Annotated in this window: 46 protein-coding genes; 21 read left to right on the top strand and 25 right to left on the bottom strand. The window is 35.0% G+C overall.

Annotated features, from left to right (window positions below; translation table 11 throughout):
- The first annotated feature begins 284 nt into the window (after positions 1–284).
- Positions 285–1,271: a methylmalonyl Co-A mutase-associated GTPase MeaB gene (gene meaB / locus ABEG63_RS19750; RefSeq protein ID WP_312397287.1), complete on the top strand. Its 987-nt coding sequence runs from the start codon at positions 285–287 to the stop codon at positions 1,269–1,271.
- Here the strand turns inward: meaB and ABEG63_RS19745 are convergent.
- A complete protein-coding gene (locus ABEG63_RS19745) occupies positions 1,268–1,813 on the bottom strand; it encodes a DUF4251 domain-containing protein (protein WP_346587067.1) in 546 nt (181 codons plus the stop codon). The genes meaB and ABEG63_RS19745 overlap by 4 nt on opposite strands.
- 109 nt (positions 1,814–1,922) lie before the next feature.
- On the opposite strand from ABEG63_RS19745, the gene ABEG63_RS19740 reads away from it, so the two are divergent.
- On the top strand, positions 1,923–2,726 hold the full coding sequence (locus tag ABEG63_RS19740) for a M48 family metallopeptidase (protein ID WP_267404691.1): 804 nt from the start codon (positions 1,923–1,925) through the stop codon (positions 2,724–2,726).
- An 89-nt stretch (positions 2,727–2,815) separates the two neighbouring features.
- The gene (locus ABEG63_RS19735; protein ID WP_267404689.1) at positions 2,816–3,130 is read left to right on the top strand and encodes a hypothetical protein; all 315 of its coding nucleotides are present in this window, start codon (positions 2,816–2,818) and stop codon (positions 3,128–3,130) included.
- Between the two features lie 40 nt (positions 3,131–3,170).
- Here the strand turns inward: ABEG63_RS19735 and ABEG63_RS19730 are convergent, their stop codons facing one another.
- The 9 genes from ABEG63_RS19730 to pgi all read right to left on the bottom strand — a co-directional run bounded on the left by ABEG63_RS19730 (position 3,171) and on the right by pgi (position 10,589).
- Positions 3,171–3,782, bottom strand: coding sequence for an outer membrane beta-barrel protein (locus tag ABEG63_RS19730; protein ID WP_312397274.1), 612 nt, complete (start codon positions 3,780–3,782; stop codon positions 3,171–3,173).
- Entirely contained in the window at positions 3,766–4,581 is an 816-nt protein-coding gene (locus ABEG63_RS19725; RefSeq protein ID WP_267404685.1) for an ATP-binding cassette domain-containing protein, read from the bottom strand. Before ABEG63_RS19725 ends, ABEG63_RS19730 begins: the two co-directional genes overlap by 17 nt.
- Complete coding sequence (locus ABEG63_RS19720) at positions 4,581–5,333, bottom strand: ABC transporter permease (protein ID WP_267404679.1); 753 nt, start codon at positions 5,331–5,333, stop codon at positions 4,581–4,583. Before ABEG63_RS19720 ends, ABEG63_RS19725 begins: the two co-directional genes overlap by 1 nt.
- Before the next feature lie 109 nt (positions 5,334–5,442).
- Entirely contained in the window at positions 5,443–6,813 is a 1,371-nt protein-coding gene (locus ABEG63_RS19715) for an exopolysaccharide biosynthesis polyprenyl glycosylphosphotransferase (protein ID WP_346587065.1), read from the bottom strand.
- A gap of 42 nt (positions 6,814–6,855) precedes the next feature.
- Positions 6,856–7,485, bottom strand: coding sequence for a 7-carboxy-7-deazaguanine synthase QueE (locus ABEG63_RS19710; RefSeq protein WP_267404847.1), 630 nt, complete (start codon positions 7,483–7,485; stop codon positions 6,856–6,858).
- A 7-nt stretch (positions 7,486–7,492) separates the two neighbouring features.
- Complete coding sequence (locus ABEG63_RS19705; RefSeq protein WP_267404675.1) at positions 7,493–8,377, bottom strand: bifunctional 5,10-methylenetetrahydrofolate dehydrogenase/5,10-methenyltetrahydrofolate cyclohydrolase; 885 nt, start codon at positions 8,375–8,377, stop codon at positions 7,493–7,495.
- Positions 8,378–8,406: 29 nt separating this feature from the next.
- Positions 8,407–8,697 (bottom strand): type II toxin-antitoxin system RelE/ParE family toxin, encoded by a 291-nt coding sequence (locus ABEG63_RS19700; protein WP_312397244.1) that lies wholly within the window; start codon positions 8,695–8,697, stop codon positions 8,407–8,409.
- Entirely contained in the window at positions 8,687–8,905 is a 219-nt protein-coding gene (locus ABEG63_RS19695) for a hypothetical protein (RefSeq protein WP_230634637.1), read from the bottom strand. The genes ABEG63_RS19700 and ABEG63_RS19695 overlap by 11 nt, the downstream gene beginning before the upstream one ends.
- Positions 8,906–8,948: 43 nt before the next feature.
- Positions 8,949–10,589: a glucose-6-phosphate isomerase gene (gene pgi / locus ABEG63_RS19690; protein ID WP_346587063.1), complete on the bottom strand. Its 1,641-nt coding sequence runs from the start codon at positions 10,587–10,589 to the stop codon at positions 8,949–8,951.
- 239 nt (positions 10,590–10,828) lie between these two features.
- On the opposite strand from pgi, the gene ABEG63_RS19685 reads away from it, so the two are divergent.
- Positions 10,829–12,163, top strand: a complete 1,335-nt coding sequence (locus tag ABEG63_RS19685) for a glycoside hydrolase family 125 protein (protein ID WP_346587061.1) — start codon at positions 10,829–10,831, stop codon at positions 12,161–12,163.
- Positions 12,164–12,244: 81 nt separating this feature from the next.
- On the opposite strand, the gene ABEG63_RS19680 is transcribed toward ABEG63_RS19685, so the two are convergent.
- Positions 12,245–13,156: a DUF4349 domain-containing protein gene (locus ABEG63_RS19680; RefSeq protein WP_346587059.1), complete on the bottom strand. Its 912-nt coding sequence runs from the start codon at positions 13,154–13,156 to the stop codon at positions 12,245–12,247.
- Between the two features lie 208 nt (positions 13,157–13,364).
- On the opposite strand from ABEG63_RS19680, the gene ABEG63_RS19675 reads away from it, so the two are divergent.
- Positions 13,365–14,723, top strand: coding sequence for an acyl-CoA dehydrogenase family protein (locus ABEG63_RS19675; RefSeq protein WP_346587057.1), 1,359 nt, complete (start codon positions 13,365–13,367; stop codon positions 14,721–14,723).
- Between the two features lie 88 nt (positions 14,724–14,811).
- On the opposite strand, the gene ABEG63_RS19670 is transcribed toward ABEG63_RS19675, so the two are convergent.
- On the bottom strand, positions 14,812–15,189 hold the full coding sequence (locus ABEG63_RS19670) for a MauE/DoxX family redox-associated membrane protein (RefSeq protein WP_346587056.1): 378 nt from the start codon (positions 15,187–15,189) through the stop codon (positions 14,812–14,814).
- A gap of 156 nt (positions 15,190–15,345) precedes the next feature.
- Between ABEG63_RS19670 and ABEG63_RS19665 the strand changes: the two genes are divergently transcribed.
- Positions 15,346–15,594, top strand: coding sequence for a hypothetical protein (locus ABEG63_RS19665; protein ID WP_346587054.1), 249 nt, complete (start codon positions 15,346–15,348; stop codon positions 15,592–15,594).
- Between the two features lie 87 nt (positions 15,595–15,681).
- Here ABEG63_RS19665 and ABEG63_RS19660 read toward each other — a convergent pair whose 3' ends face one another.
- Positions 15,682–16,794: an AI-2E family transporter gene (locus tag ABEG63_RS19660; RefSeq protein ID WP_346587052.1), complete on the bottom strand. Its 1,113-nt coding sequence runs from the start codon at positions 16,792–16,794 to the stop codon at positions 15,682–15,684.
- A 234-nt stretch (positions 16,795–17,028) separates the two neighbouring features.
- Complete coding sequence (gene lon, locus ABEG63_RS19655; RefSeq protein ID WP_346587050.1) at positions 17,029–19,434, bottom strand: endopeptidase La; 2,406 nt, start codon at positions 19,432–19,434, stop codon at positions 17,029–17,031.
- Between the two features lie 258 nt (positions 19,435–19,692).
- Between lon and ABEG63_RS19650 the strand changes: the two genes are divergently transcribed.
- The 11 genes from ABEG63_RS19650 to serS all read left to right on the top strand — a co-directional run bounded on the left by ABEG63_RS19650 (position 19,693) and on the right by serS (position 32,472).
- Positions 19,693–21,834 (top strand): peptidylprolyl isomerase, encoded by a 2,142-nt coding sequence (locus ABEG63_RS19650; RefSeq protein WP_346587049.1) that lies wholly within the window; start codon positions 19,693–19,695, stop codon positions 21,832–21,834.
- Between the two features lie 128 nt (positions 21,835–21,962).
- Entirely contained in the window at positions 21,963–22,913 is a 951-nt protein-coding gene (locus tag ABEG63_RS19645) for an MlaD family protein (protein ID WP_267404657.1), read from the top strand.
- An 11-nt stretch (positions 22,914–22,924) separates the two neighbouring features.
- On the top strand, positions 22,925–24,259 hold the full coding sequence (locus ABEG63_RS19640) for a (Fe-S)-binding protein (RefSeq protein ID WP_346587048.1): 1,335 nt from the start codon (positions 22,925–22,927) through the stop codon (positions 24,257–24,259).
- Between the two features lie 58 nt (positions 24,260–24,317).
- On the top strand, positions 24,318–25,103 hold the full coding sequence (locus ABEG63_RS19635; protein WP_312397183.1) for a (Fe-S)-binding protein: 786 nt from the start codon (positions 24,318–24,320) through the stop codon (positions 25,101–25,103).
- 105 nt (positions 25,104–25,208) lie between these two features.
- A complete protein-coding gene (locus ABEG63_RS19630) occupies positions 25,209–26,030 on the top strand; it encodes an FkbM family methyltransferase (protein ID WP_346587047.1) in 822 nt (273 codons plus the stop codon).
- A 73-nt stretch (positions 26,031–26,103) separates the two neighbouring features.
- Positions 26,104–26,592, top strand: coding sequence for a hypothetical protein (locus tag ABEG63_RS19625; RefSeq protein ID WP_267404646.1), 489 nt, complete (start codon positions 26,104–26,106; stop codon positions 26,590–26,592).
- Positions 26,593–26,596: 4 nt separating this feature from the next.
- The gene (locus ABEG63_RS19620) at positions 26,597–27,718 is read left to right on the top strand and encodes a glycosyltransferase (RefSeq protein ID WP_346587045.1); all 1,122 of its coding nucleotides are present in this window, start codon (positions 26,597–26,599) and stop codon (positions 27,716–27,718) included.
- Complete coding sequence (locus ABEG63_RS19615; protein WP_346587043.1) at positions 27,719–29,365, top strand: hypothetical protein; 1,647 nt, start codon at positions 27,719–27,721, stop codon at positions 29,363–29,365. It begins immediately after the preceding gene.
- Between the two features lie 3 nt (positions 29,366–29,368).
- Entirely contained in the window at positions 29,369–30,616 is a 1,248-nt protein-coding gene (locus tag ABEG63_RS19610; RefSeq protein ID WP_267404640.1) for an oligosaccharide flippase family protein, read from the top strand.
- 20 nt (positions 30,617–30,636) lie between these two features.
- Positions 30,637–31,137 carry a hypothetical protein gene (locus ABEG63_RS19605; protein WP_267404638.1) on the top strand — a complete coding sequence of 167 codons (501 nt, stop codon included), beginning with the start codon at positions 30,637–30,639 and terminating at the stop codon, positions 31,135–31,137.
- A 66-nt stretch (positions 31,138–31,203) separates the two neighbouring features.
- Positions 31,204–32,472, top strand: a complete 1,269-nt coding sequence (gene serS / locus ABEG63_RS19600; RefSeq protein ID WP_346587041.1) for a serine--tRNA ligase — start codon at positions 31,204–31,206, stop codon at positions 32,470–32,472.
- Between the two features lie 381 nt (positions 32,473–32,853).
- On the opposite strand, the gene ABEG63_RS19595 is transcribed toward serS, so the two are convergent.
- The 11 genes from ABEG63_RS19595 to ABEG63_RS19545 form a co-directional block, all read right to left on the bottom strand.
- Positions 32,854–33,660 carry a helix-turn-helix transcriptional regulator gene (locus ABEG63_RS19595; RefSeq protein ID WP_346587040.1) on the bottom strand — a complete coding sequence of 269 codons (807 nt, stop codon included), beginning with the start codon at positions 33,658–33,660 and terminating at the stop codon, positions 32,854–32,856.
- Positions 33,661–33,742: 82 nt separating this feature from the next.
- On the bottom strand, positions 33,743–34,312 hold the full coding sequence (locus ABEG63_RS19590; RefSeq protein WP_312397141.1) for a GNAT family N-acetyltransferase: 570 nt from the start codon (positions 34,310–34,312) through the stop codon (positions 33,743–33,745).
- 118 nt (positions 34,313–34,430) lie between these two features.
- The gene (locus ABEG63_RS19585) at positions 34,431–35,177 is read right to left on the bottom strand and encodes a hypothetical protein (RefSeq protein WP_346587039.1); all 747 of its coding nucleotides are present in this window, start codon (positions 35,175–35,177) and stop codon (positions 34,431–34,433) included.
- 16 nt (positions 35,178–35,193) lie between these two features.
- Complete coding sequence (locus ABEG63_RS19580; RefSeq protein WP_346587038.1) at positions 35,194–35,961, bottom strand: sulfite exporter TauE/SafE family protein; 768 nt, start codon at positions 35,959–35,961, stop codon at positions 35,194–35,196.
- Positions 35,952–36,404 carry a FixH family protein gene (locus tag ABEG63_RS19575; protein WP_267404631.1) on the bottom strand — a complete coding sequence of 151 codons (453 nt, stop codon included), beginning with the start codon at positions 36,402–36,404 and terminating at the stop codon, positions 35,952–35,954. The genes ABEG63_RS19580 and ABEG63_RS19575 overlap by 10 nt, the downstream gene beginning before the upstream one ends.
- 9 nt (positions 36,405–36,413) lie before the next feature.
- On the bottom strand, positions 36,414–37,868 hold the full coding sequence (ccoG, locus tag ABEG63_RS19570; protein WP_346587037.1) for a cytochrome c oxidase accessory protein CcoG: 1,455 nt from the start codon (positions 37,866–37,868) through the stop codon (positions 36,414–36,416).
- 99 nt (positions 37,869–37,967) lie between these two features.
- Positions 37,968–38,849, bottom strand: coding sequence for a cbb3-type cytochrome c oxidase N-terminal domain-containing protein (locus ABEG63_RS19565; RefSeq protein ID WP_267404626.1), 882 nt, complete (start codon positions 38,847–38,849; stop codon positions 37,968–37,970).
- 10 nt (positions 38,850–38,859) lie between these two features.
- Positions 38,860–39,057, bottom strand: a complete 198-nt coding sequence (locus ABEG63_RS19560; protein WP_267404623.1) for a CcoQ/FixQ family Cbb3-type cytochrome c oxidase assembly chaperone — start codon at positions 39,055–39,057, stop codon at positions 38,860–38,862.
- 15 nt (positions 39,058–39,072) lie between these two features.
- Positions 39,073–41,334 carry a cytochrome-c oxidase, cbb3-type subunit I gene (gene ccoN, locus ABEG63_RS19555; protein WP_267404621.1) on the bottom strand — a complete coding sequence of 754 codons (2,262 nt, stop codon included), beginning with the start codon at positions 41,332–41,334 and terminating at the stop codon, positions 39,073–39,075.
- 5 nt (positions 41,335–41,339) lie between these two features.
- Positions 41,340–41,564 carry a cbb3-type cytochrome oxidase assembly protein CcoS gene (gene ccoS, locus ABEG63_RS19550; protein WP_267404619.1) on the bottom strand — a complete coding sequence of 75 codons (225 nt, stop codon included), beginning with the start codon at positions 41,562–41,564 and terminating at the stop codon, positions 41,340–41,342.
- 109 nt (positions 41,565–41,673) lie between these two features.
- Positions 41,674–44,049, bottom strand: a complete 2,376-nt coding sequence (locus ABEG63_RS19545) for a heavy metal translocating P-type ATPase metal-binding domain-containing protein (RefSeq protein WP_346587069.1) — start codon at positions 44,047–44,049, stop codon at positions 41,674–41,676.
- Positions 44,050–44,138: 89 nt separating this feature from the next.
- Between ABEG63_RS19545 and ABEG63_RS19540 the strand changes: the two genes are divergently transcribed.
- From ABEG63_RS19540 to ABEG63_RS19525, 4 genes are all read left to right on the top strand, one after another.
- Complete coding sequence (locus ABEG63_RS19540) at positions 44,139–44,852, top strand: Crp/Fnr family transcriptional regulator (protein ID WP_267404617.1); 714 nt, start codon at positions 44,139–44,141, stop codon at positions 44,850–44,852.
- A 64-nt stretch (positions 44,853–44,916) separates the two neighbouring features.
- The gene (gene panB / locus ABEG63_RS19535) at positions 44,917–45,732 is read left to right on the top strand and encodes a 3-methyl-2-oxobutanoate hydroxymethyltransferase (protein WP_312397110.1); all 816 of its coding nucleotides are present in this window, start codon (positions 44,917–44,919) and stop codon (positions 45,730–45,732) included.
- Positions 45,733–45,735: 3 nt separating this feature from the next.
- Positions 45,736–46,062 (top strand): hypothetical protein, encoded by a 327-nt coding sequence (locus ABEG63_RS19530; protein WP_346587034.1) that lies wholly within the window; start codon positions 45,736–45,738, stop codon positions 46,060–46,062.
- A complete protein-coding gene (locus ABEG63_RS19525; protein ID WP_346587033.1) occupies positions 46,063–46,743 on the top strand; it encodes an RNA pseudouridine synthase in 681 nt (226 codons plus the stop codon).
- The last annotated feature ends 128 nt before the right edge of the window (positions 46,744–46,871 follow it).

Raw genomic sequence — 46,871 nt, 5'->3', positions numbered from 1 at the left:
GTAATAAACTTTTGAGAATCTGTTTTGGAGTGGTGAAGAATAAGACGAAATATCAACCGGATTATCAAAAAAACTTTAAAATTTTAACCTAAATAATTTGCAATTTAACATAGAACATCGGGGCTAGAAAACCGTCATTTCTCTCAAAATCAGTAAAAATCCACAAGAGCTCATATAAGATTTCAAATACCAATTGTTAAATAAAATTATTATTCGACAAAAAATAATAAATGAAACCCCCTTCACACTTGACCATTGACTTATAAATCTCTATTTTTGAATCAATGAAATTTTCTACACAAGAACTAATGGATGGAATTCGATCAGGCAACAAACGTCTGATTGCGAAAGCCATTACATTAGTCGAAAGTAAAAAGGCAGAACACAGAACTCAGGCAGAAGAATTATTAAAACAAATCATGCCTTTTACAGGAAATTCTGTTCGTGTAGGAATCACAGGAGTTCCGGGAGCCGGAAAATCAACTTTTATAGAAAGTTTTGGAAGATTGGCGATTGCAAATGGCAAAAAAGTAGCTGTTTTAGCCATCGATCCCAGTTCGGCAATCAATAAAGGAAGTATTTTAGGAGATAAAACCCGAATGGAAGAACTGGCAAAAGAAGAAAATGCTTTTATTCGCCCTTCTCCAAGCTCAGGTTTTTTGGGCGGCGTTGCCAATACCACTTTTGAAACAATGATGATCTGTGAAGCAGCGGGTTATGATTATATTTTAATTGAAACGGTCGGCGTTGGTCAGTCGGAAGTGCTGGTTGCGGATATTACCGATGTCTTTTTATTTTTAAAAATAATTGGAGGAGGAGATGAGCTTCAGGGTATCAAACGCGGGATCATGGAAATGGTAGACGTAATTTTCATAAATAAAGTTGAAAAAGAAAATCTTCAAAAAGCTAAAAATACAAGATTGGAATTAAAACGTGCCCTTGATTTTATTCCGCCCAAAGAAAAAGACTGGAAAGTTCCGGTTTTACTGGGTTCTGCGCTGCACAACGAAGGATTGAAAGAAATTTTTGAAAAAATAACAGATTTCATTAATTTAAAAAAGAAAATCAATCGCTTCGAAGAAGTTAGAACACAGCAAGCTGAAAAACGATATGAATATTGGGTTCAGGAATATATTTTAGCCTTGATGAAGAGAAATGAATCTTTAGAAGAAGCTTACCTTCAACATAAAAAAAATGCTTCAGCAATGGTTTCAAATCCAAGCACTGAAGCAAAATTATTTGTTGAAAAATTTCTTAATCCGGAAAATTAGAGTTTTTCTTTTTCCTCGATATTTTTAGAAATAAATCCGTCATAAGAAATCGGCTGTCTGTCATTACTTCTGATCGATGTAAATGCTCTTCCGTTTTTAAAGATCTCAATAATGATTTCATCTACAGTACTTTGATCGTTTACTTTAATTTTAACAATCCATTTTCCTTTTTTACCTTGAGTTTTACTTACCAAAAAATCTTTTGAGGTAAATCTGTAGCCGGTTTTATCTGTATTTCCGTAAGATGGGTTGAACACTCTTCCGAAATAGGGCAAATAAACTTCAAGCTTATCTTTTTTTAAATCAATTGAATAATTACTTCCTGCAAGATCAAGCATTCTTGTTGATGTAGTATTAGGAAGAGAATTCATAACATTAATAACATCATAATTGGTTGGTGTTGCCCTTTCTGCACGAAACGAGAAATCTTCGGCATCTACAATTCCTGAAATAGTTGAAGGATCAACTTTAGTTTGGGCAAAACTGTTTTGAAAAATCATCAGAAACCCAAAAATGAATATGATTGAAATATACTTTTTCATGATAATAAAATAATTATTAAATTTAAATAGCAAAATGTATGCAAAAATTCTGTTTCAAAAAAGTTTTGGAATAGAAATTGTAAATGATGATTTAACAACCCTCTAAACTATGAAAATTACACATCTATTAGGAATAGGAGCGCTGGCTCTTTCCGTTGCAGCATGTACTACAAACCCGATTACGGGAAGGTCTTCTTTACAATTGGCAAACAATTCTGAAATCCTTACCATGTCTGCACAAGAATATAAAACTACTTTATCCAAAGGTAAAGTGATTACCGGGACGGCAGACGCCAAAAAAGTGGTTGCTGTTGGTAGCAGAATAAAAGCGGCAGCAGAGAAATATTATCAAAATATTGGAAGATCGGCAGATTTAGCCAATTATAATTGGGAATTTAATCTTTTACAAAGCAGCGAATTGAATGCTTGGTGTATGCCTGGCGGAAAAGTTGCTGTTTATACTGGGATTTTACCAATTACTAAAAATGATAACGGTCTTGCTGTTGTGATGGGTCACGAAGTTTCACACGCATTGGCAGGTCACGGAAACGAAAGAATTTCTCAGGCTATGGTCGCGCAATACGGTGGTCAAATCTTGGGAGGAACGATTTCTAACGGGCAATGGGCTAATGTTTTTGAGAAAGTTTACCCAATTGGTTCTCAGGTGGCTTTGTTGAAATATGGTAGAAACCAAGAGTCTGAAGCAGATGAAATGGGATTATACTTAATGGCAATGGCAGGATATGATCCGAGAGAAGCAGTTCCTTTCTGGAATAGAATGGAAGCCGCAGCAACCGGAGCAAGACAGCCGGAATTCTTATCTACCCACCCGAATCCTGAAACCAGAATTTCAGATATTAATAAAGATTTACCTAAAGCTTTAGAATATTACAAAGCAGCAGGAGGAAAATAATAAATAGAAATTTTAATCTTGAAACATAGCCTTATTAAATTTTTGCTAAATTTGGTAAGGCTTTAATTTTAACCACTTAAACACACATTATGAAAGGTTTATCACTTACCGGGCTTATACTTTTGGCTGTTTCTGTATTGTTATTTTACCTTACCTCGCCCAATTTTACCATCAATGATCTTCAGATGTCCCACGTTATGGGCATCATGGGAGGTGTTGGTATTGGCTTAATTATTGGCGGAATGGTAGGATACGTTAGCAAAGGTAGCGCCATCAAGGCTGAACAAAAGAAGAAAGAATTCAAGCAGTTGCAAAAAGATAAAGAAGAGCTTGAACAAAAGGCTGCCGAAATTGCAAAACGTGAAGCAGAATTACAGTCTCATAATCAAAATCCTCAAATCTAACGACTTGAGGATTTTTTTATAATTGTTATTTTCGAATTAATTAAAACTTGTAACCAACACCTACCATAAATAAATTAGGTCTGTTGTCGTATCTTATTTCTTCGCCAGAAACTTTATTGATGAAGTTTCTTGAATCTTTACTGAAAGCACCTTCATATCTCGCATTCAGAATTAATTTTTTGATTTCAAACTGAGCTCCGAACTGGTAACCTACCGTGAAGTTGTCTCTTGAGTTTTCTTTAAAATCATTAAAAGTATCTTCTTTGCTCAAATTATAGCTTGCCACGGGACCTACGAATACTCCCAAAGTATTTCCTAAAAGGTTATACCCTAAAAGAACCGGCAAATCCATACGATTGCTTTTGATATCGAAGGTTGTAGATTCTGTCGTAAATTCGTTTTTAAAATGCGTGTAGTACAATTCCGGCATTACATATAAAGCCCCTGGCAACGGAACTTTTAATGAAAGACCAACGTTGAAACCTGCATTGTTTTTTCCGCTTCCTTCAATGGCATCGTTTACGGTTCCTTTAATGTTTTTCCAAGATGGTGAACCTGTAGGAAATATTATGTTTGCTTTACCTGCCAAAGAAATCTGAGCAGAAGCAAATACTGAAAAACCTATTAATGCTATACTAAGTGCCTTTTTCATTATCGTCTATTTTTGTGATTGTATTATCAATAGTTTTATTATTCTCAAGTAAATATTCTCTCAGTTCTTTAAATAGTTCTGATGAATAAACGAAGTCAATAAGATTTTTATTGCCCGCCGTGATCAAAACGTCTTTATTTCCTTCCCATTCTTTGATACCCAATCTTAGATAAACAATCTTTTCACCAATCGTCATCACCGAGTTCATATCGTGGGTGTTGATGATGGTTGTGGTGTTATATTCTTTAGTGATCTCAAGCAGAAGATCATCAATTACGTTTGATGTATAAGGGTCTAATCCTGAGTTTGGTTCATCACAGAAAAGATATTTTGGGTTATTTACAATCGCTCTTGCAATGGCAACCCTTTTTTGCATTCCCCCGGAAATTTCAGAAGGAAATTTTTTATTGGCTTTATCTAAATGTACTCTTCCGATTACCTCAAAAACACGTCTTTTCTTTTCTCTGTAAGATAAATTGGTAAACATATCCAAAGGGAACATGATGTTTTCTTCCACCGTTAATGAGTCGAACAAGGCACTTCCCTGGAATACGGTTCCGATTTCCGAACGAAGATGCTGTTTTTCGTCACGTGTCATCACGTTAATATCTCTTCCATCGAAAAGAATCTCTCCGGAAGTTGGCTGAAAAACATTCAGTAAGCTTTTAAGAAAAACTGTTTTCCCTGAACCACTCTGCCCAATAATCAAATTTACTTTACCTTTATCAAAAGAGGTTGAAATTCCTTTAAGTACTTCAACACCATCAAAACTTTTCTTTAAATCTTTTACCTCAATCATTAGCTTAATATTAATTGGGTTAATAGCAATTCGGAAAGAATAATGAAAACCATTGTCCAAACTACTGCCTGTGTACTTGCTCTACCTACTTCCAATGATCCACCTTTTACATTATAACCAAAATAAGAAGGAACGGTGGCAATGATAAATGCAAAAACAGCTGTTTTTGTAAATGCATAATAAATGAAAAGATTCGGCATATACATCTGAATTCCGATTACATAATCATTGGTTGTCCAGTTTCCTGTCAAAATTCCGGCAATATATCCTCCGGCGATCCCAAAAACGATGCTTATGGCAATCAGTAAAGGATTAAATATTACACAGGCGATGATTTTAGGTAAAATCAGGAAGTTAGGAGAGTTTACTCCCATAATGTCCAAAGCATCAATCTGTTCTGAAACCCTCATTGTACCTATGCTGGATGCTATATATGAACCTACTTTTCCGGCCAGAATCAAACTGATGATTGTAGGCGCAAATTCTAATACCAAAACGGCTTTTGTTGCATATCCTACAAATGACGGAGGAATAGGAAATGAAGAAGCATCAAAGTTATTAAACATTTGAATAGCCACTACCGCTCCAACGAATATAGATGTGAAGATAACCAACCCGAAAGAGTTGACTCCCAAATCATTGATTTCTCTCATGAATAGTTTCCAGAATACTCTCATTTTTTGAGGTTTCTGGATAGATTTACCAAGAAGAAGAATATATTCTCCGACTGCTGTAAAAAACTTTTTTAACATTCTGCTAAATTAGACTTTTTTTATTTAATTATTTAAGTTGAGATTAAGTCTAAGGTTTAGTTTTAAATGCCCAAATTAAGATTAAATTTATCCTAATTTGAATTAAACCTTATTTTGCATTTTTATCCCCACCGAGAACTAATAAAATGGTTTTCAAAATAATAACAAGATCCAGCGCAAAACTCCAGTTTCTCACATAGAAAGCGTCTGCCAATACACGTTTTTTCATCTCTACTTCCACGTCTCCCGAGTCTCCACGAAGGCCGTTTACCTGCGCCAAACCTGTAATTCCCGGGCTTGCCATACTTCTCAAGCTGTATCTTCCGATCTTGGGTTTATAATAATCATCAACAGCCAACATGTGCGGTCTAGGGCCAACGATCGACATTTCTCCTTTCAACACATTCAAAAACTGAGGCATTTCATCAAGACTGGTCTTTCTTAAAAATTTACCAATCTTGGTGATTCGCGAGTCGTTTTCGCTGGTTGTTTTGGTTGTAGATTCATCATTTACCACCATGGTTCGGAATTTAATGCAACTAAAAACCTCTTCATGAAAACCATATCTTTTCTGTATGAAAAAAACAGGCCCTTTTGATGTTGATTTAATTAAAATTGCAATAATTGGGAAAAGCCAAGAGCAAATTCCTACCAAAACGAAGATGGAAAATAGAATATCGAACGTTCTTTTCATCAGAAAATTCGAATAATAATCTAAAGGATATCTTGCCTGATTAAGAATGGGCTGAGTCTGAATGTAAGCCAAGTCATAAAGGAAAAAATCACTTTGCGAAATATTGGGAATTAAAGTAATATGTACTTTATTGGCTTCGGCTAGTTTAAATAGACGATCTTCAGTTTCTGGGCTGAATGAATGGTCTGTGGGCAAAAATAAAGTATGAATTCCGTTGTCTTGCCAAAATTTTATCAGGTTTTCAGACTGAATATCAACATCTTTATAATCAAAAACTTTGTAACCGTAATCTTTTCTGTTGCTGAAAATATTCTTTAAAATCTCCGTAGAGCTGTTTTCATTCAGAAACATAATATTTCGATGGTTTACCCCTAAACTTCGGATGTATTTTATTCCGAAATAAATCATTGATTTAGAAAGGAATACGAAAAAATAGAGATAAAACGATAACCAATAAATGTCGGAATTGAAAAACGCATTGTAGCTCACTTTCCCGATAAGGAAAACTCCTAAAATAAATAAGAGAAAGTGAATTAAAAGCCGCTCAAGAAACAAAGTATACGTTAAGTTCCTGGGAATATTATAGATTTTTGTTCTACCGCTGAGAAGCATCCAAAACAAAAATAATAAGGCCAGAGAAAACGTATTTTGGTACCAACTTTCCTGATTGTACTTTAATTCTTCGTTTCTGCTTATAAAAAAGAATATGAAAATAGATGCAATAACCAAAAGGTCAAGCAATATAATGATTGATTTCAGGTATCTAGAGTATCGAATTCTCTGCATCTATGTGTTATAAACGGATACGAAGAGCTAAGGTACGTATTTTTATGGGATATTAAGATATTTATGAGTCTGAACAGACGCTCTCCAATCTGGGTTTTCAAGAATGAAATCTGTAATTTTAGGATACATTTCATCGCGCTTGCTCCATTCGCTCTGAAGATATAATGTACAGTTTTTTGAAACTTTTGCCGCTTGTTCCTGAGCAAATTTAAAATCATTATTATTAAATACAATCATTTTAAGCTCATGAGCTTTAGCATAAATTTCTTCTTTTGGTAAGCCTGTTTTCTTTGGTGAAAGGGTGATCCAGTCGATTTGTCCGCTCATCGGGTATGCTCCTGAAGTTTCAATATGAACCGTGCATCCCAATTCTTTTAATTTGGATGTTAAAATATCAAGATTCCACATTAACGGTTCTCCACCTGTTAAAACAATAGTCTTACAATGTTTTGCCGCAGTTTCTGCAATTTCTTCTGCATTCATTAATGGATGTAAGTTCGGATCCCAACTTTCCTTTACATCACACCAGTGGCACCCAACGTCGCAACCGCCCAATCTGATGAAATAGGCTGCTTTTCCCGTGTGTGCTCCTTCTCCCTGAAGAGTGTAAAAATGCTCCATCACAGGGAGCATTTTACCTTCTTTTAATAAAATATCTTCTTCTTTATTCATTTTAAAATTAGTCGTTGTAGACTGAAGTTTTGTAAGCAATGATGGTGTTTTTCATCAACATCGCTCTTGTCATAGGTCCAACTCCTCCCGGAACCGGTGTGATCCAGCTTGCTTTTGCAGCACAGCTGTCGAAATCTACGTCACCTGCCAAATAATAACCTTTTGGAGAATCGTTGTCTACTCTCGTAATACCTACATCAACAATTACTGCTCCGTCTTTGATCATTTCACCTTTTAAGAAGTGAGGATCTCCCAACGCTGTAATTACGATGTCTGCTTTTTTAGTGTATTCTTCGATGTCTTTTGTGTAAGAGTGCGTTAACGTAACCGTTGAGTTTCCAGGGAAATCTTTTCTTCCCATTAAGATACTCATTGGTCTTCCTACGATTTTACTTCTTCCGATGATAACGCAGTCTTTACCTTTAGTTTCAATATTGTATCTTTCCAATAATGTTAAAATTCCGAACGGAGTTGCAGGTAAGAAAGTATCCATTTCCAAAGCCATTTTCCCAAAGTTTGTAGGATGGAACCCGTCAACATCTTTTCTCGGATCGATTGCGTTGATGATCTTCTCCTGATCGATTTGATCCGGTAAAGGCAACTGAACGATAAATCCGTCAACAGATTTATCTTTATTAAGTTCTTCAATTTTTTCCAATAATTCAGATTCAGAAACCGTACTTGGAAATTTCACTAAGCTCGATTGAAAACCAACTTCCTCACAATCTTTTACTTTCGCGTTTACATAAGCCTTGCTCGCGCCGTTGTTTCCAACAAGAATTGCCACCAAATGTGGAGCTCTTCTTTTGTTTGCAAGAATTTTTTCAACTTCAGCCTTGATTTCCTGTTTTATTTCTTTGGATACTTTTAATCCGTCAAGAATTTCTGCCATTTTTACTTTTATTACTTTTTATTAGATTTTTAAGGATATTTTTCCGGATTCTGATGAGTGCAGAAAACGGAAAGGATATAAATCATTTTTTCTTCTTCATTTATTTCATAGAAAATGATATAAGGAAATTTTTTGAGAGGAAAAGCTCTTATATCTCTATATTTTTTCTGAAAATAAGGATTGCTCACAATTCTATTTATTGAAAGATCCAATTGGGTATTAAAATTCTTTAGAACTTTCATTGAAATGTTCGCATAATACTCTGTCGCTTCCTCAATATTATCTTCAGCAATTGATAGAAATTTAAAATTAAAGACCATATTTTGCTCTAATTCTCTTTAAAGACTCCTTACCATCTACTGCTGTTGATCTGTCTTGCTTTAAAGCTTCATCAATCACTCTTTTCATTTCATCCGTCAACTCAAAATCATCCTCATTTTTTTCAAAGCTGATCTTCATTTTTTTCAAAAAAGTTTCCACAAAGGTCTCTTCCTCCTTATTGCTTAGGTTAATGATAATCTGTGTCATATCTTTGTATTTTTAATCAAAATTAATGAAAATCAGCAATAGTTTATTTATTAGCTTTATAATAATTAATCAATCCGTTTGTTGACGTGTCATGAGAGGTAACGTTCTCATTATTTTCAAGTTCCGGAAGGATTTTGTTAGCTAAAACTTTTCCAAGTTCCACACCAAACTGGTCAAAACTGAAAATATTCCAAATCACACCCTGAACGAAAATTTTATGTTCATACAAAGCAATTAATTGCCCTAATGAAAAAGGAGTTAATTCATTGATTAATATAGAGTTTGTTGGTGTGTTTCCGTGGAAGACTTTATAATTTAATAAGAAATCAATCTCCTCGTCAGATTTTCCCGAAGCTTTTAATTCTGCTTCCTCTTCCTCTTCTGTTTTTCCGAAAGCAAGTGCCTCAGTCTGAGCAAAAAAGTTAGCTAATAATTTATCCTGATGATCAGAAACTTTGTTCGGACTTTTCGCATACGCAATAAAATCTGCAGGAATCAGTTCTGTTCCTTGGTGAATCAATTGATAGAAAGCATGTTGTCCGTTTGTTCCCGGTTCGCCCCAAATAATTGGTCCTGTTTCATATTCTACAAATTCTCCATTTCTGTCAACACATTTTCCGTTACTTTCCATATCTCCCTGTTGGAAATATGCCGGAAATCTGTCTAAATACTGAGAATAAGGAAGAATAGCAACGGTTGTCGCTGCATAGAAATTACGATACCAAATTCCAATTAATCCCATCAAAACGGGAATGTTTTCACCAAATTCTGCAGTTTGGAAATGCTGATCTGTGTCGTAAGCTCCTCTCAATAATTGCTCATAATTTTCATAACCTACTGCAAGAACGATGCTTAAACCGATCGCGCTCCACAATGAGTATCTTCCGCCAACCCAATCCCAGAATTCGAAAATGTTTTCTTCTGCAATTCCGAAGTCTTTAACGGCCTGAACGTTAGTTGATAAAGCGACAAAGTGTTTTGCTACATCTTCCTGTTTTCCAGCTTGTAAGAACCAATCTTTTGCTGAATTTGCATTCGTCATTGTTTCCTGAGTCGTAAACGTTTTAGAAGCAATGATGAATAAAGTCGTTTCAGGGTTTAAATCTTTAACAACTTCTGCGATATGATTTCCGTCCACATTAGAAACAAAATGAACGTTTAACCTTGTTTTGAAATGTTTCAGAGCCGAAACTACCATCACAGGCCCCAAATCTGAACCTCCGATTCCGATGTTCACAACATCTGTAATTTCTTTTCCGGTAAAACCTTTGTGATCTCCAGAAATAATGCTTTCAGAGAAAGATTTCATGTGATCCAAAACTCTTTTGATCTGAGGTTTGATATTTTCACCGTCTACCAAAATTTCTTTATCAGAAAAATCTCTCAAAGCGGTATGCAGAACGGCTCTTCCTTCTGTTTCGTTGATTTTGTCTCCAGAAAACATTTTAGAAATCGCGTCTTTCAATTCGCATTCTTCAGCAAGGTTTAAAAGAAGGTTTTTTGTTTTAGAATCGATTAAGTTTTTAGAATAATCAAATAAAAAGTTAGGTCTTTTAATCGAAAATTCATTAAAACGGTTCGGATTGTATTCAAAAAGGCTTCTTAAATCAAAATCATTATTTGCAAATTGCTCGTCCAAAGCTTTCCAGCTGTTGGTTTGAGTAGGATTTATTTTTGATAACATATATTTTAGAAATTAGGGTTATACTATTTGAAATTTCAGTGTGTTTTTCTTCCTGAATTCTGTTTGTGATATTTCAATCTGCAAATTTAAGGAAAAAATGAATGGGGTGAATGTCTCAAAATGATAAGAAATATTTAAATTTCAAAAAAAATCATTCAGAAATTGTTCTGAAAATTCAAAACTAGTATTTGTATAACTAAAATTATTAACTTCCGTTTCAAATTTTCATATTTCCAGCAATGATCAACAGAAGAGATTTTATCAAAAAATCAGGACTTGGATTAGGCTTTTTCACCGTTCCTTCCTCGGCAAAATTTTTATTTGTGAATGATTTTGTATCAAAAAGACCCAATCTTAGCCAAAGAAAATTCACTTCAGAAGCAGTTGAAAAGACTATTAAAACCATAAAAAATACGATTGCTGATGAAGAGTTGGCGTGGATGTTTGAAAATTGTTTCCCCAATACGCTTGATACAACGATAAAATTTTATCATAAAAATACTAAACCTTATACCTATGTGATCACGGGAGATATTGATGCGATGTGGCTTCGGGATTCTTCGGCACAGGTTTATCCGTATTTAAATTTAGCGAATGAAGACAAAAAATTAAAAGATCTTTTGAAAGGAGTTATTAATAAACAGGTTGAATGTGTTCTTCTCGATCCTTATGCTAATGCTTTTTTTGATGATCCTCATAAAATCAGCGAGTGGAAAGATGATGTAACCGATATGAAACCTGGAATTCACGAGCGAAAATGGGAAGTCGATTCGTTGTGTTACGTAATGCGTTTATCATATAATTATTGGAAAACTACTGGAGATTCTTCTGTTTTTGATGCAGATTGGAAAAAAGCAATGTTGTTGATTTTACAGACTTTCAAAGAACAACAACGAAAAGATTCAAAAGGGCCTTATTCTTTTGAAAGAGCGAACGGAAACCCTTTAGATACACAATTTGGCAAAGGCTTTGGAAATCCTACGAAGAAAGTTGGTTTGATTCATTCGATGTTCCGACCTTCGGATGATGCCACTTTTTATCCTTTTTTAATTTCTTCGAATATGTTTGCGGTAGTTTCTTTACGCGAAACGGCGGAAATTTTCTCTAAGATTTTAAAAGATGAAAATTCATCAAATCAATTCAAAAATTTAGCAAAAGAAGTGGATGATGCTAATGTTCCGAATTTATTGTCAATTCCTTATTTGGGATATACTTCAAAGGATGATGAAGTCTATAAAAACACACGAAATTTTTCTTTAAGTCATGCAAATCCGTGGTTTAGCGAAGGTAAATTTGCGAAAGGAATTGGTGGCCCGCACATTGGGGAACATAAAATCTGGCCTTTGGGTTTAATTATGCAGGCTTTGACGACCGATAATGACGAGGAAATTATAGCCTGTTTAAAAATGTTGAAAGGAACGCACGCCGGAACTGGATTTATCCATGAATCTTTTGATGTTGATAATCCGAAAGATTTTACACGATCTTGGTTTGCCTGGGCAAATACATTGTTTGGCGAATTGATTCTCCATCTTCACAAAACAAAACCTGAGATTTTAAAAATGAAATTTTAATGTTAAAAAAACCTCCAGATTGATTCCGGAGGTTTCTTGTAAAATCTAAAAATTTATATAAATAACCAAAGGTTAGGATTGCTATTCTGAAATATTTGAATGTGATTTTTTAATTGATTTTCTCTTTTTGTAGAAAAATAATCCAACGCCAGCGATCAGTAATAATGGCCAGATTACGATTAATCCAACAATAATTCTTTGGATTAAATAATAACCTTCCACGAAAGCAGATTTTGCACTGTATAAAAATTCAAATCTATATTTATCGTCGATGCTTTTTGTATTGGTAATGGCAATTTCTGCAATGCGAAGTTTAGGTTCTTTAATAAAAATGTCAACCGTGCTGTATTTTAGCTGATCTGCTGTATTCATGGTTTCCAGCTGCTGTTGATTGCCTTCTTTCATATTGTCGTTGCTCATACTTACTTTATCTTTATTCACTTTCATCTGAGCAATATTGTTATCAGTTTTTTTATTTCTTTGAGCCTCAAGTTCTGCATATTTTATGCTGGCAGTCACATCTTCCGCATTGATGATTCTTGAATTCAAGAATAGTTTTTTATCATTAATCAACGTCAAAAGTTCACCCAATTTATCTGTTGGAACCCGAACTTGCATCGTGTTTTCGGTTTGAAATTTTTTAACCAAAGTTGCGTTTTCGTTGGATGTATTATAAGTGTCTTCAGAAACAACATTGCTTTGCAGATTGCTTTTTGTTACAAATCCTCCCAATTGCTGAACCGATTTTTCAATAGAAATGGTTGCATCATAAACATCTTTCACTTCCATATTTACATCCGCCGTTTTGATAAACTGTTTGTCTTTTACATTCATCGTTGCAGCGGAAGAAACACTGTCGGAAACCACTACCGCAGCAGAATCTGCAGTTGCATAATCTGCAGATGATGTTTCTATTGCTTCTCCTTTTTTACATGAATAAATTCCTAATAAAAGTGCCGTTGCGATGGATAGCTTTATGTAAGTCGTTCTCATAATATTGATTTTTTAATGTTTTGCTTCTCCCAAAGTTCCTGCAGAATGGCTTGTAATGTTTGAAAATGCCAAGTAAAAAGTTTGTAAAGAGAAATTCTGTTTTAAATAAATGAAAATCAATGTTTTGTAAAATGAATTAAAAATATGTCTCTTGTTTTCGGATTAATTTTTGCTTAACTTTTACAAATCAAACATACAATAAATTCTTATGTCAAATACTTTTTCCAAAATCAGAAACGCGATAGAATTATTAAGAACCATCGACTTTGATCAGTTGAGTGCTATTTCTCAAAAAGTTGATTTACCCAAACTGATGCAAAATTTCTCGAAACTTGATGATAAACAGTTGGGCGGATTAATGAAAATGCTCGATCCGAATAAAAAGAAAAAAGAACTTCCGCCTATCGACGGAGATTTCTACGATATTTATCACACATTGAGTCCTGAACAACGAGAAATTCAGTTAAAAGTAAGGGCTTTCATGGAAAAAGAAGTGAAGCCTTTGGTGAATCATTATTGGCTCAGAGACGAATTTCCCCATGAATTAATCCCAAAATTTCAAAAATTAAATATTTGCGGTGTAACCTACGAAGGGTATGGCTGTCCGGGAATGCCTTTTTTAATGGAAGGTGTTATTGCGATGGAAATGGCAAGAATTGATGCTTCGATTGCTACTTTCTTTGGAGTGCAATCCGGCTTGGCGATGGGTTCAATTTATATTTGCGGTTCTGAAGAACAAAAACAAAAATGGCTTCCTCAAATGCAGAAGTTTGAAAAAATAGGTGCTTTTGGGTTAACAGAACCTGAAGTTGGTTCCGGAGCAGCAGGAGGTTTAACAGTGACTTGTAAAAAAACTCCTGAAGGTTGGGTTTTAAATGGTCAGAAAAAATGGATCGGAAACGCCACTTTTGCAGATTTAATCATCATTTGGGCGAGAGATGTAGACAGCGGAGAAGTGAAAGGTTTTATTGTTGAAAAAGATAATCCGGGTTATTCTGTTGAGAAAATCAAAGGAAAAATGGCGTTAAGAATCGTTCAAAATGGTTTGATTACGCTTAAAGATTGTTTAGTCACAGAAGAAAACCGTCTGCAAAATGCCAATTCATTTAAAGATACCGGAAAAGTTTTGAGAATGACGAGAGCGGGAGTGGCGTGGATGGCGACAGGTTGCGCAAGAGGAGCTTATGAAAGTGCCTTAGCGTATACAAGAACTCGCGAACAGTTTGGAAAACCGATTGCTTCATTTCAAATGATTCAAGGACATTTGGTAGAAATGTTGTCGAATTTAACGGCAATGCAAACCATGGTTTTCAGACTTTCCGAAATGCAGGACGAAGGGATTCTAAAAGATGAACACGCTTCTTTAGCAAAAGTTTTCTGTACTTTGAGAACACGAGATATCGTTTCCAGAGCCCGTGAAGTGTTGGGTGGAAACGGAATTTTGCTTGAATATGACGTGGCAAGATTTGTAGCCGACGCCGAAGCAATTTATTCTTATGAAGGAACAAAAGAGATCAATTCACTGATTGTCGGAAGATCGATTACCGGTTTCAGTGCATTTGTATAATATTGAAAGGGAATGGTCGATTGTAACTCGCTTTGTTTGTCAGTTTTAAAAATTCACAATTGACCACTCACCATTCACCATTCACTTTTTATTTCACCAAGGCTTTATATTTTTCTTTGTTATCAATAATCATCCAAAGATTGATCAGGAACATAATTCCGGCGATAGACATACCCGAAGTAGATTTGTCTAGTGTGAAAATATGAGCAACAATTCCTACCATTACCGGCAAAATGACAATGGCACCAAGAGCTCTGGTTTTAGGAAAGATAAAAAGAAGCCCTCCGATAACTTCCACAGCCCCAACTAAGGGCATCAACCAACTGATTTCTCCAAAAGCGGTAAAAATCTTCATTTGCTCAGGCGTTGGTTTTTCCATTGGCATATAGTTTAAGAATTTGTTTAATCCGGCATTAATAAACATTAATCCGAAAAGTAAGGATACAATAAATTTTACGATTTTCATATTGTTGATTTTATATTAAATATAACATAAAAATGATATTCGTTTATTTGGATAGATTGATTTTTATTTATTTTTCAATTTAATGTGAATTTTTTACAGGCTGTGTGGCTGTATTTTATATATTTGTTAATCAAGTTAAACTAAACAAATTATATTATGTTGAAAAATCTTAAAAAACTAAATCGTGTAGATTTAAGAGAAATTAAAGGAGGCGGTCGTGAGCAAATTTGTGACATCGGTCCTGAAGGTTGCCCGTGTAAAATTCCTGCTGGACATCCATGTTTAGGTAGAAGCGGTGGACCAGGAAATCCAGGTGAACCTGTAGGCTATTGTCCGGATAATCAATCTTATATTCCATGCGATCAAAGTTGTCCAAGCGGAATGAGTCCGATTTGTGCACTTTAAAAAAATATGAAGCCTTCCAAATTTTGAAGGCTTCATTTATTTATAGAATTTTAAAATTGCTCATTACCAATTACTTATTGCTAATGATTAATCCATTTCTTCCAACGTAATATTCTTTGAAATTTTATATTTCTTTTTCTTTTTATCCGGTTTTTGTTCCTCACCGAGAAGTCTTCCCCAAGGCTGCAGACCTTCCACTCTTTCAAAAATAATTTTCAGAATCGCAATTGCCGGAATACATAAAAACATTCCTGCAATTCCCCAAAGATGTTCGCCCAAAAGAATTCCTAAAAATGAAAATAAGGCGTTGATTTTCACTTTAGAACCAACGACAAACGGAAGAACGATATTTCCATCAATGATATGAACGGCGATATATCCGAGCACAACATAAAAACATGTAACCGGAGTTCCTGTAGCAAAAGCAATGAAGCATGAAATCACCAACGAAATACAGATTCCGAGATAAGGAATTACATTTAATAAACCTGTTAAAACAGCCAAAAGAACAGCATATTTTACACCCAAAACGGTTAAAACAATGGATGTTAAAATAGAGACAATGAAAACCTGAAGGCAAAGCCCAATAATATATTTTTTCGTCATTACACGAACTTCATTCACCACTTCCTGAACGCTTGCTTTATGCTTTTCATTAAAAACAGTGACGATGAAATTATTTAAAACTCTTCTGTAATTCAAGATGAAAATAAAGAAAAGAATAAAAAACAGAATAAACCCGAATCCTGTTGAAAATATTCCGAAAGTGAATCCTAAAATTACGCCCGAAGACGAAAGTAATTTGTTCAGTCCTTGATTGATGTAATCCAGCTGATCATCAATTTTTACATTAAAAGTTTTTGAGATCCAATGCTGAAGATTCTCAAAAACTGTAGTAAACTGTGTTCTTAGATGCGGAATATCTTTACTGAAATCTGAAAGTTGAGATCCGAAGAAATAAATGAGTCCTGCTAAAATCACCAACATTACCAATACCGAAGTCATGGTAGAAATAGACCTGGGAAACTTTAATTTTTTTTCTAATAAAGTGGCAAATGGCAGAAAAAGCATCGCCATTAAAAATGCTAAAAAGAAAGGTGCTAAAATACTTTGTCCTAATGCCAAAAGATAACCAAGACCAATAATGGAAATGATGACTAAGGTCAGTTTAACAAGAAAAGGAAGTCGAATAAAATTCATAATTTCAAAATCTGCTGTATAAAAATAAGAAAAACCCTCCGAATTGAAGAGCTTTTTTATGGTGAACCTAAATTCTTTTCGATTTAAAGCAAAATCTATTCCGTCAAAAATTAAATAAGATGAATTTTTTATAAAGAACGAGTATCTTATTTAAAGTGAATATATTAAAAGTGAAACACGTCTTGAAAAAAATCAAGACGTGTTTCTTATTGAGAATGTTAATATGTTTACTAGTTACTTTTCAATCGCTATTTCGATTACTTCTTCCATGCGGTTTACGTAGTGAACGGTAAGGTTTTTCAGGTAATCTTTTTTAATTTCTTCCACATCTTTTCTGTTGGCTTCACAAAGAATTACCTCTTTAATTCCGGCTCTGGTCGCAGCCAGTAATTTTTCTTTAATTCCGCCTACAGGAAGTACTTTTCCTCTTAGCGTAATTTCTCCGGTCATAGCTAAATGTGCCTTCACTTTTTTATTTTTAAATGAAGAAACCATTGAGGTTAGCATCGCGATACCCGCCGAAGGTCCATCTTTTGGAGTCGCTCCTTCAGGAACGTGAACGTGGATGTTTTTTTTCTCGATATCATCCTGAGAAATTCCCAATTCATCGTGTTTAGCTTTAATATATTCTAAAGCAATGGTTGCAGATTCCTTCATTACCGTTCCCAAGTTGCCCGTCATTGTTAAGGCGCCTTTTCCATTGCTTAAAATGCTTTCAATGAATAAGATATCGCCGCCAACGCTTGTCCAGGCAAGACCAGTCACAACTCCTGGAAATCCAGTGATTTCCGATAAGCTTTTTGGTCTTGGAACTCCTAAGATTTCATCTACTTTTTCAAGAGAAATTTTCGGATCATATTCTTTCACCAAAGCGGTTTGTAAAGCTACCCAACGGGCGATTGATGCAATTCTTTTTTCCAATGTTCTTACGCCGCTTTCCGAAGTGTGAGCTTCGATAATATGTTTTAATTCAGGATTTCCTAGTTTGAAAGATTTCGCATCTAAACCGTTTTCTTCCTGTTGTTTTTTAATTAAATGTCTCTTCGCAATCTCGATTTTTTCTTCCAAAGTATATCCTGCGATCTGAATAATTTCAGTTCTGTCTAATAATGGAGTTTGAATGGTGGATAATGAATTGGCTGTTGCGATAAACATCACTTTAGACAAATCATAACCCATTTCTAAGAAATTATCGTAGAAAGATTTATTTTGCTCAGGATCAAGAACTTCTAAAAGTGCCGAACTTGGATCACCGTGTAAACCTTGTGCAATTTTATCCATTTCATCCAAAACAATCACAGGATTTGAAGTTCCCGATTTTTTGATGGATTGAAGGATTCTTCCCGCCATCGCTCCAATGTAGGTTTTTCTATGTCCGCGAATTTCACTTTCGTCGTGAAGACCGCCCAAAGAAAGACGTACGTACTTTCTTCCTAATGCATCTGCAATTGATTTTCCTAATGAAGTTTTACCAACTCCTGGAGGCCCAACAAGCAATAGAATAGGGGATTTCATGTTGTTTTTTAATTTTAAAACAGCCATGTGCTCCAAAATTCTCTTTTTAATATCTTCAAGTCCGAAGTGTGCTTTGTCTAAAACTTTCTCTGCTTTGGCAATATCAAAAATATCTTTTGTGTAGGTTTCCCAAGGAAGATCTGTGAAGAAATCCAGATAATTTCTCTGAACATTATAATCCGGTGAGTTTGGATTCTGACGCTGTAATCTGTTGATTTCCTTTTGGAAATGTTCTTCAACTTCAGTGCTCCATGTTCTCTTTCTTGCTTTTGCAATCAGATCTTCGATATCACTTTCAGCGCCGCCACCCAATTCTTCCTGGATGGTTCTCATTTGCTGATTCAGAAAATATTCTCGCTGTTGTTTATCAAGATCTTTTGAAGTTTTCTGATGAATCTGATTTCTCAATTCCAGCTTTCTGAAATCTTCATGCATCATTTCATAGCACTTATTTGCTCTTTCGATCAAGCTTTTTTCTTCAAGCAATTTTTGTTTTTCACCTGAAGGGAAATTAGCATTTGTGCAGATGAAATTTAAAAGATCATCATTATTGTTGATGTTTTTAATCGCAAAATTGGCTGCATTCGGAATATTCGGATCAAGCTCAATGATTTTTAAAGCTAAATCTTTAATATTTTCCAACAAAGCCTCGTATTCTTCCTTATTTTTTGCTTTTCCGTCTTTTAATTTCGTGATTTCAGCCTTAAAATACGGTTGAGTTTCAACAAATTTTTTAACCTTAAATCTGTGAAAACCTTTTGTAATAGCTGTAATATTTCCTTCAGGAAGTTTTATAATTTTAATAATTTTCGCCAACGTTCCGATTTGATACAAATCTTTTTCGGTAGGTTGTTCCAAATCTGAATTTTTCTGGCTTATAATTCCGATGAAATCTCCGTTTTTCTGAGCTTCCTCAAGAAGTTGAATAGATGTTTTTCTCCCTGCTGTAATAGGAATTACAACATTTGGGAACATTACCATATTTCTTACAGGAAGGATCGGGAATATCTTTTGTTCGGAATTTTGTTCTGTTTCCGATAAGTCAGAAAGGTTGATTTCTTCCGCTACAATATCAAATCCATCGCTAATCATTTCCTCTAAACTAATATCTTCAAATTCTATCATAGTTAATCGAATGACAAATTGTCATTATCGTTTTAATTCATTAAATTGAAATCTCACAAAATGTGCTGAAAATGGATCACATATCATGATATACTAAATGGCACAATACTTATGCCATTTGTTTTTCGCAAAAAAATATGGTCAAAATTTCCTTTTTTCTATTATTTAAATTTTAAAAATTAAAAAAAGGTCTGAGATTTCTGTAATTTCTTAAAAATGTGTATTTTCGCAAACTGATAAAAAACTATAATTTATATAATGGCAATTTTAGGACAAATTAGGAGTAAGCCTTGGCTGTTAATGGGAGTAATTGCACTGGCGCTTTTAGCGTTCTTGGTAAACCCAGATAGCATTGATAAGGTTTTTGGTAAAAATCCTGATGTTTTAGGAAAAGTAAACGGTGAGAAAATTACCCGTGAGGAGTTTAATGACCAACTTTTCGTATTACAGCAACAAGCTGAGCAGCAAGGTCAACCAAAGGCTGGTCTTGAGGAGCAGGCTTGGCAGTTATTGGTTCAATCTAAACTTATCAAGCAGCAGTTTGAGAAAATGGGCTTCGAAATGACGGATGATTATTTCTGGAATCAAATTCAGTATGATCAAATGTTTGCTCAGCAACAGCAGTTCTTTGATGAGAAAGGAAACTTTAAAACTCAGGAGCTTAAAAAACAAATTGAAGATTTACAAAAGGCTAGTCCGGAAGGCTATAATCAATGGATTAAAACTAAAAAATCTATTGAGTACAGACTAATGGCCAGACAGGTTTTTGCAAATATTTCTACAGGAATTACCACTGGGAAGAAAGAAGCAGAAGAATTAATGAAAGAAAGAGATCAGTTAGCTGATATCGATTTCGTTAAAATTGATTATACTGCTTACCTTCAAAAAAATAATATCAAAGTTACTACTGAAGATTTAGCAGCATACATTAAGGAGCACCCTGTAATGTTCAAAGCTGAACCTAGCAGAAACTTAGGAATTGTATTTTTCCCGTCTCAGCCAAGTGCAGCTGATGATGCCGCGGCTCAGAAAGAGATTACAAAATTATTCTCTGGAAGTGATGCAAGTGGAGCGGAAAACTTCCAAAATACTAAAAACGACTCTATGTTCGTAATGGCTAATTCTGACATGCCTTTCAATGCTCAGTATGTGAAGCCAAACCAATTGCCACAATCTATTCAGGGACAAATTACTTCTGCTGCTATCGGACAGACTTTTGGCCCTTATAAAGAGCAAAACTTCTATGTAGTTTCTAAACTTTTAGATAAAAAGACTTCAGATTCTACATTATCAAGACATATCCTTATTGCTTTCAAAGGAAGCCCTGCGGGAGAAGGTGTTACAAGATCTAAAGAAGAGGCTAAGAAATTGGCAGATTCTATTGGTGCGATTGTAAAAGCTACTCCGGCTAAATTTACAGAATTCCTTAAGCTTTCTAACGACCCAAGTTCTGCTGCACAAGGTGGTAGCCTTGGTTGGACTACTCCTGAAACTCCTTTCGTTCCTGAATTTTTACATTATTTAGCGAACAACCCTAAAGGTGCTACAGGTGTGGTTGAAACTCAGTTTGGATATCATATCATCAATATTGAAGATAAAAAACCAGGTTCAATGGCTTATAAAGTAGCTAACTTGGTGAAAGCTATAAAACCTTCTGATGCTACAGAAGCAGCTACAGATAAAAATGCAAGAAGATTTATTCAGCAGGTACAAGGAAAATCTTTCAACGATTTCGTGAATATTGCTAAAAAAGGAAACTATCAGTTCTCAAATCCTAAACAAGCGAAGAGATTCGACGGTCAGCTTCAAGGTTTAGGTACAGATAAAGATGCTGAAATCTTAGCTTGGGCTTTCGATAAGAAAAGATCTAAAGGAGATACAGAATTCTTTACAGTAGAAGGAACAGGAGATAAAATCGTTGTTTATCTTAACGGTAAGCAGGAAAAAGGTCTTGCAGATCCGGAATCTGTAAGAGATCAAATTGAAACAGTTGTTAAAAATAAATTGGCTGCAAAACAAATTTCTGAGAAAATTGGTAAAGCAGGTAATTTAGATCAGATTGCTAAGCAATTTGCTACAGCAAAACAATCGGCTCAGGTGAATTTATTAAACCCTTCAGTAGCGGGAGCTATGGAGCCTAAAGTTGCCGGTGCTGCATTCGGTGTTGCAAAAGGTAAGGTTTCTAACCCAATCGAAGGTGGAACAGGAGTATATGTTTTAGTGAAGAAAAACGAAACGACAAACAAACAGCCTGGAGATCTTAAACAATTCACAGAATCTGTTACTCAGAGAAATGCAGGAATGTTCGGTCAGGCTTGGTTAAAGAGCTTGCAGGACAATGCAGATATCGATGATTACAGAATTGAAATCTGGAATAAACTAGGTTCTCAGCAACAATAAGAAATTAATTTTCATCTATATTGAAAAGCGGCAAAGTTTTTGCCGCTTTTTTTGTATTTAACGCAGAGCAATAAAGAAAAACATTAATTTAAAATGTACTATATTTGCTCATTAGAAAAAATTAGCAAGTGAAGTTCAGTAAAGAAATAAAAGCTGGTGTAATTGCACTTCTGGCCATTGTAGGTTTCGTAGTGCTTTTTCAATTTATGAAAGGCAGAAGCCTTTTTACTACCGATAATATATTTTATGCAAAATATGATAATGTTGAGGGGCTGGCGCAGTCTTCTCCCGTTTCCATCAATGGATTGAAAGTGGGGCAGGTCGACAAAATCATTCCTCGTACTTCTAAAACGGGTCAAATCGATTTCATTGTAAAAATCACGGTTGATAACAATTTTGAATTTTCAAAAAATTCAACGGTTGAGATCTTTGAGCCTAGTTTAATGGGAGGAAAGGAAATGAGAGTCAATCTATCTTACGGAGGAGCTACAGCAAAAGATGGCGATACACTGAAAGGTGCTTTCAAGTTGGGAACTTTGGGAAGTCTGTCTTCTCAGGTTGGTCCTGTGAAAGATCAATTGCAGAATGTTTTGTATAGAGTAGATTCTTTAATGTCTAGTGCAAACCAAGTGGTGAATGCTCAAAACAGAGAAGAAATCAGACTTTTATTATCAAATCTTAATAAAACAGTTGGTGCGTTACAAACTACTGCAGGAAGCGTAAATTCATTAGTAGGTCACAACGATCCTAAGCTTCAGAGAGTGTTGGATGATGCAAGCCTTACTATGCAAAGTGGTAAAACCACTTTAGATAAATACGGAAACTTAGCAGAAAGCATTGATACTAAAAAATTGAATGCAACGATTGCGAATCTGGACGCTACTGTTGGTCAATTGAACCAGGTTATCGGTGGTATTGATAAAGGACAGGGTAGTTTAGGAAAATTAATGAAAGATGAGCAGTTGTATAATAACTTAAATTCTGCTTCTACCAACTTGAATTCATTAATTGAAGATATGAAAGCAAATCCGAAGAGATACATCAATTTCTCTGTTTTCGGAAAGAATAATAAAGACTAAACTAATACACCATGCAATATATCGATAATATTATTTTTCTGATTTTATTGGTTGCGGGTTTTGGGCTTTTTGCAAAAAGTCTGCAGAAGATATATAGAAACATCAGATTAGGCCGAGAAATCAATCGAAACGACCGTAAAAGGGAGCGTTGGGAAACCATGGCTCGTGTAGCAATGGGGCAAAGCAAAATGACGGCTCGCCCTATAGCTGGAGTTTTACACCTTTTTGTATACGTTGGTTTCGTGATTATTAATATCGAATTAATCGAAATTGTTGTTGATGGAATTTTCGGAACCCACCGTTTTTTATCAACCATTTTTGGACATACATTTTATAATTTCTTCACAGCAACATTAGAAGTATTAGCCCTTTTGGTGGTCATTGGAGTCGTTACTTTCTTCATTCGTAGAAATTTTTACGGAGTGAAAAGACTAACAATGAAAGAACTCTTAGGATGGCCAAAAGAAGACGCCAATTGGATTTTGATTATTGAATTTGCCCTAATGATGGCTTTCTTTAAAATGAATGCCGCAGATCACATTCTTCAGTTAAGAGGTGTTCTTCCTGAACACGGAAGTTTCCCGATCAGTGAAGTGACGTTGGTTCCATTTTTAGAAATTTTCAGCTTTGATAACGGATTTTTAATGTTCGTTGAAAAAGGAGCTTGGTGGTTTCACTTTATAGGAATTTTATTCTTCATGAATTACCTTTATTATTCGAAGCATTTACATATCATTTTGGCGTTCCCAAGTACTTGGTATGCAAATTTGGAGAAGAAAGGAAATTTCAACAATTTAGAATCGGTTACCAAAGAAATTAAATTAATGATGGATCCCAATGCAGACCCTTACGCTGCTCCGGCAGAAGGTGATGCTGCAGAAGTTCCTTCAAAATTTGGGGCTGAAGATGTGTTTGATTTAAACCAAGTTCAGCTGTTAAATGCTTATTCTTGTACGGAATGTGGGCGTTGTACTTCAGTTTGCCCGGCGAATATTACAGGTAAAAAATTATCACCAAGATTAATTCTGATGAAAACCAGAGATCGTCTGGAGGAAGTAGGTAGAAATATCGATAAAAATGGTAAGTTTGAGGACGACGGAAAAAAATTGCTGAACGATTATATCACTAAAGAAGAGCTTTGGGCTTGTACGACGTGTAATGCTTGTACAGAGGCTTGTCCTGTATTATTAGATCCGCTTTCTATCATTTTTGAAATGAGAAGATTCTTGGTGATGGAGCAGTCTGCTGCACCGCAAGAGCTGAATCTGATGATGACAAACGTAGAAAACAATGCGGCTCCTTGGCAGTATAATCAGGCAGACCGTTTGAATTGGGCAAATGATTAATGAATGTAACAATCATTGGTAAACTGTTACATTGATATATTGATAAATTGACTTAAAAATGGATTTCAACATAAAAACAATGGCAGAATTCGCTGCCGAAGGAAAATCACCGGAAGTTTTATTTTGGGTTGGTTGTGCGGGAAGTTTCGACGACCGTGCCAAAAAAATTACGAAAGCATTTTGTAAAATAATGAACAATATTGGGGTTGAATTTGCAGTTCTTGGACAAGAAGAAAGCTGCACAGGAGATCCTGCCAAAAGAGCCGGAAACGAATTCGTTTTCCAGATGATGGCACTTACCAATATTGAGGTTCTGAATATGTATGAAGTGAAACGAATCGTGACGGCTTGTCCGCACTGCTTCAATACATTAAAGAACGAATATCCGAGCCTGGGAGGTCATTATGAAGTTCTTCACCACACACAGTTCCTTAAAAAATTAATGGAAGAGGGAAGGTTGAAAATTGAAGGCGGTGCTTTCAAAGGTAAAAAGATCACTTTCCACGATCCTTGTTATTTAGGAAGAGCAAACGACGAATATGAAGCTCCAAGACTTTTATTGGAAAAACTGGATGCTGAATTGGTTGAAATGAAACGTTGTAAAACCAACGGACTTTGTTGTGGTGCTGGTGGTGCACAGATGTTCAAAGAGCCTGAAAAAGGGAATAAAGACATTAATATCGAAAGAACAGAAGAGGCTTTATCCTTTGAGCCTAAGGTAATTGCAACAGGCTGCCCATTCTGTAATACGATGATGACAGATGGTGTAAAGCATTTTAACAAAAATACAGAAGTTGCCGTAAAAGACATCGTAGAGCTTCTTGCGGAGGCAGACGATTTGTAAGAAAAGTAATATTTAAATTAAATAATACCAAAACCCAGGCGTGATCTTGGGTTTTATTGTTTTAAGGCCAAATTTAACCTAACTTGCGGTTTATATCAACTCAATATGAGAAGTATTCTGGCTTCGTTTTTTAGGTTTATTTTAAGTTTCGGTTTTTTTAAGCAGAAATATTTTGCGTTTTATAAATACATTTTTAATCCTTATCAATTGTTTAAAGGGGTTAAAAAAGAAGTGGTTTACAGAAATTCTATAAAGCTCCATATAAACCTGGAAGACTGGATTCAGCAGCAGATTTACTTTTTGGGCGATTACGAAAAAAGTGAGATCGATTATTTATATTCTAATCTGAGAAAAGGAAATACCTTCATTGATATTGGTGGAAATATCGGACTTTTTTCTTTAAATGCTTCCAAAATTGTTGGAAATGAGGGAAAAGTGATTTCGTTTGAAGCTTTTACACCGAATTATAATCAGTTTAAAAATCATATTTCAATCAATCATTTTCAGAATATTACGTTGGAAAATTTGGCAATTGCCGATAAAAAAGGGTTTATTGAAATCCTCTACAATGATACCTATAACAACGTGGGCATGGCTTCCTCTTTTTTGGAGGAATTCACGGCAAAAGAGCGCGTAGAAAGTGTAAATCTGGATGAATATGTTAAAGAAAAACAAATTCCTAAGATTGATTTTATTAAAATTGATATTGAAGGTGGAGAATTCGCTGCTTTACACGGCATGAATGAAATTCTGACTCATTACCGACCTAAAATACTGATAGAAATAAACAATACAGCCTTAAAAAGTTCAAATCATCATGAAGAGGAGCTTATTTCTCTATTGACTGAAAAGGGCTATAGAAAGACAAAAACCTTAAGTCAGAATGAAAATTCATACAATGCAGTTTTCGAATATATAAAAACGTAAAGAGGTGCTTGCTGAAAAAACGAAATCTTTTGTTTGAATAAAAAATCGTAATTTTATCTAAAATTTTTCTAAGATGAAAATTGAAGAATCGAGTATTGTAGAAACAAACGACTATAGAGTTATTATATATCCCGCTTCCAGACCTTTTGAAACCAAAGAAGCAAAAGCGATTACCGAAAAATTATTTGATTTTCTGGCAACTTGGGCAGCACACGGAAAGCCCCTTTCTTCGTCTTTTAAGATCGAAAAAAATCAGTTCATCATCGTATGTGTGGATGAAGAGAAAGAAATGGCTTCAGGCTGCAGCATTGATGCTTTAGGAAAGATTATGCGGGAAATTGACGAACAGTATCAGTTGGGATTGTTCGACAGAATGAAGGCTAGTTTTATTGAAAACGGAGAGGTAAAAACATTGAAATTGATCGATTTTAAAAATAAAATCAGAAGTGGTGAACTATCGAAAGATATTCAGGTGTTTGATTTTTCTAAAAATACTTACCTTGATTTCTTAAGTCATTTTGTATTACCTTTCGAAAAAAGCTGGGCTGTTTCTATAAAATAATCTTTTGAAAATACTTTTTATCTCCTCTTGGTTTCCGAATAAACTGGAGCCCACCAACGGTAATTTCGTACAGCGTCATGCCGAAGCTGTTGCTTTGTTGCATGAGGTGGAAATTCTGCATGCAATTGGAGATTTTAACCAAAAGGAAGTATTTGTTTTTGATGATAAAGTCATCAACGGAATTCATACGCTGATTATTTATTATAAAAATTCAAAAAATCCGGTTCAGAACTTTTTAAGAAGAATGGAAGCCTATAAAATGGGGTTTTCAAAGATGAAAAAGCCTGATATTGTGCATGCGAATGTGCTCCATAATAATATGCTTTTTGCGGTATATCTTAAAAAAAAGTTCGGGATTCATTTTGTTTTAACGGAGCACTGGACGGCTTTGCAGAAAGATAATTTGTCTAAAACTTCAGGAAATATAAAGCGTATTGCCAGATATATTGCGAAAAATGCAGGTTATATTCTTCCGGTAAGCAATAATTTAAAGGAAAGTCTTGAGATGTTGGGTATAAAAACACCAATGAAAGTTATATCTAATGTTGTTGATACTGAAGTTTTTGATATTAAACCTAAAAAAGAAATATCGGATACGGTTAAATTTCTTCATGTTTCGAGCCTTATTCCACGAAAAAGACCTAAAGATATTATCAACACCATTCATTCTTTACACCAAAATGGTTTTTCTGTAAGGTTGGAAATTGGAGGGGACGGCGATACGGATTCTTTAAGAGATTTGGTAAAATCAATGAGTGCTGAATCTTATATTAAAATCTTCGATGAAATCAGTTATCAGGAAGTGGCTGAAAAAATGCAGCATTCGGATTATTTCATTCTTTTTAGTGAAAATGAAACCCAAGGTTGCGTAATTTTAGAATCTTATGCGTGCGGAAAGCCCGTAATTTCAACCAAAGTAGGTGGCGCTGCCGAGTTTATTTTAGACGGTTTAGGTATTGGAATTGAAAAAAATAATGTCGATCAGCTTTATCAGACATTAGAAAAAATTTGCAATAAAGAATATACTTTTGATCAGGATAGTAAGATCAGAGAATTTATTGTAGAAAATTATTCAAGAGAAGCAATTGCCCGTCAGTTCACCGAAATTTATCAGAAAGTTATATAAATGGCATTAGGTTTTTCTGTTTTTATTCATCAGGATCAGGTTCAAATTACACATTATTTTGAGCAGGAAACGTACGATTCTGTATTTGTGGAAACTCCTGAAATTATACTTGTTCTGGAAGGAATTATTCTCAATAAAAAAGATTTACTTAAAAATTCATCACTCAGTTTTCAGGATTATGTATTGAAAATATATGCTGAAAAAGGTTGGAGATTTCTTCAGGAATTAGAAGGAGAATTCAGAGGCTGTATTTGGGATAAAAATAGCGGAAAAGTCTTAATTTTTACCAATCCAACTTCCACGCAGCGTGTTTTTTATGCTAAAATAAACAATCAGATTTTTGCTGATTCAGATTTGGTTCGATTAAGTAAAACCATTAAAGAAAAAGGAATTTCCATCAATCCTGATATGATTTCTATCTATCAGTTGTTGTCAATCGGTAATCTTTTGGAAAACAGAACGCCTATTGAAGGAGTTTATAAGGTTAAAGATGCTCATTTTGTTGAAATTAACTGTGAAAATTATTCTTTAACCGAAAAAGAGTATTTCAATGTTTCCGGTATTGAATATTATACTAAGAAAAAAGGAAATGCTGTTGATGATATTCATGAAATTTTTACTGAAGCGGTACAATGGGAATACAATAAAGATTTAGAGTTTAATACGTCCTCTTTAGCTTTTTTAAGTGGCGGATTAGACAGCCGAATGGCAATGTTTTACGCGATTCAGAATAAGTTTGATATTGGCTGTGCTTTATGTTTTTCGCATTCCGGATATTTTGACGAAACCATTTCCCGAAAAATTGCGGCAGATTATCAATTAAATTATGAATTTATTCCTTTGGATAACGGAAGTTTTCTGAAAAAAATAGATGAGCTTACTGCTATTTCTGAAGGTACAAGCCTATATTCAGGTGGAATTCACGTGCAATATGCGCTGGATCAACTTTCTTTTCAGGATTTTAAGATTTTTCATGGCGGCCAGATTGGCGATGGTATTTTAGGCGGATTTAATTCTGAGCCTAAACGAAAAGGCCCTTCAGAATATAAAATTGTAGTCAATCAAAACTTTCTTCCGAAGATTCAAAGTGATCTGAAAAATGTAATGTCAAATTACGAAAGAGAAGAAATATTTTTACTTCAGAATTTAGCCTATAATCGAACAGTTTTAGGAGTTCAGGTTCTTCAACCGAGAGGATATCTTATTTCTCCTTTTATGACTAAAGATTTTATTAAACTGTCTTTAAGTCTTCCTGAAGACTGGAAGTTTGGTCATCAGTTTTATCTTGAATGGCTTTCAAAACACTGTAAAGAAGCTGAAAAATACACTTGGGAAAGAACGTTAATGAAACCGGATGCTTTCTGGAAAGTAAAGTTTGGAGAAAAATATGTAAAGAACGGATATCTGGCGTTCTTTAATAAGATTTTACGTTCTCCTGAAAAGGCTAGCATGTATCCATATCAGTATTACTTTGATTCCACGCCAGAAATTCAACAATATTATCAGAATTATTTTAATGAAAATATAGGAAGGTTAGAATTTTATCCCGAATTGCTTTTGGAGGTTTCAGATCTGTTTTCACAAAAAACATTTTACCACAAATGTCAGGCGATCAATATTTTATCCATTTTTAAGCTTTATTTTTGATGAATGAAAGGCGGATGGCAATTTCTAAAGAATTTTTTCAGTAATCAGGGGCAGTATGTTCTTGTTTCTCTGTTGATTGGGAAAATCTGCGCATTTTTATCCTCTCTTTTTATCATTAAATTATTACCCGAAAAAGATTTTGGGGTGATGAGTATCGTCGCTGCACTTTTTGCGGCGTTTGCATCATGCACAGGATTAGGAAGTTATCAGAGTTTATTGCGATTCGGATCGTTGGCTGCCAATAATTTGATTAAGAAACAATTGTCAAGCTATCTGCTGATTAAAGGGTTTATTTATCAATTAATACTGACATTAATTTTCCTTGGTTGCAGCATTTTTTATATTCAGAAATATGAAGATATATTCTGGATTTTTTTATTTTTTGCCATTCGTTTTGTTGGGTTTTATTTTTTCTATTTTATTCAGTCTGAGTTAAGAATCAATCAAAAAAACAGAGAATTTGCGCGACTTAATAATGTGGTAAATGTTGTCGGTTTAGCAGTTTTATTAATCTTAAGTTATTTTTTTCAGCTAAAAGGTTATTTGATTGCAATGGCTTTAACTCCGTTTTTATCTTTATTTTGGCTGAAAATTTCTACTTTTTCAAAAGCTGATTTACCTTCTGTTTTTACGTCGAAAGAAATTTGGCAATATGCCATTCATACTTCCGGAACAACCATTTTATCAGATGCTTTATTCTCCGCAGATATTCTGTTGTTAGGGTTTTTATTAAATGAAAATGCTGTGGCTAGTTACCGAGTTGCCATTTTAATTCCTTCCAATGTTACCTTTTTAGCGTTGGCTTTTATGCAAAGTGATTTTCCTGTTTTGGCTAAAAATCATCAGGATAAAATGTATCTTAAAAATTATATTTCGGGATATTACAAATTGTTTATTCCTGTTTGCGTTGGAATTTTCATTGTTTGTTCGGTTTTAAGTAAATTCATTTTAAAAACATTGTTCAACGAAAAATATGCTGAAAATTATATCCTGTTTATTCTTTTCATGTTTACATTTCTCATGAATATTCTGTTCCGAAATTTATATGGAAATATGCTTTCCGCAGCCGGAAAAATGTCTTTAAATACAAAAACATCTTTATTTTCCTTGATTTTATTGATTGTTTTGGCGTTTATTTTAGTTCCGAAATACGAAATTCTCGGAATGACGATCAGTGTAACGCTTACCTTATTAATTTCAGGATTTATTCTTGCCTACTTCTTTCACAAATACCTTAAAGAATTAAAATAAGTTTTTATCTTTGTTGAATAATGAAAAATGTAGTCTTCGGAATATTGGTCATATTTTTCGCACTTCTGAGTTGTAGAAGTGATGAAGATTCTTTGCAGAAAATAGATCAGTTATTCAATCTTTATATGAAAAACAGTGCAGGACAAGATTTACTAAATAGTAAAAAATCTGGTTCCTATACCGCTATTTCTATGAATGATGTGAACGGAACGACAGATGTTGCCCCGGTTACTTTTTCGTTAAAAATGACTACAGATTCCATCTATTATATTGAATACCTTGCCGGTGCGAAACGAATAACTGTTGATTCCATCAGCCCTGAAGACAGAACGTATCAATCGGAAGTTACTGTGAGCTTAACAAAACCTGTAGGTGACAGTACGGAAGTTACGGTTGATAGGCTAAAAATTCAATACCATTGGACACCCTCCTTATTCGAGGTCTCGAAAGTTTATTACAACGATCAACTTCAATTCACGAAGGAACCAAATGTTCCGAATGTCGTGACTATCGTAAAATAATTTTATACATTTGCATATCTGTTGGCATTCTGATGCTAACTTTCTAATAACTAACATCTAAATAAAATGTTACAAGTCAATTTTTTGCGCGACAACAAAGAACGCGTTTTAGAAGGTCTTCAAAAAAGACAATTCAAGAATCTTGAGTTGGTAGACGAGGCTATTGCTACTGACGAAGAAAGAAAAAAAATTCAGTTTGAATTAGACTCCCAACTTTCAGAAATCAACAGAATCTCCAAAGAGATCGGAATGTTGATGAAAGAAGGAAAAAGAGAAGAAGCTGAAGCATCGAAATCTAAAACCGCACAATACAAAGAGTCGACATCCGAATTGAAAGTTCAGCTAGATGTTAAAGAAAAAGCATTGCTTGATATCTTATATCAAATCCCGAATATTCCGAACGAATTGGTAAAAAGTGGCGCTTCTGCAGACGATAACGAAATTATTTTCCAGTCTCATGAAGTAGAAGGACTGGGAGAGGGCGCAATTCCTCACTGGGAGCTGGCTAAAAAATACAACCTTATCGATTTCGAATTAGGAGTTAAAATTGCCGGTGCAGGTTTTCCTGTTTATCTTGGAAAAGGGGCGAGATTGCAAAGAGCTTTGGTTCAGTATTTCTTAGATAAAAATATAGATAAAGGATATACGGAAGTAAATCCGCCTCACGTTATTAACGAAGCTTCAGGTTACGGTACTGGTCAGTTGCCGGATAAAGAAGGGCAAATGTATTATGTAACTGAAGATAAGTTATATCTGATCCCAACGGCTGAAGTTCCGGTAACGAATTTATACCGTGATGTTTTATTGGAAGAAAGAGATCTTCCGATTAAAAATACGGCATTTTCTCAGTGTTACAGAAGAGAAGCTGGAAGCTACGGAGCTCACGTAAGAGGTTTGAACCGTCTTCACCAATTTGAAAAAGTTGAGATTGTAAGACTTGAAAAGCCTGAAAATTCTTATGCTGTTTTGGAAGAAATGGTTGAACATATCAAGGAAATTCTAACTGATCTTGAACTTCCTTACAGAGTATTAAGACTTTGTGGCGGAGATACTGGTTTTGCATCTGCAATGACTTATGATTTCGAGGTTTGGAGCGCTGCTCAGGAAATGTGGTTGGAAGTTAGTTCTGTTTCTAATTTTGAAACTTTCCAGTCTAATAGATTGAAATGTCGTTACAAAGCAGATGGGAAATCTCAGCTAGTTCATACATTGAACGGTTCTGCGATGGCTTTGCCGAGAATTATGGCGGCTTTGCTAGAAAATAATCAAACGGAAGAAGGCATTAAGCTTCCTAAGAAGATTGCTGAATATGCAAGATTTGATGTGATTAACTAAATCACTCTACATAAAAAATAAACCCTCTGAACTTCAGAGGGTTTATCGTTTGTATTGACTTTCTTCTAAATGTTCGCTACAATTTTATTCGCAGCAAGCAGATTTCTTTATTTTGACTTCAAAGATTATTAGTTTTTTCATTGATTTTTGATTAGAATAAGTACACCTATATATCTTTGTGTTTTTGGTGAATTTGCATTCATAAAGTGCACACATTTAAAATCAAAAAGCAAAGTGATTAAGGGGAAGAAAATCGAATTGCTTTACTAGATGCAAACATATCATTCCCATTTCGATTGGCGAAAATTTTCATCCTTAAATCGCTCCTTAAATCACTAAGGGTAAGCTCTAAGGGTTTTTATTTTGTTGGTTTTTAAATATTTACGCCATTATGGAATCTCGATAAACTTTGCTCAATTCTTTGATTTCTTTCTTGCTTTTTATCTCTACTTTCTTGTAAATATTGGATAAATGAGTAGATAAAGTTTTTTCTGAAATGTTCAGCATACCGCTAATTTCAGCATATTTCAAATTCGGATTTTCTAAAAGCAATTTTAAAATTTCTGTCTCACGCGCCGAAAGCTTTTCAAAAGGAATGTGTTTTTTCATTTCTTTTTTTCGAAAGCCATACAAGAAAAAGTCTACAGAAACGACAAAAAAACCGATGCTGAAAGAAGTTTGTTCAATAAGTTGATTATCACCAAAAACTAATATCGTAACAGGTAAGGAAATTAAACCAAAGAAAGCTAAAATCCCGATAATATCGTGGGTTTTAAAAACCTTGGTTTTACGATTTTTAAATTTAGCGATTTGCTGTTTAATGACAATAATAGCTGCTAAAATAAATAAAGCCAGGAAAAAACTGAGGAAAAATACTCTGGAGGTTTCCAAAGATCCTGTCATGGTATATGGTAAAATAAACAACATAATTAATGTAATACAGGCAAACATTCCTATTGAACTGATGGAAAATTTCTTAAAAAATACAAGATCGTATTCATTTTTTATGTAGATGAAATAATGAAGTGCCACTGCTAGGCCCACAATCCACGCGCAGATATTTTGCGAAATAATATTTACATTAAATCTTTCATCAGGTAATAATCCTTCCACCACATTGTAAATAATTCCGGATATTATTAATCCTAAAAATTTAAGATAAAAATTTCGGTCTCTTCTTTTCCACACAAAAAATAGTTGTACAGAAACGATAATTAGCAATACAATGAATATCAATATGCTAATAAATGTACTTAGGTAAAGCTCTGTATTAAACATATTTCAGAAAATAAAGTGGATAATCTAGTTCAAAAGTCTCATGGAAAATAGTAAAGCCGTTTTTCTTATAAAAAGCTCTGTTTTCAGGCGTTGTGGTTTCTACATAAATCAACTGATTTTTATAAACTTCCAGGCTTTCTTTCAGCAATTTTGTGCCTACGCCATTGCCTTGTTCGTCCGGAAGAACTCCCATCAACCAAAGATGAATGAATTTTTCTTTTGGGTGATAATTGCTTAATAATTTTTCTCTTGTTAAAACTTTAAACACATTTTCTACCCCAATACAGTTGAATAAAAGTTTTGCTTCCAGAATAATTTTCTTCAATCCAGAGCCTTTTTCTTCAAGATATAAAACACAGCCTTTTTCATCATCACTCAGAAAAACCTGTCCATAAAGCATAGACATATCAAACTGATATTCCATTAAAGATTTCAGTCTTTTATATCGGTTTCCTGATTTTTTTACTACAAAGTTGATAGAATTGGGAATAAGCACATCTATGAATGCTTTACACAAAATATCAACCACTTTTGCTCTGTCTTCATGGCGAGCTTTTTTCATTCAGTTCTTTTTCCAAATGTACTGAAATATAAAAGCGTTTGCAATTCATTTTGAATGAGATAAGGTGATTTTAAGGAAAATTTAAATAAAAAGCCACCGAAATTTTCAGTGGCTTCATTTATTCAGTTACAATGACGATTTTTTTATCCTTGTTGGTTAGTTTTTTCTCTTTTTCATAGAGCGATTCCAAATCATATTTTATTTTTACAGAGTGATCGTCAATTTGCTTTATCCAATCATGTTTTCCGGTGATAGATTTTATTTTTCCATCAAATTTTAACGTAGTTCCTACTTGTTTTAAGAACATCATAAGCATTCCTTTGGTACTTCCTTCGCTTTCAGAGCCTCCTGCGGGCGAATTTTTGCTCATTGCATCTTCAATACTTTTAATGTTAAAATTGTCGGTATCGATGGTTAATGTTTTCCCGTCCCAACTATTATAGATGTTTTGATCTAAAGGCAATTTTTCCTGTTGAGTGTAAGCATTTAACTGTTTGTAATCACTTTGGTTAAAGTGGTCCAGTTTTAAAGCAAAAGAGGTAGGTTCATTATTTTCTTTTGTAGATTTTAAAAACATTTTCTTCATCAAACGCAATGAATCCGGATCTTTGGTTTTTAGTTTTCCCTGTTGTTTTTCCAAATCGTAGAAGCTCGTCCACGTTGAAGGAAGTTTATCCAAATCACCAAACTCTTTATTTTTTAAAGAATCGGGTGTCATTGCTTTCATTTCTTTTACAAAATCTTTAATATCAATATCTGTAATGGCTGTAGATGATGCGTCTTGATGATAAACAACCTCAGAATTTATCTTGCATGATTGCAATGCAAAAAGACTGATAATGAGTAAAAAGAATGTTTTTTTCATGGTTAAAAAGTAATTATTAATGACAATTCGTATTCGAATGTTGATGTGTGCTGTGATCTCCCGGCAAATGACAGTCGCCCTGATTGTCTTTTGAGATTGTCATAGCTTCTGCTCTTGGCGAAATATAAGGAATTCCCAATTCAAGACCTCTTACAATAAATAATCCACCTAAAATGATCATTACTACCGGAATTGCTTTCAAGACTTTTATTCTGAACGCCTGATTCATTAGATTTCCAACTAAAACTACGGCAAACATAAAGGGAAGGGTTCCTAATCCAAATAAAGCCATGTATGAAGCGCCTTGCCATATTCCGCCGCTTGCCAAACTTGCGGTTAAAGCCATATAGACCATTCCACAAGGTAAAAATCCGTTTAAGATACCGGTGGTGAATCTTGAACGATAATCTGCCTTTTGAAGCAATCTTCCTAAGTTTGATTTAACTTTAAACAAAAACTTCGAAAAAAAAGGAATTTTTGAAGCAAAATCTTTTCCTCCGAATGAAAATAATGCCATAATAATCAGCAAAATTCCTACGCCGATTGTCAAATATTGCTGAATTCCTGCCATTTCAAAACCTTCACCAATAATTCCTAAGATCGCGCCCAAAAGTGAATAGGTAAAAATTCTACCGAATTGATACGTGAGATTCTGAAGGTAAAAATTGGTCGCTTGTTTCTTTGTTAATCCCATCGACAGCGCAATAGGTCCGCACATTCCGACACAGTGAAATCCGGAAGCAAAACCTAATCCGATTGCCGAAACAATAAGTGCTATTTCCATATCACATCATAATCCATTCTATAGTCTATTTTGTCTTTAGTCCACATCAATCGTAAGGTGTAATTTCCCATTTTCAGCACTTGTGCAGGTACTAAAATCGATTGATTCGCATCCAATTGTTCAGATTTTTTAATATCCAAATTTTGGTCGTCGGTTCTGTTTAAAACAAATTTTACCGTAGTATTAGAATTATTATAATCTTTTGGAAAAGAAATTTTTATTCCGTTTGTATCCTGGCTGTACGTTGGCTTTTCCTGAAGTTCGTCAGCTCTTTTCTTAGCATCAATTACATCTTGATATTGCAGCTCTTCTTCATAATAATTATCGGTTACCATTTCAGAGTTTTTCTGCCCATTCGGGAAAAGAAACATCATTGATAATATAAAAACTATGAACGCAAATAATGCGATTACAACACCGTGTCCCCAACTAAAGTTCTTCATTTCTAAAATTTAAAATTGTAATTTAAATGGTCCTTCAAAATAGGTTTGGTAAGAATCTACCAATTTCCCTTTCATATCATAGACCCCAATGGTGATATTTTGTTTTGAAAGTTTCATGTCATCTTCCGGGAAGCTGATATTGATGGTTCCTTTCGTAATTTTATCTCTTTCTACCGTAATTTTGCTTGATGCGCTGTAAATAATTTCACCATGTTCAGGAGAAATAACTTTTACGGTAACGATCTTTTTATCATTTGTTTTGTTTAAGAAAGTATAATTGTAGGTATTGGTAATTTTTCCGTCTCTTACAAAGAATGTACTTCCGGCTGGTTTAATGAATTTGGCTTCCATTTCTCCACGGCTTGATAACAAATACCCTAAAAATACCACAAGCCCTAAAAGAAGAATGGCAAAACCTTTCATCCTTCCGGTAAACTTGAATTTCGTTTCCTGTTCAATTTCATTTTCAGAAGCATAACGGATCAATCCTTTTGGAAGACCTACTTTTTCCATTACCTCGTCGCAAGCGTCAATACAAGCAGTACAGTTTACACATTCTAATTGTTGTCCGTCTCTAATGTCGATTCCTGTTGGACAAACAACTACACACTGATGACAATCGATACAATCTCCTTTTCCGGCCGCTTTTCTGTCTTCACCTTTTCTCCATTTCGATCTGTTTTCACCTCTTTTAAAATCGTAAAAAACATTGATGGTGTCTTTATCAATTAAAACACCCTGCAACCTTCCGTAAGGGCAAACCAATGTACAAACCTGCTCTCTGAACCAAGCAAATACAAAATAAAATGCAGCAGTAAAAAGAATCATGACCATAAAGTTGGTAGGGTTGGCAAATGGCCCTTGAGAAACGATATTCAGAACTTCTTCATATCCTACGATATACATAAACATGAAGTGGGTGATAATTAATGAAATGATCACGAAGATCGTCCATTTCAAACTTCTTTTCCAGATTTTTTCAGAATTCCATTCCTGTCGATCAAGCTTCATTTGCTTGTTTCGGTCTCCTTCAATAAGATAATCTATTTTACGAAATATAGATTCCATAAAAATTGTCTGAGGGCAAATCCACCCGCAGAAAATTCTTCCGAATGCAATCGTAAACACGATAATGAATATTAAAGAAGCTATGGCTCCTAAAGTAAGGATAAAAAAGTCTTGAGGATAGAAAGGCTGTCCGAAGATGAAAAACTCTCTATCGATGACATTAAACAAAATCAGCGGATTGCCATTTATCTTAATAAACGGAACCGTAAAATAAACTAACAATAAAACATAACTTACAATGTTTCTATAGTTGGTAAATTTACCTTTCGGTTTTCTTGGAAAAACCCATTTTCTCTTCCCGGATTGATCCATCGTGCCTATAGAATCTCTGTAAGTCTCAGGATCCAGAACTTGTCCCTGTCCGCCGCGTACTTCTATTTCTTCTATGTCTGACATGTTGTAAAGTGTTTAAAAAAAGAAAAACATAATTCGTTACTAGTTTTTAGTTAATAACAAATTATGTTTTTCATATGTTCTATTTTTTCTTTTTAAAAATTATTCCTTTTCCCAATGTGCTTCTGTTCCCTGAGGAGCAGCTCCACCCTGAGCCGGCGTAACTGGAGGTTGTTCTTGGTTGATGTGGTACACATACGCTGCAATTTTTTCAATTTCAGCACCAGAAACTTCACCATTTTTACCGAATGCTCTCATCGCCGGGTTAGTAGGAGAACCATTCCAGTCCATATGGAATACGTTTTTGAATAACGTTTTCTCTGGCTGGTTGATCCAGTAGTTATCAGTCAAGTTAGGACCGATACCACCACTACCGTCTTCTTTGTGACAAGATGCACAGTTTGTTTTAAATAATTCTTTACCTTCTGCGATATTATCTGCTGAATATTTAGCAGTTTCGATCGTTACAGGAGGCTGAGTTGCTTCATAAGCTGCAATACTTGCAATCTGCTCTTTATATTCTTTCTCGTACTCGCTCAACGGGTGTGCGAAATCTGTGAAAGAGTATGCGCATATATATACAATACAAAAAGCAGTCCCAAAATAGAATAAACCTACCCACCATTTTGGTAATTGGTTATCTAGCTCCATGATCCCATCAAAACCGTGGTCGATAAGGATATCTTTCTCATGAGAATCTGATTGCTTTTTGAAAGCGGCATCATATTGTCTCTTCAAGAAAGGGATTTTCTTTTCAGCTAAATATGCATCTTTTTCTTCTTGAGATAATTTTTTGAATTTATTATTTTCAATCAAATCTCCGATAGCACTGTGAATGTACGCCAGGATACCAGCGATCACTACAGTTCCCCAGAAATATGGTGAGCCTAAAAACGCGTAGCTTTGTACAAACAGATAATAAAAAACTATTAAAAGTCCAATTATTATTGCAATGTTTACAACAACCGGTGTTCTTTGTTTCATAATAAGTAGTTTAATTTTTTAAATTAAAATCATCTTCATCATCCCCCAAAGGCGCTTCTTCTTCTTCTTTATAATATTTTTTAGGCCTGCTAAAAACATATACTATAAGAGCTACGAAGAACAGCAAAAAGAAAATCAGAGCCAGCGTCTGGTAAAAACCAGCGTTTTCTGTATTGGATAATATATCTTTAAAGTTCTGAGGAATCATGTTGAACCTTTAATGTTAGTTATTACTTGCTGTTTTAATTTCCGTTGTCTTGATATCTGTACCTAATCTTTGAAGATAAGAGATCAAAGCTACAATTTCTTTTTTCTCTAATTCTCCTTGTGGTCTCTTAGCATAAGCTGTTTTTAAGTCAGCTGCTTCAGAAAAGATATCTTTTACAATTTTCGAAGCCTGGTTGTTTGCCCATGTGTCAGCAGAATCAATTTGAGCTTTTGTATAAGGTACATCAAATGTATTCTTCATCAGCTTCATTTTGTCTACCATTTTAGATCTGTCTAGGTTAGTAGCGATCAGCCAAGGGTAACGAGGCATGATAGAACCTGCAGATGTAGATCTTGGGTTATACATATGCTTATAGTGCCAAGAACTTGGGTTTTTACCTCCTTCTCTATGTAAATCCGGTCCTGTTCTCTTAGAACCCCATAAGAATGGTCTGTCGTAAACGAATTCTCCTGCTTTAGAATACTGTCCGTTTTTACCGTTAAATCTTACGATCTCATCTCTGAAAGGTCTTACCATTTGAGAGTGACAAGCGTTACAACCTTCACGGATATAAATGTCTCTACCTTCTAATTCTAGTGGTGAATAAGGCTTCACAGCAGAAATTGTAGGTACACTTTTCTTAAGAGATAGCGTAGGGATAATTTCCACCATACTACCGATTGAGATTGTCAATAAAGACAATACTGTCAATAGAGTAGGCATTCTTTCCAACCAAAGGTGGAATCCTTCTCCTTCTTTTCTTTTGTTTCCGATGTTGGCCAAAGCTGGTGCTTCTGCAGGTACATCTTTTTGGAATGATCCTTTTCTTACTGTTGCAAAAACGTTCACAACCATTAGAAGAGCTCCTGAAATGTAGAATAAACCTCCTACAAATCTCATTTTAAAGTAAGGGATAATAGCAGTTACCGTATCCAACCAGTTTTTCCATAATAATGTTCCGTCTGGATTGAATTGTTTCCACATTAAACCTTGAGTAAATCCTGAAATATACATTGGTACCGCATAGAAAATGATCCCTAATGTACCTAACCAGAAATGCCAGTTAGCTAATTTCGTGGAATATAATTTTGTTCTCCACAAGATGGGTACCAAATAATAGATAACCCCGAATGCCATGAAACCATTCCATCCAAGTGCTCCTAAATGTACGTGACCGATAACCCAGTCTGTAAAGTGACCAATTTTGTTGATGTTTTTTGTTGCCAAAAGCGGTCCTTCAAACGTTGCCATACCATAACAAGTAACTGCAACTACGAAGAACTTAAGAATAGGATTTTCTCTTACCTTATCCCAAGCTCCTCTTAATGTAAGAAGACCATTTAACATACCTCCCCAAGATGGTGCAATAAGCATGATAGAGAAACCAGTTCCTACTGCCTGTGCCCAAGCTGGTAAAGCTGTATACTGAAGGTGGTGAGGCCCCGCCCAGATATATACGAAAATTAATGACCAGAAGTGAATAATAGATAGTTTGTATGAGAATACAGGTCTGTCTGCTGCCTTAGGTAAGAAATAATACATTAAACCTAAAACCGGAGTCGTTAGTACGAATGCTACTGCATTGTGACCGTACCACCACTGTACAATGGCATCTTTTGCCCCTGCGTATGCTGAATAAGATTTCCAGCCAGTGAAAGATAACGGAACTTCTAAATTGTTGAAGATGTGAAGCATTGCTACGGCAACCCAAGTACCCAAATAGAACCAGATGGCAACATAAAGGTGTCTTACTCTTCTTTTTCTGATCGTTAAGATCATATTCGCTCCGAAAATAATCCAAGATACCGCAATTAGGATATCAATTGGCCATTCGTGCTCAGCGTATTCTTTTGAAGTATTGATCCCCATAAAGAATGTGATGAATGTAGCGACGATCATCAACTGCCATGTCCAGAAATGAATCCATGAAAGTGTATCACTGTACATTCTTGTTTTCAATAATCTCTGTGTAGAGTAATAAACCCCTACATAAACAATATTACAAACAAATGCAAAGATTACCGTGTTTGTGTGTAGCATTCTGATTCTACCAAAACCAAATGCACCGTGTGTGTTTATCAACCCTTGGATATTTCCAGATGCCAAACTATTAATCGTGGTGTCATCTGTTCCGAAAAAGAATTCCGGAAGTTCAGGGTAGAAAAGCATTAATGCCGCCGTAAGTCCGAACGTAAACCCTATGATCCCAAAAACGATGGTCGCATAAAGAAATGCCCGAACAATACTGTTGTCATAACTAAACTTCTGTGTTTCCATATCAACTATTCACTTTTTTCTTCAATTTTATTATTTTCTCCTATTTCTTTTTCGTCTTCTGCTTTGTTGCCAGGATCTTTCTTTTCTTTGACTTCGTCTTCAAAAAGAATTCTCACAGCCGGAGATTCGTCATCTTCAAACTGCCCTTTTCTGGCGTACACTATAAACACGACCAAGAAAACCGCAGCTAAAGAAACACTGCATAAGATCATTAAATATAGAATATCCATTGGACAACAAAATTAACCTATTTTCGGGGTTCAAATTTAGTGAAAAATAATGACATTCATCACGAAATACGGGTTTTGGCTAATTTAAAATCAGTCTAAATAAGGGCTTTTAAGCACGTTTTTTGAAATATTTTCTTCCCAAAATCCAAGTCGAAAGTGTCGTAAATGAAACCACGGTAATGGAACTTGCAGGCATGATAAGCGCAGCAAAAAGAGGATGCATATGCCCTGTCACAGCGTAACTTAAACCTACAACATTATAAAGAAAACTGATTATAAATGTCATTTTCACAATCGTGATCGAACCTTTGGCTACGTTCAGATAGTTATCCAAAGTCACTACTTTTTCACCATTCATGATCACATCAGAAGAAGGGGTAAAGCTGTTAGAATCATCGGCAATGGCAATTCCTACATTGCTTTGTTTCAATGCTCCGGCATCGTTGAGGCCGTCTCCAAGCATCGCCACTTTCATGTTTTGATTCTGAAGTTCTTTAATGTAATTAAGCTTATCCTCAGGATTTTGGTTGAAAGCCATCCCTTTATAATTCGGAATTAATTCTTTCAATTGATTTTCTTCTGAAGAATTGTCACCACTCAGGATGAAAATTTTATAATTAGTAAGCTTACCGAACAAGCTTTTAAGGTTTTCGCGATATTCATTTTTAAAGATAAATTTCCCTAAAAATTCATTGTTTTTGCTGATGTAAACCGCTGTTTCAAGATTTTTAGATTCCTGATTATTGTAGCGTGCAGAACCTATTTTGTAAACTTTACCTCTTACATTCGCTTCATATCCTTTCCCTGAAATTTCTATAAAGTTTTCCACCGGAAAATACTCGTCTTTCACTTCAATAAATTCATACAGAGACTTAGAAAGCGGGTGATTGGAGTTTTTTAATAAAGATTTGATATTTAGTAAATCAAATTCGTTGATTTCAGTTCCTTCAAATTTTATATTTGATTTTTTTCTATGCGTAATCGTTCCGGTTTTATCAAAAACAATGGTGTCTAATTTGGCAATTTTTTCAATCGTTAAAGTATCTTTTACATAAAACTTATTTCGACCTAAAATCCTCATAATGTGACCGAAAGTGAACGGAGCAGACAGTGCCAACGCGCAAGGACAAGCAATAATTAAAATGGCCGAAATCACCTGAAACATTTTCTCTAAATCAACTGTTGCCCAATAAATTCCAGAAATTAAAGCAATGCCTAAAATGATGAATGTGAAATATTTACTGATGTTATTGGTCAGTGTGTCAAGTCCTGTTTCGTGTTTTTTGAAAGCTTCCTTGTTCCAAAGCTGTGTTAAATAACTTTGGTCAACATCTTTAATCACTTCCAATTCCAAAGAAGAGCCAATCTGCTTTCCTCCCGCGAAAATTTTATCTCCAGGCTGTTTGCTGATGGTCGCACTTTCTCCGGTAATAAAACTGTTATCGATATTTCCTTCACCATTAATCAAAATCGCGTCAACCGGAATAATTTCCTGATTTCTAACTAGAATTCTGTCGCCGATCTTGACTTCAGAAAGTAAAATATTATCCTGTTTTCCTTCAAAATCAACTTTTGTAACAGCAATTGGATAAAATGATTTGTAATCTCTGTCGTAAGAAAGTGCGTTGTAGGTTCTCTTCTGGAAAATTTTACCCAAAAGCATGAAAAACAGCAATCCGCAAAGGGTATCGAAATATCCCGGACCGTAATTGGTGGCAACTTCATACAAGCTTCGTCCGAAAAGAACGATAATTCCCAAAACGATAGGAACATCAATATTAACAATCTTGTTTTTTAAACCATACCAAGCCGATTTATAATAATCTGAAGCCGAATAAACCACAACAGGAATTGCCAAAATACACATCAACGCTCGGAAAAGACCTTTGTAATGCGCCATCCAGTAATCTTCACCGCCCACATATTCCGGGAAAGCAAGAAACATTCCGTTACCAAAGGCAAAAGCGGCAATCGCAAATTTCACCAGTAAAGATTTGTCTAAATGCTCAACGTTTTTATCCGCAGTTTCAAGGCTGATGACAGGTTTATAGCCTAAATTAGTTAAAAAATTAGCTAATTCGCTTAATTTTAATTCGTTATGGTTAAAAGAAATCTGTAAGGTCTTTCTTGTGAAGTTAACCTGAGAATATTTGATATTCGGGTTCAATGTATGAAGACTTTCCAACAGCCAAATGCAAGAAGAACAGTGAATTACAGGAATCTTAAAGGTGACTAAACTCGTGCTTCCTTCCGAGAAATCGGTGACTTTGTCGAAGATCTCCTGAGTATCAAGATATTCGAATTGTGAAGTGTTTTCATCAGGTCGAATTCCCGCTTTCTTGTTTAATTCGTAAAAATTAGTTAAATTGTTGATATTCAGAATTTCGTAAACAGACTTGCAACCGTTGCAACAGAAAGTCTTTTCGTCAAATAGAATTCTTTCTTTTTCTATCCCTTGACCGCAATGAAAACAGTTATCACTCACCTCCATAAATTATTGAACTACAAAATTATAACAATTTTTTTTGTTTATCGAGTTAAAAAGTTCTATTTTTGTGATAAATGTCATATAAAATGTCGCAGGAACAACAGATTGCAATTGAGGAGAGGTTCGCAAGAGTTTTTAATGATAAATCATTCAAGGAAAGACTTTCCAGCGCTGATTTTGAGAAATACATAAACGCAAAAAAGAAACTGAGTTTTCAGAAGCATGATACCATTTTTGAAGATGGTGAAACGCCAAGAGGGGTTTATGTACTCGAAAAGGGAGCTGCCAAGCTATCAAAATCGGGGGCTTTCGGAAAAGATCAGATTTTAAGATTTATCAAAGAAGGGGACATCATCGGCTATCGTTCTTTACTTTGCGGGGAAAATTTCCAGGCGAAGGCTGAGGCAATGACGGATATTGAGGCAACTTTCTTACCGGCAGATATTTTCATGTATCTTTTGGAGGTAGATCCTCAGCTCTCTTTCGTAATGCTCCAGAAAATTTCTTATGAATTGGGAGAATCTTCCAATACCATTACCTTCCTTGCTCAAAAAACGGTAAGAGAAAGACTGGCGGAGATTTTACTTCTTTTAGAACAAAAATTAGGTGTAGATCCTGAAGGATTCATCAAAATTTCTTTAACGAGAGAAGAAATTGCCAACATCATCGGAACGGCTACAGAAAGTGCAATTCGTTTAATATCAGAATTTAAAGGAGATCAGCTCATCGAAGTAGACGGAAGAAATATCAAAATTCTCAACCACGATAAATTAATGAAACTAGGTCACGTAGTTTTATAAAAATCATACAAAACTTTAAGTCGGCTCAGTGCCGACTTTTTTAACTTTAAAAAATAGATACATTATGTCTGTTCATTCTGAAATTAAAAAAGTTACGACTGAAACCTTGCGAAAAATGAAATTCGACAAGGAAAAAATTACGATGCTTACGGCATACGATTTTACCACTGCTAAAATGGTAGATGCGGGAGGAATTGATGCGGTTTTGATAGGTGATTCTGCGGCAAATGTAATGGCGGGTTTTGAAACTACGTTGCCAATTACTTTGGATCAGATGATTTATCATACGCAAAGTGTGGTGAGAGGAACAGACCGAGCTTTGGTGATTGCTGACTTGCCTTTCGGAACGTATCAGAGTAATCCGGATTTGGCTTTGGAATCTGCAGTAAGAATGATGAAAGAGGGCGGCGCTCATGCTATTAAAATTGAAGGAGGAAAGGAAATTTCAAAATCAATAAAAAAAATAATCAATGCCGGAATTCCTATTATGGGACATTTGGGATTAACGCCACAGTCTATTTATCAGTTCGGAACCTATAAAGTAAGAGCAAAAGAAGAAGCGGAAGCAGAAAAACTAATTGCAGATGCCCAATTATTGGAAGAATTAGGTTGTTTTGGAGTTGTTTTGGAGAAAATTCCTGCAGATTTGGCTAAAAAAGTAACAGAATCTATTTCAATCCCAACCATCGGAATAGGAGCTGGGCCTCATTGTGACGGTCAGGTTTTGGTGTATCACGATATGGTAGGAATGAACAAAGGTTTCAGTCCGAAATTTTTAAGAAGATATCTTGATTTATATACAGAAATCACTGGAGCTGTTGCTCAATATGTGAAAGATGTAAAAGGTCAGGACTTCCCTAACGAAAACGAAAGTTATTAATTCATGAGAAATCAACAGTCTACTCAGGGAATTTTATCGATTATTGCACTGGTTTGCCTTGCAGCAGGTTGGTTTAATCTTTTTTCTCCCGATGTCAATACTTTATTGTCACGAAAAGTGTTCTATGTTTTAATCGGAGCAAGTTTTTTCCTGCAGGCACCTGCGATGAAGAATCAAAACTTCACCTATGCAATGTACGCTGCGGCGGCTATTTGTGTGCTTGGAGGTTTGTTTATTCCGCTGGGAACAAAATTAGAATCTATTAAAACCGTTGGGCTTTTGGGCGGAATTATTCTTTCAATTGCAAGCAGACCCAGCTATCGACAGTAAATGATGGAGGAGCAGGTTGTATATGAAGACAATCATCTTTTGGTGATTAACAAAAAAGTCGGGCAGCTCGTACAGGGCGACAAAACCGGCGATGATTCTCTGTTAGAATTAATCAAAGATTTTATAAAAAAAAGAGATGCCAAGCCGGGAAATGTTTTTCTCGGTTTGGTTCATCGTATTGATAGGCCGACCTCGGGTTTGGTGATTTATGCTAAAACTTCAAAAGCATTATCGCGTTTAACCCAAATGGTTAAAAATCGTGAGGTCAAAAAGACCTATTGGGCAGTGGTGGCCAAGGAAATGATTCCTAAAACGCAGCGATTGGTTCATTATTTAAAGAAAAACGAGAAGAATAATAAAGCGATTGTTTTTCCCAAAGTTACAGATGGTGCAAAAGAAGCCATTCTTACCTATAATGTGATTAAAACGTTGGATAATTATCTTTTGTTGGAGATCGATCTTGAAACGGGAAGGCATCACCAGATCAGAGCACAGTTATCAAAAACCGGCGTTCCGATTAAAGGCGATTTAAAATATGGTTCGCCACGCTCCAATCCCGATGGCGGAATTAATCTTCACGCCAGAAAACTGGAATTTATTCATCCGGTGACCAAAGAAAATATTGAAATCATAGCTCCCGTTCCGCAAAATGATGTAATTTGGAGAGTTTGTGAAGAGTAAATTATTATAATAAAAGTTAGAAAAAGGAAACTGAATTATTCGGTTTCCTTTTTTATTTTTTTAGGAGCTATTTCCCGCTTTCCGCACTCGCTATTTGTTAGTTTCGGGGGGGGGGGGGGGGGGGGGGG

Source organism: Chryseobacterium sp. C39-AII1 (assembly GCF_039672645.1).
Taxonomy (GTDB): domain Bacteria; phylum Bacteroidota; class Bacteroidia; order Flavobacteriales; family Weeksellaceae; genus Chryseobacterium.
The sequence above is the reverse complement of the archived record's forward strand: the minus strand, read 5'-3'. Positions and strand labels throughout refer to the sequence as shown.

Excerpts from the sequence above, each read along its gene's own strand:
- meaB (WP_312397287.1), top strand. The coding sequence starts at position 285 with ATGAAATTTTCTACACAAGAACTAATGGATGGAATTCGATCAGGCAAC.
- ABEG63_RS19745 (WP_346587067.1), bottom strand. The coding sequence starts at position 1,813 with ATGAAAAAGTATATTTCAATCATATTCATTTTTGGGTTTCTGATGATT.
- ABEG63_RS19740 (WP_267404691.1), top strand. The coding sequence starts at position 1,923 with ATGAAAATTACACATCTATTAGGAATAGGAGCGCTGGCTCTTTCCGTT.
- ABEG63_RS19735 (WP_267404689.1), top strand. The coding sequence starts at position 2,816 with ATGAAAGGTTTATCACTTACCGGGCTTATACTTTTGGCTGTTTCTGTA.
- ABEG63_RS19730 (WP_312397274.1), bottom strand. The coding sequence starts at position 3,782 with ATGAAAAAGGCACTTAGTATAGCATTAATAGGTTTTTCAGTATTTGCT.
- ABEG63_RS19725 (WP_267404685.1), bottom strand. The coding sequence starts at position 4,581 with ATGATTGAGGTAAAAGATTTAAAGAAAAGTTTTGATGGTGTTGAAGTA.
- ABEG63_RS19720 (WP_267404679.1), bottom strand. The coding sequence starts at position 5,333 with ATGTTAAAAAAGTTTTTTACAGCAGTCGGAGAATATATTCTTCTTCTT.
- ABEG63_RS19715 (WP_346587065.1), bottom strand. The coding sequence starts at position 6,813 with ATGCAGAGAATTCGATACTCTAGATACCTGAAATCAATCATTATATTG.
- ABEG63_RS19710 (WP_267404847.1), bottom strand. The coding sequence starts at position 7,485 with ATGAATAAAGAAGAAGATATTTTATTAAAAGAAGGTAAAATGCTCCCT.
- ABEG63_RS19705 (WP_267404675.1), bottom strand. The coding sequence starts at position 8,377 with ATGGCAGAAATTCTTGACGGATTAAAAGTATCCAAAGAAATAAAACAG.
- ABEG63_RS19700 (WP_312397244.1), bottom strand. The coding sequence starts at position 8,697 with ATGGTCTTTAATTTTAAATTTCTATCAATTGCTGAAGATAATATTGAG.
- ABEG63_RS19695 (WP_230634637.1), bottom strand. The coding sequence starts at position 8,905 with ATGACACAGATTATCATTAACCTAAGCAATAAGGAGGAAGAGACCTTT.
- pgi (WP_346587063.1), bottom strand. The coding sequence starts at position 10,589 with ATGTTATCAAAAATAAATCCTACTCAAACCAACAGCTGGAAAGCTTTG.
- ABEG63_RS19685 (WP_346587061.1), top strand. The coding sequence starts at position 10,829 with ATGATCAACAGAAGAGATTTTATCAAAAAATCAGGACTTGGATTAGGC.
- ABEG63_RS19680 (WP_346587059.1), bottom strand. The coding sequence starts at position 13,156 with ATGAGAACGACTTACATAAAGCTATCCATCGCAACGGCACTTTTATTA.
- ABEG63_RS19675 (WP_346587057.1), top strand. The coding sequence starts at position 13,365 with ATGTCAAATACTTTTTCCAAAATCAGAAACGCGATAGAATTATTAAGA.
- ABEG63_RS19670 (WP_346587056.1), bottom strand. The coding sequence starts at position 15,189 with ATGAAAATCGTAAAATTTATTGTATCCTTACTTTTCGGATTAATGTTT.
- ABEG63_RS19665 (WP_346587054.1), top strand. The coding sequence starts at position 15,346 with ATGTTGAAAAATCTTAAAAAACTAAATCGTGTAGATTTAAGAGAAATT.
- ABEG63_RS19660 (WP_346587052.1), bottom strand. The coding sequence starts at position 16,794 with ATGAATTTTATTCGACTTCCTTTTCTTGTTAAACTGACCTTAGTCATC.
- lon (WP_346587050.1), bottom strand. The coding sequence starts at position 19,434 with ATGATAGAATTTGAAGATATTAGTTTAGAGGAAATGATTAGCGATGGA.
- ABEG63_RS19650 (WP_346587049.1), top strand. The coding sequence starts at position 19,693 with ATGGCAATTTTAGGACAAATTAGGAGTAAGCCTTGGCTGTTAATGGGA.
- ABEG63_RS19640 (WP_346587048.1), top strand. The coding sequence starts at position 22,925 with ATGCAATATATCGATAATATTATTTTTCTGATTTTATTGGTTGCGGGT.
- ABEG63_RS19635 (WP_312397183.1), top strand. The coding sequence starts at position 24,318 with ATGGATTTCAACATAAAAACAATGGCAGAATTCGCTGCCGAAGGAAAA.
- ABEG63_RS19630 (WP_346587047.1), top strand. The coding sequence starts at position 25,209 with ATGAGAAGTATTCTGGCTTCGTTTTTTAGGTTTATTTTAAGTTTCGGT.
- ABEG63_RS19625 (WP_267404646.1), top strand. The coding sequence starts at position 26,104 with ATGAAAATTGAAGAATCGAGTATTGTAGAAACAAACGACTATAGAGTT.
- ABEG63_RS19615 (WP_346587043.1), top strand. The coding sequence starts at position 27,719 with ATGGCATTAGGTTTTTCTGTTTTTATTCATCAGGATCAGGTTCAAATT.
- ABEG63_RS19610 (WP_267404640.1), top strand. The coding sequence starts at position 29,369 with ATGAAAGGCGGATGGCAATTTCTAAAGAATTTTTTCAGTAATCAGGGG.
- ABEG63_RS19605 (WP_267404638.1), top strand. The coding sequence starts at position 30,637 with ATGAAAAATGTAGTCTTCGGAATATTGGTCATATTTTTCGCACTTCTG.
- serS (WP_346587041.1), top strand. The coding sequence starts at position 31,204 with ATGTTACAAGTCAATTTTTTGCGCGACAACAAAGAACGCGTTTTAGAA.
- ABEG63_RS19590 (WP_312397141.1), bottom strand. The coding sequence starts at position 34,312 with ATGAAAAAAGCTCGCCATGAAGACAGAGCAAAAGTGGTTGATATTTTG.
- ABEG63_RS19585 (WP_346587039.1), bottom strand. The coding sequence starts at position 35,177 with ATGAAAAAAACATTCTTTTTACTCATTATCAGTCTTTTTGCATTGCAA.
- ABEG63_RS19580 (WP_346587038.1), bottom strand. The coding sequence starts at position 35,961 with ATGGAAATAGCACTTATTGTTTCGGCAATCGGATTAGGTTTTGCTTCC.
- ABEG63_RS19575 (WP_267404631.1), bottom strand. The coding sequence starts at position 36,404 with ATGAAGAACTTTAGTTGGGGACACGGTGTTGTAATCGCATTATTTGCG.
- ccoG (WP_346587037.1), bottom strand. The coding sequence starts at position 37,868 with ATGTCAGACATAGAAGAAATAGAAGTACGCGGCGGACAGGGACAAGTT.
- ABEG63_RS19565 (WP_267404626.1), bottom strand. The coding sequence starts at position 38,849 with ATGAAACAAAGAACACCGGTTGTTGTAAACATTGCAATAATAATTGGA.
- ABEG63_RS19560 (WP_267404623.1), bottom strand. The coding sequence starts at position 39,057 with ATGATTCCTCAGAACTTTAAAGATATATTATCCAATACAGAAAACGCT.
- ccoN (WP_267404621.1), bottom strand. The coding sequence starts at position 41,334 with ATGGAAACACAGAAGTTTAGTTATGACAACAGTATTGTTCGGGCATTT.
- ccoS (WP_267404619.1), bottom strand. The coding sequence starts at position 41,564 with ATGGATATTCTATATTTAATGATCTTATGCAGTGTTTCTTTAGCTGCG.
- ABEG63_RS19540 (WP_267404617.1), top strand. The coding sequence starts at position 44,139 with ATGTCGCAGGAACAACAGATTGCAATTGAGGAGAGGTTCGCAAGAGTT.
- panB (WP_312397110.1), top strand. The coding sequence starts at position 44,917 with ATGTCTGTTCATTCTGAAATTAAAAAAGTTACGACTGAAACCTTGCGA.
- ABEG63_RS19530 (WP_346587034.1), top strand. The coding sequence starts at position 45,736 with ATGAGAAATCAACAGTCTACTCAGGGAATTTTATCGATTATTGCACTG.
- ABEG63_RS19525 (WP_346587033.1), top strand. The coding sequence starts at position 46,063 with ATGATGGAGGAGCAGGTTGTATATGAAGACAATCATCTTTTGGTGATT.